Genomic DNA, 57,671 nt, shown 5'->3' with positions numbered 1-57,671 from the left:
GTCGCTCTCGTTCCCCCCTTGCGAGAGCGGCCCCTTCCCCCTGAAGGAGGTCGATGTGTGGAGCCCGACAGGCCAGCAGCGCGCGGTGCGGTGGCGGTGGTGATGGTCGTCCGGCCGCCCGTCCCGCACGTCGCCATGCGCCCGCTGTGGCGGTGCCGGAACTGTGGCACCGAGTGGCCCTGTCAGCCGGCCAAGCTCGCCCTGCTGACGGAGTACCGGACCAACCGGACCGCGCTGTTGATCTACCTCGGCACCCTGATGCACGAGGCGACGAGCCAGCTCACCCAGCTTCACCCGGATCATCCGCCGGCCCGGATGACCGAGCGCTTCCTCTCCTGGGCGAGGGCCCGCGGTTGACCCCCGGCCCGCCGTCCTGGGGCCGGGGTCCTCGGGCCGGCGTCGTGGTCCTCGGGCCGGCGTCGTCGTCTTCGGGCCGGTGTCGTCCTCGGGCTGGCGTCGTCGTCCTCGGGCCGGCCCGTTGTCTGGGCCTGCCCGGTGTCCGGGAGCGCTGTCCCCGCGCGTGATCGACTCGGCTTTCAGAAAAGCGGGGCTTCCCTGGTGCGGTGATGGCCCGACTTTCAGGAAGTCGAGTTGATCACGCACCTGGCGGCGGCGCAGGCAGAGACGGCCGGGCTCTCGCTCTGACAGCCAGGTTTCGCGGCTTCACAGGCGGGGCAGAGTAGCCGCTACAGAGCGTTCGCGCCGGCGTTTCCGCAGCTTGCCGGCTCGGAGTCGGCTCGCCGTGCGCCGGGGCACGGATGCCCCTCCCCGGTCTTTCGCCGAGGAGAGGGGGAGGGCGATGACGGACCCCGACACGGCTCGACACCGACGCCGGCCGGTTGTTCGGCTGGGCGCGGCGGCTGCCGCGCTGGCACTCGTCGCGCCGTTGGCCGCGTGCGGCGCTGACGACGCGGGTGGCCCACCGACGATCAACCTGTACTACCCGCCCGAGCAGAACCTGCAGAAGGTCGTCGACGACTGCAACGCGCAGGCCCAGGGGCGGTACGAGATCGCCTACCGGGTGCTGCCCCGGCAGGCCGACGACCAGCGGGTGCAGATGGTGCGCCGGCTCGCCGCCGAGGACAGCGGGATGGACCTGCTCGGGCTGGACGTCACCTGGACCCAGGAGTTCGCCAGCGCCGACTGGATCCGCGAGTGGACCGGCCAGGACAGGGCCGAGGTCGAGCAGGGCACCCTCGCCGGACCGCTGGCCACCGCCCGGTACGAGGACAAGCTGTACGCGGCGCCGAAGAACACCAACGTCCAGCTGCTCTGGTACCGCAAGGACCTGGTGCCGCAGCCGCCGACCACCTGGGACCAGATGATCAGCGCCGCCCAGCAGCTCAAGGAGCAGGGCAAGCCGTACCAGGTGCTCACCATGGGCGCCCAGTACGAGGGCCTGGTCGTCCTCTACAACACCCTCGCCGAGAGCGCCGGTGGAAAGATCCTCAACGACGACGGCACCCAGGCCGTGATGGACCAGGGCACCGTCCGGGCGTTGGAGCAGCTGAAGAAGTTCGCCACGTCGGGCGTGACCTCGCCGTCGTTCAGCAACGCCACCGAGGACCCGGTCCGGCTGGAGTTCCAGTCCGGCGCCGGCGCGTTCCAGGTGAACTGGCCGTTCGTCTATCCGGCCCTTCAGGAGGCGAACCCGGAGCTGGCCAAGCAGGTCGGCTGGGCCCGGATCCCGGGCATCGACGAGGGCACCCCCAGCAAGGTCACCATCGGTGGGGTCAACCTGGCGGTCAGTTCCTACTCCAAGCACCCCGAGCAGTCCTTCGAGGCGGCCCGCTGCATCCGCAGCGCCGAGCACCAGAAGTTCTCCGCCATCAACGACGGCGTGCCGCCCACCATCGAGGCGGTCTTCGACGACCCGGAGATGACCGAGGCGTACCCGATGAAGGACACCATCCTGGAGGAGCTGAAGGAGCCGGCGACGCGTCCGCTGACCCCCGCCTACCAGAGCATCTCCACAGTGATGTCGGCGATCCTGTCGCCGCCGTCCGGGATCCGCCCGCAGCAGACCGCCGACGAGCTGCGCGACGCCATCGCCGACGCCCTCCAGTCGAAGGGGGTCCTGCCATGACCCGGCCCGCCACCACCGAGACACCGGAGAAGACCGATGGCCAGCGCGCCACCGTGCCCACCCAGCGGGGCGGCCGTCGCAAGCCCCCACTGAGCGAGAACAAGAAAGCCGAACGCCGGCTCGGCCTGCTGCTCTGCGCGCCCGCCGCGCTGGTCATGGTCCTGGTGACCGCGTACCCGATCATCTACTCGGTCTGGCTGTCGTTGCAGCGCTTCGACCTGCGCTTTCCCGATCAGCGTGAGTTCATCGGGTTGGAGAACTACGTCACGGTGCTCACCAACGAGTTCTGGTGGACCGCGTTCGGGGTGACCATGCTGATCACGGTGGTCACCGTGGCCGTCGAGCTGGTGCTCGGCATGGGCCTGGCGATCATCATGCACCGCACCCTGATCGGGCGCGGCCTGGTCCGGACCTCGGCGCTGATTCCGTACGGGATCGTCACGGTGGTCGCCGCGTTCTCCTGGCGGTACGCCTGGACGCCCGGCACCGGCTACCTGGCCAACCTGTTCAGCGACGGCGCGCCGCTGACCGAGCGGGCCAGCTCGCTGGCGATCATCATGCTCGCGGAGATCTGGAAGACCACCCCGTTCATGGCGCTGCTGCTGATGGCCGGGTTGGCGCTGGTGCCGGAGGACCTGCTCAAGGCGGCCTCCACCGACGGCGCTACCGCCTGGCAGAAGTTCACCAAGGTGATGCTGCCGGTGATGAAGCCGGCGATCCTGGTCGCGTTGCTGTTCCGCACCCTGGACGCGTTCCGGGTCTTCGACAACATCTTCGTGTTGACCGCCGGAGGCAACGAGACGTCGTCGGTGTCGATGCTCGCCTACAACAACCTGATCCGGGGCCTCAACCTCGGCATCGGCTCGACGATGTCGGTGCTGATCTTCATCACCGTGGCGATCATCGCGTTCGTCTTCGTGAAGCTGTTCGGCACCGCTGCCCCGGGTAGCGACGACGGAGAGAGGCGCTGACATGGCTGTCGAAACCACCACCCGGGCGAAGCTGCGCTGGGGTCTGCTCGACGTCCTCGTGGTCGTCTTCGCGTTGGTCCCGGTGCTGTGGATCGCGTCGCTGTCGTTCAAGACGCCGGCCACCCTCACCGACGGGAACTTCATCCCCCGGGAATGGACGCTCGACAACTACCGGACCATCTTCGACACCGACCAGTTCGTCCGGGCACTGATCAACTCGATCGGCATCGCGTTGATCGCCACGCTGATCGCTGTGGTGCTCGGCGCGATGGCCGCGTACGCGATCAGCCGGCTGGACTTCCCCGGCAAGAAGCTGCTGGTCGGCGTCTCCCTGCTGATCGCGATGTTCCCGCAGGTGTCACTGGTGTCGCCGCTGTTCGAGATCGAGCGTCAGCTGGGCCTGTTCGACACCTGGCCCGGGCTGATCCTGCCGTACATCACCTTCGCGCTGCCGCTGGCGATCTACACGCTGTCGGCGTTCTTCAAGCAGATCCCCTGGGACCTGGAGAAGGCCGCGAAGATGGACGGCGCCACCCAGGGGCAGGCGTTCCGGCGGGTGATCGCGCCACTGGCCGCGCCCGGGTTGTTCACCACGGCGATCCTGGTCTTCATCTTCTGCTGGAACGACTTCCTGTTCGCCATCACGCTGACCTCCACCGAACGTGCCCGTACGGTGCCGGTCGCGCTGTCGTTCTTCACCGGCGAGTCGCAGTTCGAGGACCCCACCGGGGCGATCTGCGCCGCCGCCGTGGTGATCACCGTACCGATCATCCTGTTCGTCCTCTTCTTCCAGCGTCGCATCGTGTCCGGTCTGACCTCCGGCGCAGTCAAGGGATAGGTGGGTAGTCATGGCTGACATCGTGCTGGACAAGGTGAGCAAGAGCTTCCCGGACGGGACCGTCGCCGTGCAGGACGTCGACCTGGAGATCGCCGACGGCGAGTTCGTGATCCTGGTCGGGCCGTCCGGCTGCGGGAAGTCCACCACCCTCAACATGATCGCCGGGCTGGAGGACATCAGCTCCGGTGAGCTGCGCATCGGCGGGCAGCGGGTCAACGACAAGGCTCCCCGGGACCGGGACATCGCCATGGTGTTCCAGTCGTACGCGCTCTACCCGAACATGACGGTGCGGGAGAACATGGCGTTCCCGCTGCGGCTGGCGAAGCTGGACAAGGAGACCATCAACTCCAAGGTCGACGAGGCGGCGAAGGTGCTGGAGCTGACCTCCCTGCTGGACCGCAAGCCGGCCAACCTCTCCGGTGGTCAGCGCCAGCGGGTGGCGATGGGCCGGGCGATCGTCCGCCAGCCGAAGGCGTTCCTGATGGACGAGCCGTTGTCCAACCTCGACGCCAAGCTGCGGGTGCAGATGCGTACCGTGGTGTCCCGCCTGCAGAAGCAGCTCGGCACCACCACCGTCTACGTCACCCACGACCAGACCGAGGCGATGACCCTCGGCGACCGCGTGGTGATCATGCGGGGTGGCGCCGTGCAGCAGGTCGGGCCACCACAGGAGCTGTACGACCACCCCCGCAACCTCTTCGTGGCCGGCTTCATCGGCTCACCGTCGATGAACTTCCTGCACGCCGCCGTGCAGGACGGCGAGCTGCACACCGCCCTGGGGCAGGTGCCGCTCGGCGACCGGGTCCGCCGGGAGTTGGAGGCGGCCGACGCGCCCCGTGAGCTGATCCTCGGCATCCGGCCCGAGCACTTCGAGGACGCCGAACTGGTCGACGACGACACGCGTCGGCGGGGCATGGAGTTCGAGGCGCCGGTGGACATCGTCGAGTCGATGGGCTCGGACAAGTACGTCTACTTCACCGTCGAGGGTGAGAAGGCCAGCGCCGCCGAGTTGGAGGAGTTGGCCGCCGACGCGGGCGCCGCCGACTTCGCCGGCGCCGGCGGCAACCTGGTGACCCGGCTGTCCGCCGAGTCCCCGGTCGCCGAGGGGCAGACGCGGCGGGTCTGGTTCAACCTGGAGAAGATCCACCTGTTCGACCCGACCAACGGCCGCAACCTGACCCTGCACGAGGGCCGGGCCGCCGGCGCGCTCGCCGACTGACAGCGTCCATCGTGGGGGCCGACGGGTTCGCCCGTCGGCCCTCGTCGTGCGCTGCGCGGTGCGCCCGGCCGTGGCAAGGTGGTCGCAGGTCACGTCGTGAAGCGGGGGGCGGGATGAACCGACGATTGGCCGCGCTGGCCAACGCGCACGGTGTTTCCACCTGGTACGAGGACTGGCGGCACCGCCGCGTCGAGGTCGCACCGGAAACCGTGGTGGGCGTGTTGGGGCTGCTCGGCGTGGACGCCACCAGCCCGACGGCGATCGCCGACGCCCTCGCCGCCGCCCGCGCCGTCGACCGGGGCGCCCTGCCGGAGACGGTCGTGCTCACCCACGGCCGCAGCCGGGCGCTGCCCGGACCGGGGGTGCTGACCCTGGAGGACGGTGGTCGCCGGGCGGTCGACGGTGAGTTGCCGGCCGACCTGCCGCTGGGTTGGCACCGGCTGGCCTGTGCCGACCGGGAGGTCACAGTGGTGGTGGTGCCGCGCCGGCTCCCGGTGCCACCCCGGGCCTGGGGCTGGATGCTTCAGCTCTACGCGCTCAACTCGGAGCGCTCCTGGGGCATGGGCGATCTCGGTGACCTCGCCGAGTTCACCGAGTGGGCCGGGGCGACCGGGGCGGGGCTGGTGCTGCTCAACCCGCTGCACGCGGTCGGGCCGGCGCACCCGGTGGCCACCTCACCGTATTCGCCCGCCAGCCGACGCTTCGTCAACCCGCTCTACCTGCGGGTCAGCGACACCGCCGCGTACCGCGCGGCGGACCCGGCGACCCGTGTGGTGGTCGACGCGTTGCGCCCCGACCGGGGGCCCCTGATCGACTACGACGAGGTGTGGTCCGCCAAGCGGCACGCCCTGGAGTTGCTGCACCCGTACGCGCAGCCGGTGGACCTCGCCCCGGACCCGGCACTGACCAGCTTCGCCACCTGGTGCGCGCTCGCCGAGCGGCACGGCAACGACTGGCGGGCCTGGCCGGTGCAGCTGCACGACCCGGACGCCCCGGCGGTCGCCGAGCAGCGTCGGCAGCTCGCCGACCGGGTCGCCTTCCACGCCTGGCTGCAACAGCTGTGCGACGAGCAGCTCGACGCCGTCACCGCGGCGGCCCGCGCGGCGGGGATGCCGGTCGGTGTCGTGCACGACCTGGCCGTCGGCATCGACCCGGGCGGGGCGGACGGCTGGCAGCTCGCCGACGTGCTGGCCCAGGGCGTGCGGGTCGGTGCCCCACCGGACGACTTCAACCAGCTCGGCCAGGACTGGGGCCTCGCCGCGTGGCGCCCGGACCGGCTCGCCGCCACCGGCTACGCCGCCTACCGGGACATGCTGCGCCGGGCCCTGCGGCACGCCGGTGGCCTGCGGGTCGACCACGTCGCCGGCCTGTGGCGACTGTGGTGGGTGCCGCCGGGCGGCGGCGCGGCCGAGGGCACCTACGTGCGCTACGACGCCGAGGCGATGCTCGGCATCCTCGCGCTGGAGGCGCACCGGGCCGGCGCGGTGGTGGTCGGTGAGGATCTCGGCACCGTCCAACCGGCGGTCACCCGAGGGTTGCGGGGGCGCAACATGCTCGGCTCGACAGTGCTGTGGTTCGCCCGCGACGACAACGGTGACTTCGTCCCACCGGCCCGGTGGCCGCGCAACGCCCTCGCCACGATCTCCACCCACGACCTGCCCACCGCACCGGGCTTCCTCACCGGTGAGCACGTGCGGGTGCGCGACGAGTTGAAACTGCTCGGCACCGACGTGGCGGTGGAGCAGGCCCGCGCCGCCGCCGACCGCGACCGGCTGCTCACGATGCTGCGCACCGAGAACCTGCTGCCCGAGCCGACACCGCAGCTACCGGCCGTGACTGTCGCCTCCGGGGGTGCAGAGCAAAGGACGGATGCCGATCCGGCGTTGCGCGATGCGAACGCGACCCCTGATGACGGTGAGGTGGTGGTGGCCATGCACGCCGCGCTCGCGGCCAGCCCGACCCGGCTGCTCGGCGTCTCCCTCTACGACGTGCTGGGCGAGGTGCGCCAACCCAACATGCCCGGCACGGTGGACGAGTACCCGAACTGGCGGCTGCCGCTGCCGGCCAGCGTGGCGCAGATCCGCGACGACCCCCGGGTGCGGCGGATCGCCGACCTGCTCAGCGCCGCCCGCCCACGACCGGCCGACCCGCCGCCGGCGCGTGACGCCGTTGGTCAGGTCAGCCAGTCGAAGCGGGCCGGCAGCCCGAGGAAGTCGGCGTAGCGCCCGAGCGCCTGCTCCACCCGGGCCCGCGCGGCGACGTCGAGCGGCGTGAGCGGCCGGACGGTCACGGTGACCGCGCTGCGGGTGATCTTGCGCTTCCACACGCCGACCACCCGACCGGCGCGCACCACAGTGGCCTGGAAGATGCCGTTGTTGCCCGGCACCACCGCCGCCTGGTGGGCGGGGTCGAGCATCAACGTGCGGTCCCGGAAACCGAGCAGATACTCGTCGAAACCGGGCAACGCCCGCACGTCGTCCGTCATGGTGCGCGGCGCGTCGGGCACCGCCGCGTCGACGTACATCGGCGTGCCGTCGACCCGTACGGTGCTCAGCGCGTCGTCGGCGGCGGCCAGGCCGCGCCGGGCGTCGGTGAGGGTGAGCCCGCTCCACCCGGCGACCTCGCGGTCGGTGACCGGGCCGTGCGAGCGAACGTAGCGGTGGGCGAGCACGGCCAGCGCCTCGTCCCGCTCCAACCGGCGGGGCTCGGGTGCCCACTCGTCGAGCAGGGCGAAGGTCTGCTCGGTGCCGACGTTGGGCGCCACACAGGTCACCCCGCGCACGCTCGCATACCACAGCAGGTGGTAGCCGCGCTGCCCATCGGTGCCCAGGCCGGCGGCCCGCAGGGCGGCCAGGCACTGCGCGCGGGTGAGCCGACCGCCGCCGGCCAACGCGGCACCCAGGACGTCCACCGCCCGGTCCGCGTCGGCCTCGCTGAGCCCGAGCTGCGCCCGGCGGGTCGCCACGGCGGCCAGCGATCGGACACCGGTCAGCTCCAGCATCCAACGGGCGTCGGCGGAGGGCACGAGGTGCACGGTGCCCCGCATCGGCCAGGTCCGCAGCGCCTCACGCCGCTCCAACGCCGCCTGCACGTCGGTCACGCGGCAACCGGGCAGTCGGGCTCCCAGCGACCACAACCCGCTGGCCAGGTCCTGTGCCTGCATCGCGCCGAACCACTCGACCACCTCGGCGACGGTGCCGGGTCGGGTGCTCGGCTGCGGGCGCAGCAACAAGCTGGTCATCCGCAGCGCGAGCGCCTCGGCCGCGCTGAGGTCGACAGGCATCGGGCGCTCCTTTTCGTGGCCGGGCGGCCAGCCTAGGGCCGACCACCGACACTCCCGCTGGTGGGAGGCGTAACAGGGGTCTTCGGGGGAAAGCGGCTCGCCGGAAGTGCGCGCGCCGCGCGTACGGAAGGGAGTCTCATGACTGCCGCAAGCGAGCCGGCCCGGGGTGCCGGCGTGACGGCCGGGTCCCGCAGCCACCGGGGGGACGCCCGCGCCAAGACCAGCGCCGCGGCGACCTTCGCCCTGGTGTTCGGAGTGGCCGGCCTGTTCAGCGTGTTGACCGCGATCCTCGCCTGGCTGGGGCTGGTGCTGGGCATCATCGGGATCATCCTCGGCATCGTCGGGCTCAAGATGGCGCGCCGACCCGGGGTCACCGGTCGTGGCGTGTCGATCGGCGGCCTGGTGCTCAGCATCCTGGCCGTGCTGATCGGGCTCGGTCTGGCCGCCGGGATCACCACGTTCGTCAACAACGAGAACGCTGTCGACCGGCTGCAGACCCAGGTCGACAACCTGCGCGACAAGCTCGACTGACCCGCGCGTGCCGGTCCGGGCCGGCCCGCCCACCCGTCCCGGGCAGCACAGTAGGGTGGGCGGCGTGCTCCGCCAGGTCACCGCGATCCGCTACGTCACCCCGCTCCGCGAGGGTGGGTCGCTGCCGGGCGTGGTGGAGGCCGACGACCTGGGCACCTACGTGGCGAAGTTCCGCGGCGCCGGGCAGGGGCCCAAGGCGCTGATCGCCGAGGTGATCTGCGGCGAACTGGCCCGCCGGCTGGGGTTGCGGGTGCCGCCGCTGGTGGTCCTCGACATCGACCCGGTCATCGGGCGGGCCGAACCCGACCAGGAGGTGCAGGAGCTGCTGCGCGGCAGCGGTGGCGCCAACCTCGGGATGGACTTCCTGCCCGGGGCGCTGGGTTTCGACCCGGTGGCGCACCCCGTCGACCCGGCGCTGGCCTCCCGGGTGCTCTGGTTCGACGCGTACGTGGAGAACGTCGACCGCAGTTGGCGCAATCCGAACCTGCTCGTCTGGCACCGGGAGCTGTGGCTGATCGACCACGGCGCCTCGCTGTACTTCCACCACAACTGGCCGCGCGCCGGCGCCGCCGTGCACCGGGCCTACCGCGCCGACGACCACGTGCTGGCGCCGTACGCGTCGCGGCTGGCCGAGGCCGACGCCGAGTTGGCGCCCCAGGTCACCCCGGAGCTGCTCAGCGAGGTGCTGGCCCTGGTGCCGGGGGAGTGGCTGACCGCCGCCGACTTCGACACGGCCGACGCGGCGCGCGAGGCGTACCTGCACCACCTGACCCGCCGGGTCGCCCGCACGGCCGACTGGCTGCCACCGGGGAGCGGGGCATGAGGCAACCCTTCGAGTACGCGCTGATCCGGCTCGTACCCCGCATCGAGCGCGGCGAGCAGATCAACGTCGGGGTGCTGCTCTACTGCCAGCAGCGCGACTACCTGGCCGCGCGGACGCACCTGGACGCCGAGCGGGTTCGCGCGCTGGCACCCGACGTCGACCTGCCGGCGGTGGCGGCGGTGCTCGACTCCTGGGACCGGACCTGCTCCGGTGACGGGCCGGCGACCCGGATGCGCCTCGGTGAGCGGTTCCACTGGCTGGCCGCGCCGCGCAGCACGATGATCCAGACGGGGCCGGTGCACACCGGCCTCACCGTCGACCCGGCGGCCGAACTGGACCGGCTGATGGCGACCCTGGTCCACTGAGCGCGGGCGGGGCCTACCCGGTCCCCTGATCGCGCTACGCCAGCTCCGTTGCCGGCGGAGCGCGATCCCCCGTTCAGGCGCCCGGTGCGGGGCGACGGCTCGATCCCGCCGGCACCGATGCCATCAGGATCGCCGTCCGCGCGCGGCGTCGGGCCGGAACGACCGGGAAGTTGCGGAAAAATTGAGCCGGCGGCCGGCTGACGGACGAGGGTGACCGGTGGCGCGGGCGGGGGCTCTCGGCCCGTCCGCGCCACCGGTCCATCCAGCCCTACCCCCGGCGCACTGTGACTATGCGCCGTCGCGCGTCGCCGACAGCTCCTGCGGGCGCGCCGCCGGCAGCAGATCGGCCAACAGCTCGCTCAGCACGGCGAGCCCGTCCGGGCTGAGCACCGACTCGGCGTGGAACTGCACCCCGGCGAAGCCGCGCCCCCGCAGGGCGTGCACGGCACCGTCGCCCGGGTCCCGGGCCAGCTCCACCGGCCCGTACGCGGTGGCCAACCGGTCGGCCTCGGCGCGGGCCGTGAACGTCGAGTAGAACCCGACCCGGCGGGTCCGCCCGAACACCGGCACCTCCCGCTGCAACCCCTGGTAGGGCGCCTCCCGGCGGTGCAGCGTCAGCCCCAGCAGCCCGGCCAGCACCTGATGGCCGAGGCAGACCGCGAGGGTGGGACGACCGGTTGCCAGCAGCCCGGTCAGCAACGCGCGCAGCGCCACCATCTTCGGCGCGTCCGCGCTGCCCGGGTCACCCGGCCCGGGACCGGCCACCACCAGGTCGTAGTCGTCGACCGGGCCACTCGCCTGCCACGGCCGGGTGGTCACCGCGAGACCCAACGCGCTCAGCTGGTGGGCCAGCATCGCGGTGAAGGTGTCCTCGGCGTCCACGATCAACGCCCGGCGGCCGACCAGCGCGGGCAGTCCGGGCGCGTCCGGTGACCGCTGGTCCAGCCAGAACCGCGCCAGCGGTGCGTTACGCGCGGCCAGCGCGTCGCGTACCCCCGGGTCGTCGGCCAGCCGCGCGACCGGCCCGCGCTCGCCGACGGACGCCGCCGGACCGAGGCCGAGCGCGGCCAGCACACCGGCGGCCTTGGCGTGCGTCTCGGCCACCTCGCCGGCCGTCGTCGAGTGCCGGACCAGGGTAGCGCCGACCGGCACCCGCAGTCGGCCGGTGGGGGAGATCTCGGCGGTCCGGATCAGGATCGGGGCATCGAGCGTCTGCCGGCCCGCCTCGTCGTGACCGAGCAACGCCAGCACACCGCCGTAGTAGCCCCGACCCCGGCGCTCGTGCCGGGCGATCACCCGGCAGGCGTTCTCGATCGGACTGCCCGTCACGGTGGGGGCGAACATCGTCTCGCGCAGCACCTCCCGCACGTCCCGGGTGCCCCGCCCGGCGAGCAGGTACTCGGTGTGCGCCAGGTGCGTCATCTCCTTCAGGTACGGCCCGATCACCTGCCCACCGTGTTCGGCGACGGTGGCCATCATCTTCAGCTCCTCGTCGAGCACCATGTACAGCTCCTCGACCTCCTTCGGGTCGGCGAGGAAACGCAGCAGCGCCGTCCGGTCCGCGACGCCACCCGGGCAGCGGAAGGTGCCGCTGATCGGGTTCATCATCACCAGCCCGTCGTCGACGCTGACGTGCCGCTCCGGGCTGGCGCCGACCAGCGTCCGGGTGCCGGTGTGCACCACGAACGTCCAGTACGCGCCGCGCTCGCCGACCAGCAGCCGGCGCAGTGCCGCCAACGCGGCCCGCAGCGACGGGCCCTGCACGGTGGCGTGCAGGGCGCGGTGGATCACGAAGTTCGCGCCCTCGCCCCGACCGATCTCCTCGGACAGCACCCGCTGCACGGTCCGCGCGTACTCCTCGTCGCTGACGTCGAAGCCGGCGTCGGTGGTGTGGACCGGCTCGTCGGGCAGCACGGCGAGGACGTCGGCCAGCGCGATCCGCTGGTGCGCGCGGACCTGGAGGAACTCCAGCGGGGCACCGTCGTCGACACAGGCGAAACCACGCTCGGTGATCTGCCGGTACGGCACCAGGGCCAGCGTCCGGGCCCCGGGTGGGCCCGGCGGCAGCGGAATGTCGGTGAGCCCCTCGACGGTGTCGACCGGGCCGGTGAACAGGTCCAGTTCGTCAGCACCGTCGCGGCGCAGCAGCGCGAAGGGGCCGGGGTCGACGCCGTGCGTGACGGCGGCGAGCAGGTCGGTCAGCTGGGTCATCGGAATCTCCGTCGGGCCGGGTGCCGCCCTCGGGCGGCCCTGGAACCGGGAGATCCGGCGACCGCCTCGATGGCGGCCGCGTGGATAAAGCTACGCGCGGGGGATCGCCGCCGGGTCGGCGGGCCACCAACTGGTCAGGTGCGCGAGCATGTGATCCACCCTACGCGCCCGTCGCCCCGCTGACACGGGGTAACTTGACCGGCGATGAACATTCTCGCGCTCGACCTGGGCACCTCCTCGGTACGCGGGCTGGTGCTGGACGCGGACACGCAGCCGCTGCCCGGCGCACTGGCCCGCCGCAAGGTCGACCTCGCCATCGGCGACGACGGCACCGGCACGCTGTCCGGCCGGGACTACCTGGCGAGCCTGGTCGAGTGCCTGGACGAGCTGGCCGAGTCGGGGCACCTGCACGACGTCGACCTGGTGGCGGTCTCCGCCCAGTGGCACTCGGTGCTTCCGCTGGACCGCGACGGCGCTCCGCTGGGCCCGGTGGTCACCTGGCTGGACACCCGGCCCGCCCCGGTCGGCCGCACCCCCGGGCCGGCGGACCCGGACGGCTTCCACCAGCGCACCGGCTGCTGGTGGCACCGGTCGTACTGGTCGATGCGGTTGCCCTGGTTGCGCGAGCAGTCCGGCACTCCGATCGCCCGCTTCGTCGGTCTGCCCGAGTACGTGCTGGGTGAGCTGCTCGACACCGCGCCCATGTCGATCTCTCAGGCCTCCGGGACCGGTCTGCTGGATCTGCGCACCCTGCGCTGGGACGATGAGGCGCTGGCGCTGGCCGAGGCGACACCGGCGCAGCTGCCGCCCCTCGGTGAGCTGGACTGGCACGGCCGGCTCCGGGTCGACCTGGCTCGTCGGTGGCCGCAGCTGGCGCAGGCCCGCTGGTCACCGCCGGTCGGCGACGGTGGGGCGTCGAACGTCGGCTCGGGCTGCGTCGACCCGACCCGGGCCGCCGTCACGGTGGGCACCTCCGCGGCCGTACGGCTGATGCAGCGGATCCCGGCCGGCGAACCGATGCCCCGCCTGCCGGAACGGTTGTGGCGTTACCGGGTCGACCACGACCACGTGGTGACCGGTGCCGCGTACGCCAACGGCGGCAACCTCTTCGCCTGGGCGAACCGGGAGTTGCGGTTGCCCCAGGGCGCCGAGCTGGACGCGGCGCTGGCGCTGGTGCCGGCGGGCGGTGGTCGACCGGCGGATCCCCGCTTCGGCGGCGACCGGGCACCCGGGCTGGCCCCGGCGGGCAGCGGCGCGCTGCGCGGCCTCAGCTTCAGCACCACAGCTGTCGACATCCTGGCCGGGCTGATGCAGGGGCTGTGTGAGCTGGTCGCCGACGACCTCGGGGTGCTGGAGTCCACCATCGACAAACCGGTCGGCGTGGTGCTGGGCGGCGGCGCGGTCGCCGCCTCGGTGTGGTGGCGGCAGGCCTTCGCCACCGCGCTCGCACCGCGACCGGTGTCGCACCAACGCAACCCGGAAATCGGCGCCACCGGTGCCGCGTTGATCGCGCTGGGGCGCTTCGGTGACGCGATCGAGCTCGCCGACATCGGCCGGACGGACGAGCTGGTTTTACCGACCACGGCAGGACGTTCCCACCCGCAGTATCCTTCCTGAACCTCGGCCTCGCCCGGGCCGTTGACAGCGGTACCGAGCCTGGTTGGATGGACTGCGCTCCCCCGACCGCGGTGGACGCGGTAGGACGGAGGAGGCAGGGTGGCGGCAGGTCCCGACCCGGCGAACGGTGCGGTGTCGAACCATCGCCGCCGCCGCTTCGACGTCCGAGTCGTTCCGCATCGACGGCGGTCACCGTTCCGGCTGCGCGACTGGCGGATGAGCACGAAGCTCGCCACCGTGCTGGTGGTGCCGTCGATGGCGTTCCTCCTGCTCGCCGGGGTGCAGACCAGCACGCTGGTGGGGCGGACGACGGCGTTGAACGACTTCTCCAGTCAGGTCGGCATCGGCCGGCAGATCACCGCCGCGGTGCACCACCTCCAGCAGGAGCGCGACCGCTCGGCGGGGGAGCTGGGTGAGCTGCGCAAGGGTGGTGACCGGCAGACCGCCGCGAACGACCTGAAGCCGTTGCAGGCGGCCACCGACAAGGCCATCGTGGACCTCAGCCGGGCCGCCGAGCCACTGGCGGACGCGGACGCCTCCTGGCGGGTGGCCTTCTCCGAGGCGTTGGAGGCGTACGACCAGGTGGTCGACATCCGTGCGGCGATCCCACCGGCGGTGCTCAGCAGCGAGACCATCCTGAGCAACTACCACCGGGCGGTCGGGGCGTTGCTCGACCTGCTCGCCGAACCGACGCCGGGTCAGAACCAGCCGGCGTTGAACGACGCGGTGCTGCGCTACGTCCAGCTGGCCCGGGTCAAGGAACTGTCCTCCCGGGTGCGGGGCCAGCTCTACGCCGCCGCCCGCGCCGGTGCGTACGGCACCGAGGACCGGGTGATCCTCGCCGACCTGCGCGGTCAGCAACTCACCGCGCTCGGCGCGTTCCGGGTGGCCGCGACCAGTGCGCAGATCCGCCGCTACGACGAGACGTCGGTGTCGCCGATGTTCCTGGTCGCCACCGATCTGGAGGAGCGCAGCCTGTCCTCCGGCGGCGCGTCGCCGCAGGTGCTCCCGTCGGAGCAGTGGTGGTCGGCCAGCCAGCAACGCCAGGAGTCGCTGCGCCAGCTTGAGGCGGGTGTGCTCGACGACGCCGTGCGGCAGGCCGAGGAGGCCAGCGCCGACCAGCTGCGGGCGACCCTGCTGGTGGTCGGCGGGGTCGTCACGGTCCTGCTGGCCGCCCTGCTGATCTCGTTGCTCATCGGCCGGTCGGTCGCCCGGTCGATGCGGCTGCTGCGCAGCCAGGCGCTGCGGATCGCCCAGGTCGAGTTGCCCGACGCCCTGGACCGGCTGAAGACCGTCACCGGCGGGGTGCCCCGCATCGAGGTCGCGCCGGCGGTGGTCCGTTCGCTCGACGAGATCGGCGAGCTGGCCGAGGCGTTCGTGGCGGTGCACCGCAGCGCGGTCACTGTCGCCGTCGAGCAGGCGCTCATGCGGCGTAACGTCAACGCGATGTTCGTCAACCTGGCCCGGCGCAGTCAGGTGCTGGTGGAGCGCCAGTTGGAGCTGCTCGACGACCTGGAGCGCGAGGAGAGCGACCCGGACCAGCTGGAGAACCTGTTCAAGCTCGACCACCTGGCCGCCCGGATGCGCCGTAACGACGAGAGCCTGCTGGTGCTCGCCGGCACCGACTCCACCCGGCGGTGGAACCGGCCGGTCGGGCTCGGTGCGGTGCTGCTGGCCGCCGCCGCCGAGATCGAGCAGTACCAGCGGGTCCGGATCGAGTCGGTGGCGGACGTGCACGTGGTCGGGCACGCCGTCGGCGAGTTGGTGCACCTGCTGGCCGAGTTGCTGGAGAACGCCACGGCCTTCTCCCGCCCGGACACCGCCGTGGTGGTGACCGCCCGGGTCGGAGCGGGCGGTCCGCTGATCGAGATCGTCGACCGTGGTCTGGGCATGAGCCCGGCCGCGCTGGTGCAGGCGAACGAGGTGCTGGCCAGCCCGCCGGCCGCGGACGTGGCGGCGGTGGAGCGGATGGGGCTCTTCGTGGTCAGCCACCTGGCGGCCCGGTTGGGCCTCCGTGTGCGGTTGGAGGGCGGCGAGGATGGCCTGGTCGCCCGGCTCGTCCTGCCCGCGGAGTTGCTGGCTGCCCCGGGCAACGTGGAGCTGGACGCGCCCCCGTCGGCGCGGATGCTCGCGGCGAGCGCGGCGCGGGGGCTGGCCGCGCAGCCCGGGGCGGGCTGGCCGGGCGCTGCCGCCGCACCGGGTGCCGCGGTGCGGGACCTGCCGGTGGCCGGTCGCCCGCCGGGCGTCGGTGTGCCGCGTCAGGGCCGCCCGATGCCGGTGCGCGCCGAGGACGTGTTGGCCCCGGCCGCCGCCAACGGCAACGGCAACGGTGGGGGCTGGTATTCGCGGCAGGGCCCGACCTCGCCGGTGGTGCCCGCACCGGCGGCGCCACCGACCATCCCGGTGACCGCCGGCACCAACGAGCGGGGACTGCCGGTGCGGGTGCCCATGGCGCAGTTGAGCGCTGTCACCCGTTCGGCCCAACCGATGACGGCACCGACCCGCACCGACCCGGACCCGGAGGCGGTCGGCGGCATGCTCTCGCGGCTCTACAGCGGAGTACGGCGCGCCGAGGCTGAGGACACCACCGAGATACCCGTGCCACCGTCCGGGGGGCACGACGAAGGGGGACGACGACAGTGACGACGTTGAGCCAGGAGGCGCGTGACCTGAGCTGGCTGGTGAGCGCGTTCGCGGAGCGGGTGCCGGGTGTGGCGCACGCGGTGGTGGTCTCCTCCGACGGGCTGCTGGTGGCGATCTCCGATCACCTGCCGCGTGACAACGCGGACAAGCTCGCCGCGGTGACCTCCGGGCTGATGAGCATCACCGCGGGCGCGGCCCAGATGTTCGACGGCGATGTCGTCAAGCAGACGGTGGTCGAGATGGGCCGTGGCTACTTCCTGGTGATGCAGATCCGCGACGGTTCGATTCTGGCGACCTTGGCGGCCGGTGACGCGGACATCGGCGTGGTGGGCTACGAGATGGCCCGGCTGGCGAAGCAGGCGGGGGAGATGCTCACCCCGGCCCTGCGGGCGGAGTTGCAGCAGGCGCTGCCCCGCTGAGTGAGCCGGCCGAGCCCGGACGGTCACCGGCTCACCCGAGCCGAGCCGTCCGGGCCCGGCGGTCCGGGTGGCGGCGCGTTCAGAAGCCGCCGTCGGCGATGACGGAGCGGTACCAGGTGGCGCTGCTCTTGAGCACCCGCCGCTGGGTGGGGTAGTCGACGTAGACCAGGCCCCAGCGCTGGTCGTAGCCCTGGTCCCACTCGAAGTTGTCGAGCAGTGACCAGACGTGGAAGCTCTCCAGCGGCACCCCGTCGGCGATGGCCCGGTGCGCCGCGCTGAGGTGGTCGCGCAGGAAGTTGATCCGGCCGGTGTCCTGGACGGTGTCGTCCGCGTCCAGGGTGTCCGGGGTGGGCAGCCCGTTCTCGGTGATGGTGAGCGGGATCGGGCCGTAGTCGCGGGTGACCCGGGTCAGCAGGTCGTACATCCCCTCGGGGTAGATCTGCTGCCACTCGGCCTCGGAGGTCGCCCACCGGTGCGCGGTGCCGCCGTCGGCGGTGACGTAGATCGGGGTGTAGTACTGCACGGCCAGCAGGTCGACCGGCGCGGAGATGACCTTCAGGTCGCCGTCGCGGATGCCCTGGACCATCCGGCTCTGCGGGCCCAGGTCGGCCAGCAGGTCCTCGGGGTAGCTGCCCTTGAACAGCGAGTCGAGGTAGAGGCGGTTCTCGTAGGCGTCGTAGAGGTGGGCGGCAGCGGCTGCCTGCGGGGAGTCGTCGGCGGGGTAGCAGGGGTGCAGGTTGAGCGCGGGGCCGATCCGGCTGTCGCTGCCGGTGGCCCGCAGCGCGCCGACGGCGAACCCGTGCGCGAGCTGCAGGTGGTGGGCGACCAGGTAGGCGGCGTCCGGGTCCTGCCGGCCGGGGGCGTGGTGGCCGGTGAGGTAGCCGTTCTGCACCACGGTCTTGGGCTCGTTGATGGTGAGCCAGGACGGCACCCGGTCGCCGAGGGCGCGGAAGACCACGTCGGCGTAGTCGGCGAAGCGGTGGGCGGTGTCGCGCGACTCCCAGCCGCCGGCGTCCTGTAGCGCCTGGGGGAGATCCCAGTGGAAGAGGGTGGCCATCGGGGTGATGCCGCGCTCGTGCAGGCCGTCGAGGAGGCGGCGGTAGAAGTCGAGGCCGCGCTGATTGGGCGTGCCGGTGCCGTCGGGTTGGATCCGGGGCCAGGAGATGGAGAAGCGGTAGCTGCGCAACCCGAGGTCGCGCATGAGGTCGAGGTCCTCGGCGTACCGGTGGTAGTGGTCGATGGCCACGTCGCCGGTGTCGCCGTTGCGGGTGCGCCCCGGGACGCGGCTGAAGGTGTCCCAGACCGACTCGCCGCGCCCGTCCTCCTTGGTGGCGCCCTCGATCTGGTACGCGGAGGTGGCCGCGCCCCAGCCGAAGTTGTCCGGGAAGCGCAGCGGGCCGGCGGGCCCAATAGGTATCGACATGGATTCTCCTCATGGATACGGGGCCACCGCCGAAGGATTCGGGAGCGCTCCCATGATAGGGCAGACGCTGCCGGCTGGTCAGCCGGCCGTCATGGCGGCCGGCGCTGGCGAGTGGGAGACGGGTGTGGCCCCGAGCAGCGAACGAGGCCGTCCGGGCGGCGCGGCGCGCCTGTCCCGTCGGCCTCTTTTCCTATCGTGTACGGGGGTTTAGTGTGGGGACGGGGGAGGGCAACCCCCGTCCCCACCGTAACTGCACACACACGGGCGGAATTTGGGTCCTGCCGTGCGTGTCGCGCGGGAGCCGGGCCACGCGAGTGGCTCTGGTTCCACCTCCCTCCCTGTGGCGGGACGATGGCTGACGACGGCGTCCGGGCTGGCCCGTCGTCGGCCCTCGGTCTGGTTCCCTGAGCTCGTCAGAGACGATCCCAGCGATCTTCTTGTTGGAACCTTGTCGATGGAAGCGCTCCCATCGACCGATGTTGCGACTGTAACGCCCGTCACGTCTTTGTGAAAGCCCCAAAACGAGATCGAAACAAGGAGCTGATCCGAGGCTCCGTGCGCTTGTTGTGGGAGCGCTTCCATGGCACACTGTCGATTCGACGCGACAGGAGCCACATCGCGTGAGTGCGGGTCCACCGAGGGCAGCCGGCAGCACCAGCTCCGGTCACGGTCACCCGATCAGCCGGCGGGACCCCTCCCGTGCGGGCTCGCACCGCCGAACCCCGGCCGGGCCCGGGGGAGACCACCTTCCCGGCGCCTCGACATCCCCGCGGACCACCACCCACGCGGGCAGGCGCCTCGCCGGGGACCGTCCCGGCCCGGTCCGAGGAGACACCGCGCACATGAGACAACTGGCACGACGCCGTCGAGTGGCGATCATCGCCGCCGCCGCGCTCGCCATCGGCGGGGTGACCCTGCCCGCTGGCGCCGCACAGGCCGCGCCCGCCTGCGACGTGGTCTACGCGACCAACGACTGGAACACCGGCTTCACCGCCAACGTCACCATCAAGAACCTGGGCGACCCGATCACCAACTGGACGCTCAAGTGGACCTTCCCGAACAGCGGTCAACGGGTCACCCAGGGCTGGTCGGCCCGGTACAGCCAGACCGGCAGTGAGGTCACCGCGACCAACGAGTCGTACAACGGCAACCTCGGCACCGGGGCCTCCACCACCATCGGCTTCAACGGCGCCCACACCGGGAGCAACCCGAAGCCCACCGCGTTCACCATCAACGGCACCCCGTGCAACGGCACCCCGGCCAACCAGCCGCCGACGGTCTCGCTCGGCCTGCCCAGCGGCCCGTTCACCGCGCCGGCCGACGTGCCGCTGACCGCCACCGCCAGCGACCCGGACGGGACGATCAGCAAGGTCGAGTTCTACCGCAACGGCCTGCTGATCAACACCGACACCAGCGCCCCGTACGCCTACACCCAGGAGGACCTGCCGGCCGGCAGCTACACCGTGCAGGCCAAGGCGTACGACAACGCCAACGGCATCGGGGTCGACGAGAAGGCATTCACCGTCGGCGCGGCCAGCGGCCCGACGCTGGTCGCCACGCCGTCCGCGGTGAGCGTCGCCGAGGGTGGCACCGCCACCTTCAACCTGAAGCTCAGCGCCGCGCCGACGGCCAACGTGCCGGTCACCCTCACCCGCACCGGTGACACCGATGTCACTGTCTCGCCGAGCACCGTCACGCTGACCCCGAGCAACTGGAACACCGGGGTCACCGTCACGGTCGCCGCGGCCGAGGACGCCGACACCGTCGGCGGCGCCGCCACCATCACCGCCACCGCCACAGGTCTGGCCTCGCTGGCGGTCACCGCCACCGAGATCGACAACGACACCCCCGGCGGCGACAACACCTACATCGCGAAGTTCCTCGAGCAGTACGGCAAGATCAAGAACTCGGGTTACTTCAGCCCCGAGGGCGTGCCGTACCACTCGGTGGAGACGCTGATCGTGGAAGCCCCCGACCACGGTCACGAGACCACCTCCGAGGCGTTCAGCTTCTGGCTCTGGCTGGAGGCGAACTACGGTCGGGTCACCCAGAACTGGGCCCCGTTCAACAACGCGTGGACCGTGATGGAGAAGTACATCATCCCGACCCACGCCGACCAGCCCACCTCGGGCTCCGCGGGCACCCCGCAGTACGCCGCGGAGTACAACCTGCCCAGCCAGTACCCCTCGGCGCTGAACCCGAACGTCCCGGTCGGCCAGGACCCGCTCCGCTCGGAGTTGCAGTCCACCTACGGCACCGGCGACATCTACGGCATGCACTGGCTGATGGACGTCGACAACACCTACGGCTTCGGCCGCTGCGGTGACGGCACCACCAAGCCGGCGTACATCAACACCTTCCAGCGGGGCACCCAGGAGTCGGTGTGGGAGACCGTCCCGCAGCCGTCCTGCGACACCTTCAAGCACGGCGGTCAGTACGGCTACCTCGACCTGTTCGTCAAGGACACCGGGGCCCCCGCCAAGCAGTGGAAGTACACCAACGCGCCGGACGCTGACGCCCGCGCCGTGCAGGCCGCGTACTGGGCGCTGACCTGGGCCAAGGCGCAGAACAAGCAGGCCGACGTCGCGGCCACCATCACCAAGGCCGCCAAGATGGGCGACTACCTGCGGTACGCGATGTTCGACAAGTACTTCAAGAAGATCGGCAACTGTGTCGGGGCCAGCACCTGCCCCGCCGGCACCGGCAGGGACTCGGCGCACTACCTGCTGTCCTGGTACTACGCCTGGGGCGGCGCGTACGACACCAGCCAGAACTGGTCCTGGCGGATCGGCTCCAGCCACAGCCACTTCGGCTACCAGAACCCGTTCGCGGCCTGGGCGCTGACCAACACCCCGGAGCTGGCGCCGAAGTCGCCGACCGCCGCCAGTGACTGGACCAAGAGCCTCGACCGGCAGCTGGAGTTCTACACCTGGCTCCAGTCCGCCGAGGGCGGCATCGCCGGTGGCGCCACCAACAGCTGGGACGGCAGCTACGCCCAGCCGCCGGCCGGCACCAGCACCTTCTACGGCATGTTCTACGACGTCGACCCGGTCTACAACGACCCGCCGTCGAACCAGTGGTTCGGCATGCAGGCCTGGTCGATGCAGCGCATCGCCGAGCTGTACCTGCAGACCGGCAACGCGAAGGCCAAGGCGCTGCTGGACAAGTGGGTGCCGTGGGCGATCGCCAACACCACCCTCGGCACCAACTGGTCCATCCCGTCGGACATGGCGTGGACCGGTCAGCCGACCACCTGGAACCCGTCCAACCCGCAGCCCAACACCAACCTGCACGTCCAGGTCACGGTGAAGGGCCAGGACGTCGGCGTCACCGCCGCCTACGCCCGGACCCTGATCGCGTACGCGGCCAAGTCGGGCAACGTGGCGGCGAAGGACACCGCCAAGGGGCTGCTCGACGCGCTGTCGTCCGCCAGCGACGCCAAGGGCGTCTCCACCACCGAGAAGCGTGGCGACTACCGGCGCTTCGACGACGTCTACAACGCGTCCACCGGACAGGGCCTCTACGTCCCGTCGGGCTGGACCGGGAAGATGCCGAACGGCGACGCCATCGCCGCCGGCAAGAGCTTCCTCGACATCCGGTCCTTCTACAAGAACGACCCGGACTGGCCCAAGGTGCAGGCGTACCTGGACGGTGGTCCGGAGCCCGAGTTCAACTACCACCGGTTCTGGGCGCAGGCTGACGTCGCCATGGCGTACGCCGACTACGGCAGCCTGTTCCCGAACGGCTGATACGACCCGGGGTGGGTGGCGTGCACCGCCCACCCCGGGGTCCGGCCCGGTCCGGGGAACGACGGACCAGGGCTGGCGGACGGCCTGACACCCACGGTCAGGCCGGGGTGGGCCGGCCATCTGGCCGACGCAGCGGATCGGCTGGCCCACCCCACCGCCCGGACTGAAGCTAGCCGCGAAAAAGCCCAGAAATTCGGGCCGTCGCGGGATCACACCGGAGTCCGTGACGGAGTAACGTACGTCACCGGAGAGGCCGCTCCCCCCGTGGCGGCCTCTCCACTTTTTGCAGCGAGTCCGCGCCGCCCCGCCGCTCCGGCGAGGCGGCGCGGCCCGTGCAGCGGTGCGGCGCCGCGACCGGTTCAGCGAGGCGGCGCGACCGGGTGACGCAGCCCCGGGTGCCCGGCCGGCAGCGAGCGCCGCAACACCACCCAACTCAGTGCCAGCGCCGCCGCCACCAGCGGCCAGGTCAGCGCCACCCGGGCCACCACCAACGCGAGCACCTGCCCGCCCAGGTAGAGCGGCACGAACACGGCGACCCGCAGCAGGTACGTCGCCGTCCACACCCAACTCGCCCGGCCGTACCCGCGCAGCAGCACCGGGTCGCGCCGCCACCGGGCGCGCTGGCCCAGCACCGCGCCGACCAGCACACCGAGCAGTGGCCACCGCACCACGATGCTGACCGTCCACGCCAGAGCGCTCGCCGCGTTCGACAACACCTGGATCAGAAAGAAGTTCTCGGCCCGGCCGGTCCGCACCGCGATCAACGCCGCGACACAGACGGCCAGCAGCCCGATCAGGACCGAACGCGGCCGGTCACCCCGACGCAGACGTACGCCGGCCACCACCGCGCCCACCGTCAGCGCCGCGCCGACCCCGCCCCACAGCGACTCGCCGCCCAGCACCCACCCCGCGGCGAACGCCAGCGGCGGCAGCGTGGCGTCGATGGCGCCGCGTCGCCCGCCCAGCAGATCCGTCAGCGACTCGGCCCGCGCCGGCCCCGCCGCGCCAGCGTCGGTGCCGGCCCGCGTCGGCTCTCCCGCACCGGTGTCGGTGCCGGCCCGCGTCGGCCCTCCCGGCCCCGGATCGCCGCCCCTGCGCTGCTCCGGACCGGGCTCGGCCGGGCAGCTGTCGCGCTCCGGTGTTCCGCTCACCACCGCCTCCTCACCTCCGGCACAACCTAACCGGCGATTGGCGGCGGGCCACCGCTCGGACCGCCGACACCTGCCGCTACGGTGTGCGGATGCGCGCGACGGCACGGGGTTGGACCGCGGTCTGGTTGGTCGTACTGGCCCTTGTCCAGGCGGCTGCCTTCCTTGCCGTGTGGCGGGTGGCCGTGCACTCCGAGGTCGGTCAGTGGGTGGACACTGTCGCCCTCACCGGCAACCGGATCGGACAGGACACCATCGATGGTCCGGTCGACCGGATCCTCAACGCGATGTCGGTGGTCTCGCTGCTGGCCGCCACCGCGATGATCGGCTTCATCGCGTTGATCCGGGGGCGGATCGCCCTGGCGATCACCGCGACCCTGCTGATCGCCGGAGCGAACGTCACCACCCAACTGCTCAAGTACGGGCTGAACCGCCCCGACTTCGGCCTCGACCCGGAACGCGCGGCGGTGGGCAACAGCCTGCCCAGCGGGCACACCACTGTGGCCGCGTCGGTGGCGGTCGCGCTGATGCTCGTGCTGCCGCGCAAGGTGCGGGCGGTCGGCGCGTTCATCGGTGCCGGCTACGCCGCCGTCGCCGGAGTCGCCACCCTCTCCGCCGGCTGGCACCGGCCCAGCGACGCCGTCGCCGCGTACCTCGTGGTGGGTGTCTGGGCGGCGCTGGCCGGGTTGCTCCTGCTGATCACCCAGCGGGAGCAGGCCGAGGTCGCCCCCGGCGACGCGCACCGGGTCGCCGCGCTGGTGCTCGGGGTGGTCGGCCTGCTCGCCCTGGTCGCCTGCGGACTGTCCCTGTCCTGGCTGATCGAGCTACGCGGCACCGGGCCGCAGGAGTTGTCCCGCCGGCCGTTGTTCGTCGGGTACGCGGGCAGCGCCGCCGGGATCGCCGGCACGATGGCCGTGGTGATGGCGCTGGTGCTCACCGTCGTGCACCGGCTGGTGCCCCGGGTCAAGGGCTGAGCCGCCCGGTGGAGCCGACCCGGGCGGCGTTCTCCGCCGAGTGCGCGCGGTTCACCGAGGTCCTGGCCGAGCTGACCGACGATGATCTCGGCCGGCCCACCGACTGCCCGCCGTGGACCGTCCGGGAGTTGATCGCGCACACCCGCACCGGGGTCGGCCGACTCACCGACATGCTCGCCGCGCCGGCCCCGCCACACGCCGAGGTGGACGCCGCCGGCTACTTCGGCGCGGCGAAGTTCACCGCCGAGGTGGACGCCGACCGGATCGCCGGTGGGCAGCGGGACGCGCTACCGGTGGACCGGGCGGCGCTGGCGGCCGAGTTCGACCGATCCTGGCGGGCCACCGAGGCAGCCGTCGCCGCTGCCCCGCCCGACCGGGTGGTGCGAACCCGCCACGGCGACGCGATGCGCCTCGGCGAGTTCCTGCGGACCCGGGTCGTCGAGGTGGGCGTGCACGGGTTGGACCTGGCCGCCGCGTTGGGCCGGTCGCCGTGGCTCACCCCACCGGCGGCGGCGGTCATCGCCGAGCTGCTCACCGGCGGACGACCGACGCCGGCCGGGCTGGGTTGGGACCGGTTGACGCTGATCCGCAAGGCCACCGGCCGGTCGGCAGTGACCGCCCCGGAACGGGCCGCGGTCGCCGCCGCCGGCTTCCGCTGGCTGGCCTTCGGCCGCTGACGGCCGGCCCCGCGGTCCGGTGGGGTCCTCACCGGTGTCGCGAGTCAGCTCGCCGAGCGGGGCGCGGGGACGTGCGGGGCGACACCGCGCAGGTGCGTCAGCACCACCGGGTCGATCCGCCCCGGCACCAGCCGTTCCTCCAGGTTCTCCAACCCGGCCCAGGAGATCAACGCCGCTTCCGTGCCGTCCTCCCGCACCGGATGGCCCAGCGCGGCGAGCAACGCCGCCACCTCGGCGGCGACCGCGCCGGTGAGGTCGAGCAGGGTGGCCGGGTCCGGGCGGCCGAACAGCATGGTGTGCACCGACAGCAGACGACCCAGCTCGGCCACCGGGTCCGGGTGGTCGTCCACCCGAAGGTCCACCACCACATCGCTGGTGCCGCCGTACCCGCCGCCGCGCTCGACCACCAGCAGGCCGGCGCTCTGCCGGCCACGCCGGTCGCCGCCGGCCTCGTCCCCGGCCCGCAACGCGGTCACCAGCCGCTCGGCGAACGGCAGCGCCGTTCCCGCCTCCCAGGCCGCACCGAGGGCGTCGACGACCTCCGGCCCGGTGAGCACGTTGCCCTGCGCGGCCCAGCCGTCGCCGGTCCGTCCGCCGGCCCACGGGTGGCAGGCCGGCCCCGTCCAGCTGGCCCCCGTTCCGGTGGCCCCCACGACGCCGAGTTGACGATGGTCCCGCTCGGGGTCGGCGGCGACCAGCCCGGCCACCACGTCGGCGGCAGCCACCCCGGTGCGTAGCAGGGTGAGACCCTGCGGGCGGTAGGCGAGGTTCACGTGCGCCTGGGTGGCCAGCGCACCCACCTCGGCGGCGGCGGCCGGCACCAACGCCCCGGCGGCGAGGAACTTGCTGGCGACGGCCACGCCGTGCAGGCGGCCGTCGGCGGAGCGGGCGACGAGCGAGAAGGTCACCGGCCGAGAGTAACCCTCCGCTCCGGCGCGGCATTCGCGCGCAACGCTCAGAACGGTGGCGTGGCGGCCTCCGGTGGGGTGCCGTGAGCCCGCCGGGCGTCGGCCACCGCGACCGCGGCCAGCACCAGCGCCCCGAGCGCTGTCGCGATCACACCGGGCAGGCGCAGCAACGGCACCGACGACACCACCAGCACCGTGAGGGCGATCCACCGGGACGGGGAGACCCGCGCGAACACCTCGTACTCCAGGCGGGCCCGGCCGGCCAGGAACAGGGCCGGGCCACCGAGCACCATGGCCAACCACGGCCCCGGGATCCGCTCCAGCGGATTCTCGATGATCAGCTCGTAGCCGATCGCGGTGCACGCGAGACCGATCACCATCACCAGGTGGGTGTCGGCCGCGGACCGGCCGATGTTGGCGGGGTGCCGGGCCTTCATCACCGCCTCGCCCAGGATCCGCCCGGCCCGCTGCACATAGATCCGCCACAGCATGATCGAGGTGGCCAGCGCCAGCGCGAACGCCCAGGCGTGCCCCGCCTCGTACGGCCCCTTGCTGTACGAGAAACCGGCCACCAGGATCGTCTCGCCCAGCGCGACGAGGAAGAACTGCTGGTACCGCTCGGCCAGGTGTTCCCCGGCGATCTCCCACTTGGAGATCGTCGAACGACCCAGGCCGGGCACCGGCCAGCCGCAGCGGGCGGCCAGGTACTCCATGCCCAGCGCCGCCGACCAGAGCACCACCTGCGCGTTGGTGTTCAGCATCGCGCCGCCGATCCACAGCACCCCGCTGACGGCGAAGATCACCGCCATCCGCACCTTCAACCGGCGGTACGGGTGCGCGCCCAGCGCGATCGACAGGATCACCGGCCGGGTCACCTGCGCGATCACGTACGCCACCGCGAACATCAGCGCGGTCTCGCTGAACGCCCGGGGGATCGCCACCCCCATCACCATGCTGCACACCAACGCGGTGATCACCACGGTCTGCAACGGCACCCGGTACGGGTCGTACCGGCTGGTCGTCCACGCGGTGCCCTGCCAGACCGCCCACAGCGCCAGCAGCAACAGCAGCGTCTTGCCGCTGCCGGTGATCGTCCCCCAGCCGTGCTCCCGGCCCGGGTCCTGGGTCAGATCCTCGAACGCGCGCGCCGAGATCCGGGTGAGCGCGAAGACGTACACCAGGTCGAAGAAGAGTTCCAGGAACGTCGCCCGGCCGGGCGCGGCCGCGGCCGGGACCGGCTCCAGGCGTCCCGCCGCCCTGGAACCCATGGTCAGCGGCCTGTGCCGTCGGTCCGGTCCACCTCGAAGTGGTAGCACTTCCCATCGGCCCGCACGGCCGGAAACCGGCGATTCTGCCCAACCCGGGGATCTTGCCCGGGCCGTCGTCAACGGGCACGATCGATCGGTGACGAATCGATGGGGCATGACCGTGCCGCTGGGCGGGATCGCGCTGGCGCAGCACGACGCGGCCTACGCGGCCCTGGACCGGGCCGGGTTCACCGACGTCTGGTCGTCCGAGGTCGCCGGGGTCGACGCGTTCACCCCGCTGGCCCTCGCCGCCGCCTGGCAGCCCGGGCTGCGGCTGGGCACCGCGATCACCCCGGTCTACACCAGGGGGCCCGGGCTGCTCGCGATGAGCGCGGCGGCGCTGGCCGAGGCGGCGCCGGGCCGGTTCTCGCTCGGCATCGGGGCGTCCTCACCGGTGCTCGTCCGGGACTGGAACGCCGTGCCGTTCGACCAACCGTTCCGGCGTACCCGCGACGTGCTGCGTTTCCTGCGCGCCGCACTGCGCGGCGAGACCGTCGACGAGGTCTACGACACGTTCACCGTCCGCAGGTTCACGCTGGAACGACCGCCGGCGGTGCCGCCACAGATCATGCTCGCCGCGCTGCGCCCGGGAATGCTCCGGCTGGCCGCCGCGGAGGCCGACGGGGTCATCCTCAACTGGCTCAGCGCCGACGACGTACCGCGTGCCCTCGCCGAGCTGGGCGAGCGCCGCGCCGACTTCGACATCGCCGCCCGGATCTTCGTCTGTCCCACCGAGGACACCGCGTATGCCAGGGCACTGGGCCGCCGGCTCATCACCAGCTACCTCACCGTCGGCGCGTACGCCGACTTCCATCGCTGGCTAGGCCGCGACGAGGCGCTCGCACCCATGTGGGCGGCCTGGGCCGCCGGTGACCGGCGCGGCGCCAACGCGGCGGTGCCCGACGAGGTGGTCGACGCGCTGGTGCTGCACGGCTCACCGGAGCGGTGCCGCGCCGAGGTGCGCCGCTACGCCGACAACGGGGTGGACGTGCCGATCATCGCGCTGCTGCCCACCCCCGAGGTCACCGCTGGGGGCGCGACCGCGCTACTGAGCCTCATCGCCCGGCTGGGCACCAACCTCGTGGAGGCGTCCGCGTGAACCTCACCGACCGGATCGTCGTGGTCACCGGCGGGGCCGGCGGCATCGGCGCGGCGCTGTCCCGCCGGTTCGCCGCCGAGGGAGCCGCGGCCGTGGTGGTCGCCGACCTGGACGCCGACGCGGCCCGCGCGGTCGCCGAGGGCATCGGCCCGGTCGCGCACGCCCACGCCGTCGACGTCACCGACGAGGAGCAGGTCCGCGCGCTGGTCGCCGACACCGAGCAGCGGTACGGCCGGATCGACCTGTTCTGCGCCAACGCGGGAGTGACCACCGGTGGGGGAGTGGAGGTCGACGACGCCGGTTGGGACCGGGCCTGGCGGGTCAACGTGCTCGCCCACGTCTACTCGGCCCGCGCGGTGCTGCCCGGCATGCTCGCCCGGGGCGGCGGGCACCTGCTGCACACCTGCTCCGCGGCGGGTGTGCTGACCGCGGTGGGCGACGCCGCGTACACCGCGACGAAACACGCCTCGGTGGGCTTCGCGGAGTGGCTGGCCATCACCTACCGGGACCGGGGCATCCGGGTCAGCGCCCTCTGCCCCCAGGGGGTGGACACCCCGATGCTCGCCGACGGGCTCGCCGACGGTCACCTCGGCGCCCGGGTGGTCGCCGCGTCCGGCGCGGTGCTCACCCCGGACCAGGTCGCCGAGGCGGCCATCGCCGGGCTGGCCGAGGAACGTTTCCTGATCCTGCCGCACCCCGAGGTCGCCGACTACGCGCGCCGCCGCGCCGAGGACCCGGACGGTTGGCAGGCCGGCATGCGCAAACTCGTCCGCCGGTTGCAGCGGCCATGACCGCTACCGGACGGCGGTCACCAGGGCCATCCGCCGAGGCGCTGCTGCGCTGAGGACGTCGCGGAAACCGGCTTCGGTGAGCTGGTCGGCGACCCACTCCGGCGCGATGCGCAGCTTGCGGTAGGAACTGACCGACAGGTTCCAGTCCTCGTGACCGTCGCGTCGGTGGAGCAGGTCGTGGACGGTGACCACGTCGGGTTCGTACTCCAGGAAGCAGGTCAGGATCGAGTCGGCGTCGGCGTGCACCGGGATGAACCGGCCCGTCCCGGTGAGGCTCGTGGTGAGGTCACGGAAGCTCAGGGCGAGGCGACCGCCCGGTGCCAGGGCGGCGGACAGATCGGCGAAGAGCTGGGTGACAGCCCGGCGGTCGGGCAGATGGGTGAGCGTGTCGCCCATGCAGACCGCCAGTTCGACGGTGCCGGCGGACAGGTTCGCGGCGACCTGGCCGAGGTCGTCGTGGACAACGCGGATCGCCGGATGGTCACTGGCATGCCGCTCCAGCTCGGCGAGGAGTTTCGCGCTGCTGTCGACCGCCAGGACGCTCGGATAACCCAACCTGGCCAGCGCGGCCGACTGGAAACCGGAACCGCAGCCGAGGTCGACGGCGAGGCCGGTGCTGTTCGGCCCCGCGACGCCGGCCTGACGCAGAGCACCGAGCTGCTCCTCGACGAGGTCCGGGTAGGGCGCCCCGAACATCCACGTGTAATGGTCGGCGAGAAAGCCGTCGTAGTGCGGGTTCATCAACGCTCCACTCTGCTCGACAGATGGCCCTGAGTAGTTCACAGGGCGAGGTCGGGGCCATCCCCCGGCGACGGGAGCGCCCTCCCCTGCGCAGGGGAGGAGCCTGCCCACCCCCCACAGGTCACGCCCTGCTCACCGACGGGCGCGGCGGAGCGGGGCGGGGTGCACCGACCACAGCAGACGGCGCCACCAGGGGCGCGCCGAGCGCAGGGTGGCCACGTAGGCGGTGGCGACCTCGGCGGCCCGGGCCGCCTGGTCCGCTGTTGCGGCACCCGGCGCGAAACCCACCCGGTTGAGCAGGGCCGCCAGCTCGTCGACGGCCGGCCCGCCGGTGCCGTCGCCGAGCCTGCCGGCCCCGGTGTCGGTGAGCGCCTGACGGGCGTGCCCGGCGACCTCGGTTGCGGCCAGGTCGTCGCCGACCGGCCTGCCGGCCAGCCGGAGCGCGTCGGTGACCTCCCGCCAGGCGCCGGCGATGCGCTGACCGGGGTCGCCCCGCACGAGCCGACCGCGGGTCAGCGAGCGGCGCATCGCCAACAGGGTGAGCAGGAACGCCCCCACCACCAGCAACAGACCACCGCTGCCGGCGGCGACCAGCACCGGCGTGGAGACCCCGTCGCGGCCGGGCGGGACATCGGCGGCAGTCACCGGCTCCGGTGAGGCGGTCGGCTCCGCGGTCGGCGCGGGCGCCTCCGACGGCGGCGGGTCCTCCGGCGTCGGGCGGAAATCCTCCTCCACCGGCCTCGGCTCGTCGTTCGGGCGGGGCAGCGGGTCGAACGACACCCAGCCCAACCCGTCGAAGAGCACCTCCGGCCAGGCGTACGCGTCACCGGCCAGCACCGGCCCCTGCCCGCTGGTCCGGAAACCCACCACCACCCGGGTGGGCAGCCCGCAGAGCCGGCCGAGGACCGCGAACGCCGCCGCGAACTGCTCCGAGGTGCCCTCCTGCCCGCCGCCGTTGCGCGGCCCGAACAGGAAGAAACCCAGATTCGGGTACGCGTGCCCGCTCGGCGCGTCCGCCACCACCCGGTAGTGCTCGGCCAGGAACTGCTCGATCGCCGACGCCCGCGCGAACGGTGCGCCGTTCTCCTCAGCCAGCTGCCCGGCCAGCCGGCGCATCGGGTCCGGCACCCCGTCCGCGACCCGCAGCACCCGGGCCACCTCACCACCGGCGGGCACGTTCGCGGTAGCCAACAGGTTCAGGTCCGGGCGCTCCTCGGCGGAGGTCACCGTGTACCGCAGCCCCGGCGTCAGCCCCTCCGGCCGGATCAGCGTCCCGCTCGCCGGGTCGTACGCCACCCGCGCCCCGCTGACCTCCCGGGGCGTCGCCACGGCGGGCAGCAACCGGCCGGTCAGCTCGGCCACGCTGATCCGCTGCCGGACCGTGCGCACCGTGCTGTCGCGGGCGGCGGTCGCGGCCGGCAGGATCCGACCGGCGTTGCGGTACGTCGCGCCGACCCGCCAGGTCACCCCGTCGTAGTCACTGAGCACCGCCAACCGGATCCGCACACCGGGCGAGGTGTCCGCCGCCGGGTCGGCATCTCGTGGGGCGTCGCCGGGTGGCGCGTCAGGGCGTTCCGTGCTCACGTCGAGGAGCTTCTGCTCCGGGTGCAGCGCCCAGCCGGAAATCCGGATCAACGGGTTCTCGTCGAGCGTCTGCACCTGCGGCGGCTCCACGTACCGGCGCGGGTCCACCGGCCGGCCGTCGACCTGCCCGGCGACGACCGGGCCGAGCAGCGCCACCGACCCGACCACCAGAGCCACCCCGAGCGCCGCGCTGGCGGCCAGCCGCAGCCGCACCGCCGCCCGTACCCGGGGGGTCAGGTCGGCGGTCGGATCGCCGCCCGACGCCGCCGCCCGGGTCGGGGTCGCCAGGCCCACCGCCGCGACCGCGACGAACGCCACCGTCGACCCCACCGCCGGTTCGGCGTTCGGGCCCACCACGTACAGGGCGGCGGCGTAGAGCCCCGCCGCCGGCAGATAACCCAGCAGCACCCTGCCCGTGCGCAGCGCCACCTCCGCGCCGGCCAGCCCGGCCAGCCAGGCGGCCACGACGGGAACCAGCACCGTGTCCGGTGTGGGCTCCACCGGGATCATCGCGGTGAGCAGCCGGGGAATGCCGTTGCGGGCGGCGTCCGCGGTGACCTCCAGCAGGCCGCCCGGCACGTCGGCGCGGGTGGCGGCCAGCCGCAGCGACCACAGTGTCCAACCGGCCATCGCGGCCACCGACACCGGCGCCACCAGCCAGGACGGCAGCCGCCGCGCGGCCACACTGACCAGCACCGAACCCGCCGCCGCGCCGACGACCAGCCAGGTCAGCAGGCCACCGGCGTACACCCGACCGAGCACCACCCCGGCGAGCGCGGTCAGCCCGATCAGCGCCAGTGGCAGAACGCCCGCCCGCAGCACCCGCGCGGCACCCGTCACCACCGGCGTACCCCGTCCCACTCGGCGGCGAACTGCGCACCGTCCGCCGCGTCGACGACCTCCAGGCCGGCGGTGCCCGGCGGCGTCGGCTCGGCCGCGCCGAACACCCCGACCACCACCGACGGGTACGCCCCCCGCAGCGCCCCCACGTGCCCCAGCTCGTCGCGGCCACCCGGCCCGGTCAGGAAGATCAGCGTGTCGCCCAGCCGGTCCTGCCGCAGCCGGGTGGTGGCCGCGCGCACCGCCGCACCATCGCCGGACAGCTCGGCGGCGGCCAGCCGGTCCAGCGGCCCGAGCGCGCCGTCGCCCTCGCCGTCGGGCGTCGTGACCTGCGCCGGCTCCGCCGCGACCAGCAGCAACAGCACCGGCAGGTCGGCGCGGTGCGCGGCGGTCACGATCGACGCCGCCGCCTCACACGCCGACTCGAACGACTCCGCCACCCCACCGACCCGCCCCGGATGCGCGGCCACGCGGTTGTCCAGCAGGACGACCAGGCGCGGCAGACTCGTGTCCACGTTCTCCCGCACCATCAGCTCACCCACCCGGGCGCTGGTGCGCCAGTGCACGCGGCGCAACTCGTCACCGACCACGTACTCCCGCAACGAGTCGAACGTGATCGACCCGTGCGGAACCCCGTCCACCCGGCCGTCGAGGCTGCGCCCCGCGCCGGTGGGCACCGCCGTCAGCGGATGAACCCGGGGGTGCACCCAGACCGGCACCGACGCACCGTACGGGCGGGCCAGCGCCACCAACCCCAGTGGGTCGCGCCGGGTCACCCGCAACGGGCCGACCGGCACCACTCCACGACGGTCGGTCGGCACGTCGTAGCGGACCTCGGTGTCCCGGCCGGGCCGCAGGCGCAACACCGGCACCGGTACGGTCCGCTCCCCGCACCGGTCCTCGGCCAGCAGGTTCGCCGACCGCAGCCGGCCGGCGTTGCGCACCGTCACGGTCATCCTCGCCGGCTCGCCGCGCGCCACCCGGTCCGGGTCCGCGCGGCGGGTCACCGTCAGCCGGGGCCGCCAGGCCGCGACCAGCGCGGCGTAGCCCACGGCCGCGCCGGCCGCCGCGCCGAGCAGTGTCAACTCGGGGTACGCGAACCGGAAACCCGCCGCCAGCAGCACCACGGCGGCGACGAGCAGCCCGACCCCACGGGCGGTGATCCCCATCGCGCTGCTGCCGGTCAGCCCTGCACCGGAGCGGGTTGCCCCGACGGCAGCGGCACCGGCACCGAGGCGACGGCCTGGCGCAGCACCTCCGCGGCGGTCATCCCGCGCACCTGGGCGTCCGGGGTGAGCAACAGCCGGTGCGCGAACACCGCCTCGGCGAGCGCCTTGAGGTCCTCCGGCATGATCCAGCCCCGCCCGTCGATCAACGCGTACGCGCACGCCGCCCGGGTCAACGCGATCACGCCCCGGGGGCTGACCCCGACGCGCACCTGCGGGTGGGTGCGGGTGGCGGCGGCCAGCCGGACCGCGTACGCGTAGAGCGGCTCGGCGATGTGCACCCGGCGGGCCATCCGCACCATCTCGCCGACGGTGGCGGTGTCGGTGACCGGGGCGAGCGCCTCCGGGGACCGCACGGTAGCGCCGCGCAGCACCTCGACCTCGACCGCCTCGTCCGGGTACCCCACGGAGAGCTTCACCAGGAAACGGTCCAGTTGCGCCTCGGGCAGCCGGTAGGTGCCGTCCATCTCCACCGGGTTCTGCGTGGCCACCACCAGGAACGGCGACGGCACCGGGTGCCGCACCCCGTCCACGGTGACAGTCCGTTCCTCCATCACCTCCAGCAGCGCCGACTGCGTCTTCGGCGACGCCCGGTTGATCTCGTCGGCGATGACGATGTTGGCGAAGACCGGCCCCGGATGGAACTCGAAGTCCCGGGTCGCCTGGTTGAAGATCGTCACGCCGGACACGTCCGAGGGGAGCAGGTCGGGGGTGAACTGGATGCGCCGCCACTCACCCTTCACGGTGGCGGCGATGGCCCGTGCCAGGGTCGTCTTACCGACCCCTGGCACGTCCTCCAGCAGCACGTGACCCTGCGCGAACAGAGCGGTCAGCGCCAGCCGCACCACCTGCGGCTTGCCGAGCACCACCGCGTTGACGTTCTCGGCCAACCGGGCGGCCAGGGCGGCGAAACCCTGCACCTCCGGTTGGGTGAGCGGCTCGTGGGTGTTCACGGTCGGTGGTGCTCCTCGCCTGGTGGTTCAGCAGGTGGGCAGGACGTTGATGGTGTCGCCGCCCTCCAGGTTGAGCCAGGCCCACGGGATGTAATTCTTTCCCTTGAACTCGACCTGCACCCACCAGGTGCTGCGCTTGTCGTTGTTGTAGATGTAGGCGTAGACCTCTTCGCCCTTCTTCTTGCAGAACGCCTTCAAGCGGCGCCCGTTGGGCACCCACCCGACTTGCCGGTCGTTGTCCTGCTGCGTGCCCGCGAAGATCTCATTGCCGTTGCGCTCACCGGGGATCTCCCGGGAGCAGTAGCTCGCCTCCGGCCCCGAAGCCCCGTTGCGACACGTCGCGATTCCGTACAGCGGCTGGGTCTCCTGGGCCTTCTGCGCGGTGTCCTTACCGGCGGCGTTGGTGGCCGTCACCGTGAACGTGTACTTCGTGCCCGGCGTCAGGCCCGCCATCGTGATGCTGGAGCAGGCCCCGGCCTTCGCCGGCTCGCCCGCCGTGCTCAGCGTGCAGGTGGCCTGACCGCCGCCCGCGTCCACTGTGAACGTCACCGTCGCCCCGGTGGCGGTCGACGACGAGCCGGTCACCGTGACCCGTGGCTCGGCGACCGTCCGGGCGGTGGCGGTGGCCTCCGGCCCCGGCCCGGCCTGGTTGACCGCCTTCACCTTCACCGTGACGTTCTGGCCGTTGCCCAGCCCAGTCACCGTGGTGCGGGTGTCGGTCACCTCACTGACCCGCCCACCGACGTCCACCAGGTACTTCGTCACCGGCCGACCGTTGGCTTCGGCCGGCGCCCACTGCACCGTCACCGCACCCGGCTGGTTGGCGACAGTGCCGGCGCGCAGGTTGAGCGGCCGACCGGGCGCGGCGAAGGGCACCACCGTGTTGCTGACCGGGGACGCCGCCGACCCGGCGCCCTTGCTGTTGACCGCCACCACTGTGAACGCGTACTGGGTGCCGTACTCCAGCTCACCGGCGGGCACCACCAGCTCAGTCCTGGTCGACTCACCGGCCGGCGCGTTCGCCCCCGCCGAACTGGCCGTCACCGCGTACCTCGCGATGGTGTTGCCCTGCCCGTTCGCCGCCGGCCACCTCACCAGCACCGTGCCGTCGGGCCGTTCCTGGGCGGTGACGCTGGCCGGCGGGTCGGGGACGGCGGCGGTCGGCGTCACCGGGTTGCTGTTGCGCGCCGGGCCGTCGCCCTTCGCGTTGACGGCGTGCACCGCGAACCGGTACGTCTCGCCGTTGGTCAGACCCTTGACCTCCACCGCCCGCTGGTTGGCGCCCACCTCCAGGCGTTGGCCGGCGCCCTCCACCACGTACTTGATGATCTCGGCGCCGTTGGCGGCGGCCGGCCGCCAACTCACCCGCGCCTGGGCGTTGCCGGCGGCGGCGGTGACGCTGCGCGGCGCACTCGGCTTGCCCACCCGCGGCTTCTTCGGTGGGGGCGGCGGCGGTGGGACCGGCGGCGGGTCGCCGCCGAGCACATCGTTGGCGTACTTGTTGACCTCGCGCACCTGGTGCTTGTCGTCCACCACCCGGGCGGTCGCCGAGTCGGGGGAGTTGATGAACAGGTGATTCTCCCGGACCTCCAGCTCCAGCGGCCCGTTGGCCCGCCCCCGGATGGTCTCGACCAGCTGACCCGCCGAGTCGAAGGAGTAGATCATGCCGGTGGCCTCGTCGGCGCAGTAGAACCGGTCCGCCCAGGCCACCGCCGGGCTGAGCCGACCCCCCTCACCCGGCACGGTGAATGCGCTCTCCTGCCCACCGTCACCCACCAGCAGCACCCGCCGGTCGCCGGTCACCGTGACCGGCACCCGTGAACCGCTGGTACGCGCGGGAAGCGCCGCCGGGCCGGACAGCGTCAGCGGTGTCGGGTGCACCTCACCGTGCTGCACCCGCACCAGCTTGCCGGCCGTCCGGTCGAGCACCGCCACTCCGTCGTCCAGGGTGGAGACCACCAGCTCGTGGCTGGCGTCGGCGACGTCGTACGACTCGACCCGCTGCGGGCTGAGCCCGGCGCCGGCCGGCGCGGCCGACGCCGGCGCGGACGGCAGCTTGGCAGCGGTGATCGCCGAGACGGTGCCCTCGCTGGGCACCGCGATCCAGAGTCGACCCGCACCGTCGAAGGTGCCACCGGTGATGCCCGGCGGATAGCGCACCGGCTCACCGACCGGGGTCAACGATCGCGGGTCGAGCTGCCGGACGATGCCCTGCACGGCGTCGACGACGAACGCCGCGTCCTCGTGCAGGGCCACACTCACCCCCAGGCCAGGGGTGGTCCGGGTGGTCGCGCTGAGCTGGAGGGTGGCCAGGTCCAGTGAGCTGACCTGCCCCGTCTGCAGGTCACGCAGGATCAGCAGCCGGTCGGTCTGGGTGATCTGCATCGGATGCTGCCGGGCACCGGGGATCTCGGTGCGGGTGTCCACCCGGGCGGTGACCCCGTTGACCCGGGCCAGCTCGCTGCGCGCCGCACTCCACAACCAGGAGCTCGCGTCGTAGTTGGCCACCGCGTTGTCCGCCGCGCCCAACCCGAGGACTGTCAACCCCATGGCGGCCAGCAGCGCGGCCACCGTGCCGACGGTCACCAGCCCGCCGCGCAGCCGGGACCGGGGGCGGGGGGCCTCGGTCCGTACGGCGTCGTCGATGCTGGCCACAGCCGGCTGCCTCCCGTGAGTCGTGGCAGGTGGCGTGCGCCTCGCGGCGACCCCTCCCCTGAGCCGGGTGCCATCATATGGCGCTGGTGGTGGCGGGGGAACCCGCACCGTCACCCCTGTGGATACCGAGCGTGTGCGTTATGGACGTCCAGCTCAGCCGGGTTGACAGCGCGGTTCCGCGCTCGGCTCAGCGCGGCGACGGTCGGCCGGAGGGCGACCCGGTCGGCGTGGGTCGGCGCTCCCGCGCCGTGCAGACCTGCCCGGAAGTCGCAAAGCTGTCAGTGGAGTAGACCGCCAACACGGTGAAACAGTGATCCACCCGGGAGTTCAGCCCGTTGACCGTGTAGCTGGTCCGTCCCGGGTCCACGGTGGCGATCACCCCCAACGCCTGCCCGGCCCGACCGGCGGCGACCATGAACGGCACCGCACCACCGGTCGGGTCCGTCCAGGTCAACGTGATCGTGGTCGAATCGTCCCGTAGCTTCAGGTCGCCCGGCGCCGGCCCGGCCGCCGTCGGCGCCTGCGTCGCCGCCGTCGTCGGGGTCGCGGCCGGCGGAGGGTCGTCACGGGTCAGCACCACCGCGCCCAGACCCGCCACCGCCACGACGGCGACACCGGCCGCCACCACCGCACCGATCAGCGCCGCCCGGTTGCGGCCCGTCGACCCACCCTCATCGGTGTACGCCGGCGGGTGGTAGTGCTGACCCGGGTACGGCGCCTGGTACTGGTCCTGGATCGGGTACGGCGCCTGGGCCGGCTGATGGTGGTACTGCTGCACCGGTGGCGGCGCGGCCGGCGGTGTCGGGTCGGCGCCGACGTCGCCGGGTGACCAGGCCGGCTGTGCGACGGGGCTTGCCTGAGTGGTGCTCGGGTCTGCTGGGGAGACTCCGGTGACGTTCGTCGGCCCGGCGGTGGGCGCCGTCTGCACGGCCTCGGGCCGGCCCGGCCCGCCAGGCGAGGGGAACACCACGGTCTGGTCGGACAGTGCGCTCACGGTCTGCAAGCTCGACGCCGCCGGGGCATCGAGGATGCCCAGCCCGGGGTCACCGTCCGCACCGGTGCCACCCGCGTCCATCATGGTCTGTCCGGCCGTCGTGCCCTGTGCGGCGGTCGCGGGCTGTCCGACGGTCATGGCCTGTCCGGCGGTCGCGCGCTGATTGCGCGTCGCGGGCTGGTCGGTGGGGTCGGCAGCGGGAGTCGGCAAAGGCTGCGGTGGGGCGCTGCTGCTCCAGGGCGGTGCGGTCAACCCCCAGGGCGGCACGGGTGGCGCGCTCACCGGAGGTGCGGAGACGGGTGGCCCGTAAGGCGGCCCGGAGACAGGCTGCCCGAGCCCGGGTTGCCCGTAACCGGGTGGTGCGGAGACCGGGTAGGTGTGTCCGGGTGGTGCGGAGACGGGTTGCCCGTAGCCGGGCGGTCCGGAGACCGGGTAGGTGTGTCCGGGCGGTCCGGAGACCGGGTAGGCGTGTCCGGGTGGTGCGGAGACGGGCTGGGCGTAGCCGGGTGGTGCGGAGACCGGGTATGGGTGGGCCGGCGGTCCGGAGACCGGGTGCGGCTGGCTGGGTGGCGCGGAGACCGGATGCGGGGTCACTGGCGCTGCGCTGACGGGATGGGTAGGTGGCCCGATCGGCGGGTGGGCCGGCCCCGGATGATCGACGGCCGGGGCGGCCCTACCCGGCAGCATCGCCTCGGTGTCGGACACCTTGTGTGAATCGCCCGGTGCGGTTGGCCCGGCGGCGACTCGGGCGGCCTCCTCGGCGAGTAGCGGCTCGATCTGCCGTACCTGGATCGTGGGGTTGTCCCAGCGAGGTGCCGGCACCGCCGGTGCGGCGGTCGGCGGCGGGGGTGGCGTGTCGGCCACCGGCGGGCCCGCCTGGTCACCCACCCGCTGACGTGGTGCCACGGTTGGCCCGGCTGGCGGTCGGTGTGGTGGTCGCTGCCCGGCCGGCGTTGTCGACTGGCCCTCAGCCCTCGGCCGGGGCGTCGGGTCGACCGTTGACCGGGACGGTGCGGACGGGTGCTCGTCGGCGCGTTGAACCGGTGGTGGCGCATTCGTGGGGGACTGCCCGCTGGAGCGTGAGCCGAGCGACATCGCGGTCGCCGACGGCTGCTCGTCAGCGGGTGGGCCCGGCGTCGCCACATGTCCGGGTGCGGCCGTCGGCGGGCCAGGCTGCGGCGGCCGGGCCGAGGACACTGCCGGCTGAACGGGCATCGCCCGAGGCGCTGGGACGGCGTTGCGGGGCGACGTGGGTGCGGCGGGTGCGCGTACCGCTGGAGGGGTTGGTGGGGGTGCGGCCGGCGGTTGCGGCGGTGCCCAGGGTGAGACGGCCGGCGGCGGGCCGCCCGCGGAGGGCCGCATCGCGGCGAGGGTCGCCAGCGACAGGGTCGGGCCGGTGAGCGCCGACCGGGCACCCGGCTCGTCCGCCGGGGCGACCGGAACCGGGCCGGACGTCGGCGCGGGGTGCTGCTGGCCCGGCGTCGACGCGGGCGGGCCGAGATAGTCGCGGGCCGCGCGTACCGCCGGGTGGTTCTCCCCGAGCGCGGCGGGCCCTGCGGTGGCCACGCGCGTGTAGTTGCGGCGGGCCTCGTGGCGGTTTCCCAGCTCCTCCGCCACCTCGGCCAGCTCGAAGGCGAGCGCGAGCATCAGCGGATCCGAGTGCTCCCAACGCCGCTCGCCCGCCGCGAAAGCCTCCTCCAACACCCGGCGGGCGGCCGGCGGGTCGTCCCCCTCCCGGTGCAACCGCGCCAGCAGGTGCGCGGTGTGCAGCACCTCCGGATGATCGTCACCGTACGGCGGAGGAGCGGATTCGACGGCCTCCGCGAGCAGTTGCCGGGCGGCGCTGAGGTCGCCCGCGGCGCGCAGGGCGAGGGCTCGGTGCTGGGCGGCTGCCAAGGGGGAGGGATGGGGCACGTGGCAATGCTGCCGTCAGAGGGCTGCCGGACGCTACCCGGACACGCCTCGACCGTGTGTCGCCGCGCTGTTTGTGGCGGCTTGAGCAGCGGCGGAAGCGCCGGGGGAGAGGTGCCGGAAGGCGATGTGCATGATCCACGAGCGGCGTGTACAGTAACTCCCCGTGCGGCCCGCCGTGCCGACCACCGGATGGAAAGATCATCTGGTCGGCGAGGTAGGCTGAACGTGTAGGTCCGGGTGGCGGAATGGCAGACGCGCTAGCTTGAGGTGCTAGTGCCCGTATAGGGCGTGGGGGTTCAAGTCCCCCCTCGGACACGAGTACGTATCATGTGTGCGACGTGAACGTAGCGGTGGTCAAGGATGCTTGACCACCGCAGAGTCCCCGCTGACACTTCGCCTTCCGCTACTCTCAGTAGCTGTCGTTGAGCGAGCTCCCCGATGACGCGCGGCGGCTCTTCAGTGATCCCCGCCGTTGTCCTGCCGGGTTCGCCGCCGGGCGTGCGCGTCGCTCCTGGCACCCCCGCGGCGGCCATGAGGCGTCCTCCGCTGCCGCTTCCGACCCTTGCTGTCACTCGAAGCCGTACAGCCCTCTATGGACTGGCAACGCTCGATTCGCGCGGTCGAATCGCCGATCGGTCCGCCATGAAGGAACTCCAGTGGCCCCCCGGATTGCGGCTAAGTATCCGGGAACGTCGAGGGCTGATCGTCGTATCAGCTGACAAGCAAGGCGTCTTCAAGGTAACGAAGGAAGGCCACGTCCGACTGCCGGCAGTGGTCCGTCAATGGTGCGGCCTGGCCGCTGGCGACCGCGTACTCATCGTGGCTGAATCAGCCAGCAACCGCCTGGTGGTTCATCCGCCGGCGAAGCTCGACGAGATGATTGGGCAGGCTCACGATGCGGTCTTCGGGGGCGAGCATGAGTGACGCAGCGGCGAGTCAAGCTGAGTTGGATGCGGCTCGGCTCCTTCTTGCTCGGATGGGCATCTCGCCCGCCGACCTTCTGGAGGCCGCCGTGGCTCGGCCTCCGTCGCCGACCTTCGCCGAATACGTTCCCGTGGTGGCGGCTGCGGTGTCGGCGGGTACGCGGCGTGCCTATGGCTCCTACTGGAACCGAGTGGTGGAGCACTGGGGGCAACGCAGGCTGGACGAGCCCACGCCGTCGGAGATTGAGAAGTTGGCGGAGTACGTCAAGGCGCACGTTGTGGCCCGGCGGAATGCCCGCGGAGGCCGAAGCGCGGCGGAGCATCTGATTGCCGCCTTGCGATGTCTCTACAAGAGGGCGGTAGCTGATGGATTCATCGCAGAGTCTGACAACCCTGCTTTGAAGGTGGCGAAGCCGCGGCGTCTGCCCAGCACGCGTCGGGCGGTGGCGGACACGCGGCTGGCCGAGATAAACGAGGTCGCAGCCAGCACGGGTAACGACCCGGCCCTCGACACCTTGCTCTTGCGGCTGCATACCGAAACGGCGTGTCGGCGCGGTGGAGCTCTGGCGCTCCGTCCGGTTGACCTTGACCCGGACCAATGTTTGATTCTGCTTCGAGAGAAGGCGGACTCGGTACGCTGGCAACCAGTTTCTCCCACGCTGATGAGATACCTACAGCGGCATGCTGAGGAGCGGGGCGCGACAGAGACGGGGCAGCTGCTGCGCTATCGGGACGGTGAGCCCATCACGTACCGACGTTACGACCATCTGTGGGTCCGGATCGGCGAACACCTGCCGTGGGTCCACGTGCAACAGATCAGCACCCACTGGTTACGTCACACTACTTTGACGTGGGTGGAAAGGAACTTTGGCTACGCTATCGCAAGAGCCTACGCCGGCCATTCAGAGAGTGGCGGCGACGCTGGCACTACAGCCACCTACGTGAAAGCAACATTGCAGGAAATCGCCGCTGCTCTGTCGGCGCTTACCAATGAGCCGCACCCTCTAGCCTAGTCGTCTGGTGGGGTCCGGTCTTGCGGGGCCGGACCCCACCGCGCGATCTGTCGGCGGAATGGAGGCGCAAGTAGTGGCCTCACCGTGAATTGGGCGGCCTGTCATTAGTATCTGCCTTGGTGGAGTTCTGAACGACTGGTTCATCTGGTTAATGAAGCGGCGCGGACTTGCCGCAATCGGGATAAGAGCAGTAACCATTGGCTCCTGGGGCGTAGGAGTGACTTGGGCGGGTGCTCGCTGCGCGCCGCGCGGTGGGACGGTGTTTGTTGTTTGGATCCAGTCCGGCAGCCGTACTAGATCCGTCCGGCTGTCGTACTAGCGGTGGTTCTGTGGCCGTACCAACCCCTGAGTCCGTGGGAACTCGAAGACGATAGGCGGTCCGTGCCTTTCTGCGGCGAGCGTCTTCCACCTTCGGCCTGAAACGGATGACCCAGCCCAACTTTTCAAGTCGGTTTAGCCAGACACCGATGGTGGAACGGGCCAAACCTGTCGCCTTTTCCAAATCTGTCAAGCTCGGCGAGAATTGCGGAGGGATCACCGCGGTTGCGGTATCGGTCCAGGTCAAAAGTGTCAGGATAACGTGGCGCCCGGAAGGGTCAAGACAACAGTCAGCGTCTCGAACTGCACGCTCTACGGCCCATCGATCTACCACGAAATACGCCCCCTCCGGCCATGGCATTCACCGGTAGCTCTTGACGCCGTCTGGCATCGGAGCCTCGTGACGCTAGCGATGAACCTCAGCTCTGGCTAGGCATGCACCTGCTCGTCATGCGCTTTCGGAGTGTCGGCGGCGACGGTGACCTGCGGCTTTGGTGTACGTGGAGATGCGGCCACCATTGGTTGGTTCGACCCGTGATTTGGGCAGGCTTGCAACTCCGGACGGGCCGCCGAAGTCGCCGCAGGCGCGCGGTGGATCGTCGCGATGCAGGCGAGGGCGTGGGATTGCCGGGCAAGATTATGGCTGCGGGCGAGTCGGCCGGTGCGGGCTGGTTCGCCGCGTTGTGGGCAGCGAGATCAGTGCGCGTCTCGCCGGGCTTGTTCGGCGGCGAGTTGGGCGGACTCCCGGGCGGCTTGCTCCATCCTCAGGGTGCTTTGGATGATGGCGTCGATGCCTTCCCTTGCTCCGTCGGATAGTTGCTCGATGGAGCGCGTCATCACTTGTACCTTCGCGTTGACCGGGGCCGGGTCGAGGAAGTAGCCCGCGCCGACGCCGAAGAACTCGGCCAGAGCCGTCAGTGTGGAGGCTGTGGGGTTGTCGTGCGCTCCGATTCGGAGCTTGCGGATGTTCTCCGCCGAGATGCGGAGCCCCTTGGCTTTGAGCGCGTCGGCCACCTCGGCGTCGGTATAGACGTGGTTCGGGCGGTGCTTGACGTACAGCTCCTGGAGCCGCTCGCTGATCAGCGTGGGGCTCGGGCCACTGGGTGGCTTCTCGTTCTGTCGCATCGTGGTGTCCCCCGACTCCAACTAAAGTTGGCCCGAACCCAAGTTTGTGTGGAACCCTGCCGTGATCTGTGCTTGACTCTCAGTGCCCGATCCACACAAAGTTGGTCTCACGCCAACTTTGGTTGGTTGAGGGTAGCGCATCGGGCGGCCTCCATGGAGGGGGTTGCGAGGCTCGTGATGCGTTTGTGAGGGCGTGACGCCTCATGGCGGCGCGGTCTCTGATTCGGCCTGATCGAGTGGTCGACGTCCAGGTCGTGACAGTAACGGGGGACCGGCACGCGGCGGCGTCTTGCTGTCGCTGGCCAGTGCTGTGCGGCAAGCCCTCGGGGGGAGGTGGACGTGTCGGATTTATCGACTGACCGATCAGGCCACGTCGCCGGCCCCGGGACCTCTTCGGAGGTGCCGGAGGCCGGCGAGTGGGGGGCGCTGGCGGAGCGGGCATCGCCCGCTCCGCCAAGCGGACCCGGCCGATCTACCGTGCCAGTTGCGGCTGCGGAGAGCAGCCCGTGGTGGGCGCAGGGACCGGAGCCGGCTCCGCGGGAGATTCCCCGCGAGTTCGGCGGCGGCAGCCAGGTGGAGTCGCTGTGGCTGCGGGCGGCGTCATTGCAGGCGGGGTGCCCCCTGGTGAGCCTGTCGTCTGCGGACGGCGGTGTTGGTCGTTCGACGCTCACGGCGGCGCTCGGTGGTGTGCTGGCGCTTGCCAGCCCTGCTCCGGTCGTGGCGATGGACGCGACCGGGCGTGCGTGGGGTGGGCTGGGCCATCGTGTGGCCCGGGGCAATTCCGCATCGACGTGGGATGCGGCGGTCGCGGAGGAGCGGTTGGCTGACCCTCTGTTCGCCGAGGGGTTGATGCAGCGAGGGCCGACAGGCCTGCGTGTTCTGGTCGGTGAGAGCAAGATGACGGCGCAGCGGCGCCCAACCACCTGGCCGGAGACGTTCGGTGTGATCGGCCATCTGCGGTCGGTCTACGCCATGGCGTTGCTGGATCTCCCTGCGGCGGACAACACGCCGACGTGGCGGGCGTTGGGCTGGTCGACGGTACCGGTATTGGTGACCCGCGCGACCGTTGATGCGTTGCAGCACACCATGCGGTTGCTGGCGCATCTTCGCGCTGCGGGACTCGATCAGGTGGCGGCGTCGGCGGTGGTGGTGGTCATGACGACCACACACTCCACCGCCCGAGAGGTTCGTGCGGTCGAGCACCTGGCGCGAAAGGCGGCGACGCATCTCGTCCGGGTGCCCTTCGATCCGGTGCTCGCACGCCCTGACCCGCTCGATCCGCGGTCGTTGAGTAAGGCCACGCGGACCGCGTTGACCGAGATCGCCTCGATCGTTGTCGAACACTGCCCCGCTGAACCTGGCCCATCACACGAGGGGGCTTCTGTCGCCGGAGGACGGTGACTTCACACGGGGGAGGAATTGATTGTGTTCGTGCATTGGATAGCTGCCGTGATGACGGTGCGGGTGCCTGCGGTGGTGGCCGCGTTGGCACCGGACCCGACGCCGACGCCGTCGCCGTCCGGGGGCTTCGATTTCGGTCGGATCAGCCCTGACCCGGCGGCGGTGCCGCGTTCGGACCTGTTCTACAAGCTGGCAAACGCCGCGCTGTTCCTCGGCGTGATCTCCGCCGTGGCCGGTCTCGCCGCTGGCGCGATTGCGTTCGGCATCGGACCGATCTTCGGCGCGCACATCATCAGCGATCGAGGCAAATCGATGATGTGGAAGGCCGGGCTTGTGGCGATTGTCGTGGGTTCGGCGACATCGATCATCGGCTTCCTGTTGAGCGAGATTTAGGGGGTGCCCCGCGTGCGGGGAGCAACTTACAAGGCAACCGACGGCGGACGCCTATCGGCCGTAGTTTCGCTGCTTGTCTGCGTGGCCGTTGCGGGGGCGGCGGTCTTCGTTGCGGGCCGCGTCAGCGCGCCCGAGGGGGATGCGCCCAAGCAGAATGTGCCTGAGCGTTTCGGCGACCGCCTCGTTCGGGGAGTGCCGGTTGGCTTCGCTGGCACACCTCGCGGCGCCGGTGACGCGGCGGCGGCGTACGTGGTGGCGGTGTCCGCCGCGGCGGGCCGTCCGGACGTCGAGCGGCAGGCGTTGATCGACACGGTCGCAGTCGACGGTTCGGGCCCGGCGGTGGCCGAGATGATGGGGGCCGGCTCACCGTCGGCAGACGGTGAGGGGATCTCCCAGACCGTGGCTGCCCGGGTGTGGGTGCCCGACGCGGACGTAGACGCACAGGTGCAGCAGGGCACTGAGGTCACGGCGCGGTTGCTGCTCTGCGCGCTCAGCGGGTCACCGACCGATGGCGTGGTCGCCGGCCCGGAGACGGGTTTGGCGGGTGGCTGGTACGTGCAGTCGGTGACGGTGCGTTGGACGCTCGACCGTTGGCGTGTGGTGGCCGCGCAGCGGCCGTTGCCGGTACCTCCGCCTGATCAGCGCGGCACCCGACGCGACGGCGGTCCGCGCGACACTCAACCGCTGCTCGACGTGCTCAGCGGTCGCTCGTGGGTGCCGGGGACGGTCTGATCTCATGCCCTGGGTCAACGCTTGCCGGCGGGGGATCGGCCTGGCGATCAGCGTGCTGGCCTTGCTCGGCGCGGTAGTGCCAGCGCGACCTGCTGCGGCAGCATTCGCCCCGACGCCTGCTCCGTCCGCCCCGGCCAAGCCGTGCCCAGCGCCGTCGTCTGACGGGCAGTTGTCCGGGCCTGGCCAGGAGCAGGCGAGACCGCAGGTGAACTGGTGCCTGCCGTGGGCGGAATGGGAGTCCGGCGACGGGTGGATCACCGACTGCGGTAAGGCTGTCGGCGCTGTGGAGCAGGAACGCTGCGACGCGGTGTCGCTCACGGTGCAGTCACCGCCGCCGGCGGATACGGCGTCGGTGCTCGACGATCGGTCTCCGAAAGACGGCGCTTCGCCCGTGAGGTGCGAGCGGTTCGCCGACAACGCGGCCGAGGACGCGGGCAACGCCGACCGGTGGACTGCGAAGAAGAATCGATGCGAAGCGTTGCGTGCGTCGCTGCTGCCGTTCTCGTCGGTTAAGCCCGAGGGCTGCAAGTTCAGTGTGAGCTGCCGGGTCGACGAGAAGGCCAAGGATATCGCTCGGTCCGGGTTCGAGGGCTTGGCCGACATTGCCGTGGCGGGTTTCGCCTGGGCGTTGAGCAAGCTGGCCGAGGTGGTGTTCGAGCAGTCCTCCGCCGTGCCGGACGAGCCGTTCTATGCCGTCTACAACGACATCTCCGGCGTCCTGATCTTGATGGTGCTGCTCATCTTCCTCATCTCCACGGCGATCAACGGATTGCGCATGAATGGCCCCGGGCCCCTGGCCACCCTCGGCGGGTTGGTGCGCGCGATGTTCGGGATCGCCTTCGCCGGCGGCATCGCCTACATCCTGATGGCGGCGTGGGACGAGGCGACCGTGGCGCTGATCGCCCGCAATCAGGAACGCGACTGGCAGCCGAGCATGTGGGTGGACGCGCTCAACGCGCTGACCGCGGACACCGGCACGGTCCTGCTGGCCTTCGTCGTCGCGGTGATCAGCGTGATCGGGCTGGTATTGGTGTTCGTGATGCTGTTGTTCCGCTCCCTGCTGGCCGCCGGGGCAGCGTTGTTCGGGGCGATGGCTATGACCGGTCAGGTGATGGCCGAGACGCGCTCGTGGGGTCGTAAGTGGTTCTGGACCTGCAACGCTCTGGCCAGCTCGAAGTTCTTCATCGCCGCCCTGTGGATCTATGGCACGCGCAGCACTTACGAGAGCGACAACGTCCTCAATGTGTTGCGCGGCATGTTCATGATCATCCTGATGGTGCTCGCGCCGTGGATTCTGCTGCGGTTGACGAGCATGTGGGACGGCCACCTGGCTGACGTCGACGCCAGGGGTTTCCTGACCTCCGCCGCTGGCGCGGTCGGTATGGATGCCGCCGCCCGCCGTCTGGCCGATCCTCTCAGCGGTGGCGGCGACAGCGGTGGCGGCCCGGACGCTGCATCTCTGATGCAGGGTAACGCCGACGCGATCCCGACAAACCCCACCAGCGGTGCTGGCCCGCTCGGCACGCGACCCAGCGCCGTTCCGGAGGCGGTGGAAGCGCTGCAAGGAAGCGGCGACGGCGACCAGGTCGGAAAGCCGAGCGGTGAACCGGGAGCTGAAAACGACGGCGGAGAGAACAGTCAAGAAGCTGAGGGGATCGAGCGCGATTCCCGCACCGCTCAACACGATGTGGCGGAGGGACAGCTCACCGCGCCCGGCGACACCAGCGGGCAGCCCGCGCTGCCGGTCATACCGAACGCCATCGGAGAGAAGGCTACCGGCGCGGCAGCCGGCAGCTCGCAGGGCGAGGACGCCCCGCAGACCCCGAGCGGTGGGGGCGCTACCACCCCGACCGGTGCACCTTCTGCCGCCAACTCGCCGTCCCCGCCGGCTCCGACGCCGGAGCCGTCCGGGCACAGCCCAGCAGCCGGCTCAGGCGGGCCGTCCAGCTCAGGCCAGCCTTCGCAGGGTGGTGCCGCCTCCGGCGCGGGGGCAGGTCGCGCGGGGGGCGCCGCTGCGGGTGGGGCCGCCGAATTACCCATCGTCCCGGTCTAGGTGAGGAGTCCAGGTGACCCAGTTCCAGTTTCCGCCGCGGTCCACGCGTGGCTCGATCATGGGCTTCTCGGCGGGGCAGATCGGCACGGCTGTCGCCGGCGTGATCTGCCTGGTTGTCGCCGCGAACCTGCTCGCGACCGGCCGGCAGGGCGCTGCCGGGGGCATGGTGCTCGCGGCGCTGCTCCTGCTTACGGTGGGCCTGTTGCGGCTGCGCGGGCGGCGTGTCACCGAGTGGGCGCCCATCGTCGCCGGGGCCCTCGCCCAGCGCGCCGCCCGGCAGGACCGGTATCGCGGTGGTGCCTTCGCCGCTACCCCCGGCAGTACGCATCTTCATCTGCCCGGTCCGGCCGCCGGCTACCGCTGGCTGCCGGCGGTAGCCGCCGACGGATTGACCGAGGTGGGGCTCCTGCACCACCGCCGCGAGAACACCGTCACCGCGTCCCTGCTCTGCGCGGGCAGCAACCTGGTCCTGGCCGACACGACGGTGCAACAGCAACGCCTGGCGGCGTGGGCCGACGTGCTGAATCTGCTCGGCACCGAGTACGCCGACAGTGGTTTGGCCAGGTGGGCGCTGACGGCGCGCGCAGTTCCGGACTCCGGCAACCGGGCGCAGCGCTACCTGGTGCAGAAGGCGGTCGACACCGACACTCGCGCGTACCGATCGCTGGCGGAACTGACCGCCGCGGCGGCTCCGTCGACGCAGCGCCACGAGGTGTACCTGAGCGTCGTGTTCGACACCAAGAAGCTATCGGCGGAGATCACCGACGCGGGCGGCACCGACACGGCCATTGCCACTGTGGTGCTCGACAAGCTCGGCGGGGTGCAGGCCGCGGTCGCGGAGGCCGGCGTCGACACCGTCGGCTGGTTGACGCCCCGGGAGTACGCGGCGGTGCTGCGCACGCAGTTCGACCCCGAGGACCAGCCGCACGTGGACATGCGGGGCTCGAACACGCCCGGGGTGGCGCCGCACATGGCCGGGCCGATCGCGGCGGAGAACATCGGCTGGTCGTCATACCGCCACGATTCCGGGTTCTCCCAGAGCCTGTGGGTCTACGAGATGCCGCGTCAGCCGGTCGCGATGACGTGGATGACCGCCCTGTTCACGCGCACCGTTGGTCGACGCGCGGTGACGGTCATCGCCGAGCCGGTACCCGCGCAGCTCGCTCAGTTGGCGACCCGCCGGGACAAGGTCGCGCGCGCCGGCGACGAGATCACCAAACGCAAGATGCGGCTGGTGCGCACCGCCCGGGAGGACGAGGAGGCCCGCTCGGTGGAGCAGGTCGACCGGGAGCAGGCGGCCGGGCACGTGCGCTACCGCTACGCGATCGTCGTCACCGTCACCGCCGAGAGCGAAGAGCAACTCCGCCATGACGTGCGCGCGATTAAACGGGTGCTGGGCCGTACCGGCTGCCAGGCGGTGGTGCTCTACGGCGAGCAGGACCAGGGTTTCGTAGCCGGGGCGCTTCCCCTGGCCCGTGGGCTCAAGCCGATGCGGGGGTGGTTCGCGTGAGCCGCGCACGGGTGCAACGAGAAGGATCTCTCGCGCACCGCATCGCGCAATCCGCAGACCGGCGGGATCTCGCGGCGGCCGAGGCGAACCTGGAACGTGAACGGCGCGCTCTTCGCCGGACCTCGGAGCGGCTGCTGGGCGCACCGCCGGTTGACGGGCGCGGTGCGCTGGGCCGGGCCGCGGGGCGGGCGTTCTGGCGGCTGCGGCTACCGCCGTTGGTCACCACCAGCGCGCAGCTGTGCAGCGTGTACCCGTTCGTCGCCGACCCCGGCCTCGGGGTGGACGGACCACTGATCGGTCAGGAGGTGTACTCCCGGACGGGGTTCGTGTTCTCGATGCGGGAGTTGTACCGAGCCGGGCTGCTCAGCGCACCGAACATGGTGGTCACCGGCGAGATCGGCTCGGCGAAGTCGTCGCTGCTCAAGAGCATCGCATTCCGGGGAATCCCGTTCGGCACCCGATTCTTCGTCGTCGACGTCAAGGGCGAGTACGACGCCCTCGCCGAAGCTGCCGGGATCCAACCGGTACGCGTCGGCCCCGGCGCCGGTGTCGTGATGAACCCCCTCGCGGGCATCCGCCGCCAGCCGGGGCAGGCCGAGCCGGAGTGGCTGCAGAACCAGCGGGCCCGCCGGCTGCTGCTGCTCGAAGGGCTCCTCGAAATCCAACTCGGCGGTGCCCTGACCGAGGCGGAGCGCTCGCTGATCGAATACGCCCTCGACGCCGTGACCCACAGCGACGACAGCACCAGCGCCGAACGGCTGGCCACCCCGACCCTGTCGCTGGTCCTCGCGGCCATGGGTGACCCGCAGTCGTGGGCGCACCGCCTCGCCGGGGTGAACTACGACGTCGACCAGTTCGCCGCCGACAGCCGCCGGGTCCGCCTCGCGCTGGAGCGGCTGATCACCGGCGTCCTCGGCGGGATTTTCGACGCACCGACCGCAGCGACCCTGACAGTGGACTTCGAGCAGCCGGGGGCAATCCTCGACCTGCGGGCCGTGCGGACCTCGGACCAGATGACGGCGATGGCGATGACCTGCGCCCAGTCGTGGCTGGAAGCAGAGCTCACCCGCCCCGACGCCCCGCCGAGGGTGTGCCTCTACGACGAGTTCGCGTTGGTCACCCGTCACCTTGGCCTGATCCGGCGGATGCGCGAGCAACTGAAGTTGGCCCGGGCGCTGGGCACGGAGAACATCCTGGCGTTTCACCGATTCTCGGACTTGGCGGCCAGTGGCAGCGCCGACTCCGAGCAGGTCCGCATCGCCCGGGGCCTCATCGAGGACACCGGCGTGCGGGTCTCTTACCGGCAGGCGCCGGGCTCGCTGGACGCCGCCCGCGAATTCCTCGGCACCACCGACACAGAGACGAACCTCCTGCTGCACCTGCGCCGCGGCGTCGGGCTATGGAAGGTCGGGCTGCGCTCCTACGTCGTCAAGCACCAACTCTCCAGCGTCGAGCAGGCCATGGTCGACACCGACAGCCGGATGCGCGACAACTCCGAGAACGAACCGCGGGAGTTGACCGACTCCGAGTACGAGGCGCGTGAGTCCGCCGCGGTGGGGCAGGTGCGCTGATGGCCGGCTCGCTGATGTCCCCCGGAAGCCGGCTGCCGCGCCGCGGCATGCCCCGCGCCGACATCCTGGCCCGGCTTGTACTACTGGGCATTGCCGTGTTCTGCACGCTGCTGGGCACCTTCACCCTGTGGCTGGCCGGGCAGGTCGGTGGCGTGCTCACCCACGCCACGTGGCCGGACACCTCGCCGACGGACGCGCCCGGCATTGCCGGGCGGATGATCCTCAACGGCGGTGACCCGGCGGCGGCATGGCCCACTGCCGCCCAGGCGGACCTGCCTCCGACCGCGCTGCTGTACGTGCTGTGGTTCGGTCTGTTCATTGGAGCCTTCGCCGGTCTCGGCATGCCGGCGGTCCGGGTCATACAGCGGCGGGTGCAGCGGCGAGGGTTCGCCAGCCGAAAGGACCTCGACCGGGTAGTAACCGCATCGGCGGTGCTTCGACGCGTCGACGTCCTTCGGCCTGGCCTGACCATCCGGGCGACCGACCGCCCCGAGGCTCTGCACTCGAAAACTCAGCGCCGCAAGGACCCTCTGGAGGTGGCGCGGTTCTTGGGGCATCACGCGCTGACCGGGGAACCGCTGTACCTCGCCAACGAGTACACCGAACTCCTCGCCGGCGCCGCCCGGTTCGCCAACAAAACGTCGCGCTACATCGTCCCCCGGGTAGCGGACGCCCGAGGTGCAGTCATCTCCACCTCCACCCGCCTCGACGTCGCGGCGGTCACCTACGACCTGCGCGCCGAGGTCGGTCCGACATGGATTTTCGAACCGCAGGGGCAGGTGCCTGGACTGCCCCGGCTGCGGTGGTCACCGATCGAGGGGGCGCACGATCCCGACATCGCGGCGCTGCGCGCGAAGGGCTTCGCCGCCGGTGCCGGCCTCAAGGGCGACGTGGAGAACGGTCAATACTTTCAGGATCAGGCGGCATCGATCATCCGCGGTCTGCTGCACGCCGCCGCTCTTGATGAAAAGGCCACCCTGACCGACGTGGCCAGTTGGGCGGCCAACCCCAGCGACCCACGGGCCGAGCGGATCCTGCGCCATCACCAGCAGACGGCGTGGGCCGACCGGCTGGCATTCCACCGCGAGTCCACGGGCCGTGGCCGCGAGAGTATTCAGTCTGTCGTCTTCGGAGCGCTGGATCCGTTCAGCAACGCCCGGATCTTGCGCGCCTGCTCCCCACCGCGCGGCGAACAGTTCCAGCCCGAGCAGTGGCTGGATGAGTCCGGCACCCTCTATCTGGTCGGCACCCGCAGCGGGCAGTCGCTGGTCGCGCCACTGTTCAGCGCGATCGCCGAGGACATCATCTACCGCACCCTGCAACGCTCCTTCGTCGCACCGGGCGGGCGGGTCGAGCCCTGCCTGTACCTGATCGGCGACGAGATCACGAATATCGCGCCGTTGCCGTCGCTGCCCGCACTGGCATCCGAGGGCGGTGGCGCCGGTATCGCCTTGTCGATTTCATGCCAGAACACCCACCAATTAGAGGAGCGGTGGGGCCGCGACGGTGGGCAGGCCCTGCGCGACGGTGCGAACGCCCGCTTCGTGATGGGCGGCACGCAGGACGTGGCGGCTCTCAAAGACGCGCAGTCACTGCTCGGGCAGGTGCAGGAGCTGTCGTCGGCCGCGTCCTGGGGCGGCGGACGCGCCAGCGTGCAGGAGAACGCCCGCCGGGAGAGCCTGCTCGACCTCGCCGAGCTGCGAACCCTGCCGACCGGCCACGCCCTGGTGCTGCTCGGCAACATGCCCCCAGTCGAAGTCGTGCAACCGGCGTGGTGGGAGCGCCCCGACGCCCATCGTTTCAAGACCGCTCAGGCCGCGTTCACCGCCCGACTCGAAGGGCGGCAACGCTGATGACCGACCGCGCGTTCCTGTTCGATGTCCCAGCCGAGGCGTCGGGAGAGCAGCGGGCGATCGCTGAGCTTGCCGAGCTCATCGACTCGCTGCGTGTCAGCGTAGAACGCCTCGCCGAGGCGCACGTAGCGCTCGGCGAACGCGTCGAGGCGATCGACGGTGACACGGCGTGGGCGCCGACGGGCCACTGCTGGCGGGACTTGGACGCTGATGCCGCGCGGCAACTGTGGGCGTGGCTGATCGCCTGGACGCGGTGGCTCGTCGACCGCTACGGCCTGGCCCAGGACCTCGGCGCGTGCTGGCCAGCACACCCGGCCCTGGTAGAGGAGCTGACCGCGCTGAGCGTGTCCTGGCACCACGCGTACTCCGGCAAAGCCGACCCGGACGCGCCGCTGCGTTGGCATGAGGCGCTGCACCGGGCCCGGCACCGGTGGCAGGCGTGGGACAACACCCGCTGTCGACACGGGCACCACACACCCCGCAGCGCCGACGCCGTCTGGTCCGCACCGTGGCCCGACGACGCCGAACAGGCCGTCACCCGCGATATCGCCGGGCGGCAGCGTGCGGCGCCGGCGCGCACAGAAGGAGGGACGACATGACTCAGCCGGCCGAGGTCACCAACGTCTGGGACTGGCAACGCTTCGAAGCCGCATTGTTCGGACTGCGCGAGGGCGTCGACTCGCTCCAGGACTACATCGCCGAGATACACAACGCGCCCCACAACCGGCGCGACGACCAACAGGAGGAAAGACAGCAATGGACAGAGTTGGACGAGACGACGCGGCGCGAGACGGAGCTGGACTGGTCCAGCGACGGACACCTCGACGGGGACTACACCCGCGACGTCGGCGAATGAGCGTCACCGTGCGCACCGCCAGCGCTCCGCTTGCCCGCATCGGTGTCGGTCTAGAGCAGCTGCGCCACGACATCGACGCTCTGGTCGAGGTCGTGGCTGGCCAGCCGCAAGCGCGCCCGCAGCTCGTAGAGATCCACCACCAGGTGCGCCTGCTGGGACAGCAACTGAACGCCGCGCTTCGGTCGCCAGACGAGCCGTTCCCGCCCGAGGAGCAGCAGTGACACCACGTATCGTCAGGGCGGCCATCGCGGGAGCTGCCACCCTGCTGCTCGGCGCCTGTGCCGGGAGCGGTCCCGCTCCGAGCAGTAGTACGCCTGCCACCGGCCCCAAACTCGAAGGTGCGGTGCCGGCCGAAACGCTGGCCGCCGATCCCGACGGCGTCCTGCCAGCCACGCCAGGCACGGCCGATTCAGCGGCGGTGACCGCCGCGCTGCGGTTCGTGCGGGCCTGGGCCCGCCCTGACCTGCCCCCCGAAAGCTGGCTGGCAGGAGTGCGTCCCTACGCCGTCCCCGCCTACGCCGATCTGCTCGCGACGGTGGAGCCGGCCAACGTGCCTGCCACCCGGGTTACCGGAGCGGGCCGGGCCGCAGCGGCCACGGCCCAGCGGGTCGACGTCGATGTCAGCACCGACGCCGGGGTGTTGCGGGTGGTCTGTGTGCGCAGCGACGCCCGGTGGCTGGTGGCCACGCTCGGCATCCGCGAGGAGGCTGCGGCGCGGTGAACCGCGGATGGATCGGGCTCGGCGTGGCGATCGTGGCCGCTGTGCTGCTGTGTGGGCTGCCCGTGGCGGTAGTGCTCAACAACCCCGCGCCGGCGTCAGCGTGTGCCGCCACCGGCCCCTCGCGCTCGGCCATCGGGGCCGTTGAGGCGGTGGGACGGTGGGACGCCGAGCAGGTTGGCAACGCCGCGCAGATTGTTGCTGTGGGGCGGGCGAATGGTGTGCCGGCCCGCGGGTGGGTCATCGCCGTGGCTACGGCCATGGTCGAGTCGAGTCTGCACAACCTGAACGGCGGTGACCGCGACTCCCTCGGGTTGTTCCAACAGCGTCCCAGCCAGGGGTGGGGCACACCTGCGCAGATCATCGACCCGGTCTACGCCGCCATGAAGTTCTACACGAAGCTGCAGCGCATCGCCCGGTGGGAAAGCCTGCCGCTGACCGTCGCCGCGCAACGCGTTCAGGTCTCCGCGTTCCCCGACCGCTACGGCACGTATGAAGACGACGCCGAGCAGGTCGTCGCTGCGGTCGTTGGCGTCGCGACGATCGCCGACCTACCCGGGGCCAGCCTCGCCGAGTGCTCGCCAGATCCGGTGACGGTCGCGGCGTCAGGGTGGACGGCGCCGCTGCGCGCCGCAGTGGGTAGCGGCTACGGACCGCGCGACGGCAGGCTCCACGCCGGAGTCGACATGGGCGCGGCCCGTAACACGGTCATCCACGCGGCCAGCGCCGGGCGGGTGGTGTGGGCGGGTTGCGACTCGAGCACCGGCAACTGTGACGTCGATGGCAGCCCCACCACCAAGGGCTGCGGCTGGTACGTCGACCTGGTGCACGCCGACGGGTATGGCACGCGCTACTGCCACATGGTCCGCCGGCCCGACGTCAGTGAGGGCGACACCGTGCAGGCCGGTCAGCGGCTTGGGCTGGTCGGCACCAGCGGCCACTCGTCGGGCCCGCACCTGCACTTCCAAACCCACCAACGGGTGTGTTCGGGATCGCGGTGCGACCTGGACAACTCCAACTCCACCAACCCGGTCGAGTTCATGCGCCAACGCGGCGCCCCGCTCGGCGAGGACAGGGGGTGAGGCCTTGGTCGGAGGCGGCAGGTAGGTGATCCAACAGCACGGGGGGAAGACATGTACGACGAGGATGAAGACACCGAGCGTCCGCGCCGGCCGGCGCCGCAACCGCCGCCGCCGCAGGACCGCGGCGGGCAGTTCGGCCAACGCCGCAACCGCAAGCCCAACCGGCGCCCAGCACACCGCAGGTGGATGCAATGAGCGCCACCACGGACCGCCGGCCACGTCGAGTCGCGGGCATCTACCGACCACCGGTCAACGCCGCCCGGATGCCGCCACCGCGGCCAGGGCCGCTCGCGCAGCTGGTACGCACCGCCAACACCCTGCGCGCCCAAGTGGAACGCGACGTACTGCGCGACGAGGGACTGACCTGGACCACCTACGACGTGCTCGTGTTGGTGTGTGCGCGCCGCGCGGTCGAAACCCGCACGGCCGCCGCCGAGGTTGGCATCGCCAAAGCCACCCTGACCAACGCCCTCGTGTCGCTCGTCGACCGCGGGTTGGTACGCCGGGACCTCCAAGAGGATGACCGGCGGCGGGTGGTCCTTCGCCCAACCCAAGCCGGCATGGAACTGGCCCGCCGAGTCCAGGGCCCCGTCGAAGCCGAACAAGCACGCCTGTTCAGCGAGCCCGGTATGCCGTCGGGAGACAGCCTGGCCAGGGTTCTGCGGTCCCTCGCCACCCGATCCCGGCAGGACGACGCCACCCAACCGGACGCGACCCGGTGACCGGGCGCATCGGCGTAGCCCGCGGCACCGCCCTGTACGTCGGGGCGGTGCTCGGGCCCGGCGTTCTCGTCCTACCCGCGCTGGCCATGCACGCCGCCGGACCGGCGTCGCTGCTGGCCTGGGCCGCCATGCTGACGGCGTCGGTGCCGATCGCGGCGGCGTTCGCCGCGCTCGGCATGCGGTATCCCGACGGGGGCGGGGTGGCAACGTTCGCCCGGCGGGCGTTCGGACCGGCAGCGGGCACCGTCGTCGGGTGGTGGTTCTACGCGGCAGTGCCGCTCGGTATGGTCGCCGGCGCTCTGGCCGGCGGCCGGTACGCCGCCACCGCCCTGGGCTGGGGACCTGCTGCGGCCGGGTGGATCGCCGCTGGCGTCCTGGGATTGGCGTACGTGATGAACCTGTTCGGGTTGCACGTGTCCGGCCGCGTGCACCTTGCGCTCACTGGCGGGCTCTTCGCGCTCCTCACGACGGTGGTCGCCGTGGCGCTGCCACACATCTGCGCCAGCCGGTTCGAACCATTCGCCCCGCAGGGCTTCGCCGGGATCGGCAGCGCCGCCGCGGTGCTGTTCGTCGCCGTCTGCGGTTGGGAAGCCGCCGCCAACCTCGCGGGAGAGTTCACGCGCCCCCGCCAGCAGTTGCCGGTCGTCGCCGCCGCGAGCCTGAGCATCATCGCCCTGCTCTACGCCGGTCTCGCGGTCTGCACCGTCGGCGTCCTTGGCGCTGCTGGGGGAGATACCGAGGTGCCCCTGATCCTGTTGCTCGATTCCGCCGCCCGACCGGGCGCGATGGTCGTCACTGCCCTGTGCGCGCTGCTGTTGACCTTCGGCGCGCTCTTCACGTTCATCGCCTCCGCATCGCGCGCCGGCGCGGCGCTGGGCCGCGCCGGCGCACTACCCACGTGGCTTGCCGCCAACGGTGTCGCCGGGGTGCCCAGGCGCAGCCTCGCTGTGCAAGCGAGCGCCGCGGCGGCGGTCGGAGCCGCAGCGCTCGGGGCGCCAACGCTGGTTGACGTCGACCTGCTGATGCGCGCGTTCTCCGTGTGCCTGGCATCGGTCACCCTGCTGGGACTCGCCGCCGCCGTAAGGCTGCTCTCGTCTGCGCTGATTCGCGTGGGCGCAGCCGCAGCGGCGGTCGTCGTCGGCGCGGTCGCAGCGTTCGGTGGGCGTCTGGTGATTCTCCCGGTAGTCGTGGCCACTGCGGCATGGGCCTGGCACCGGCACCACCCCCGGCCACCTGCACCACCGGTCCCCGCACCACCGACAACGCCCGCCGTTGCGGCGACGTCCAAGCGGATCCAGGTGCTAGCCGGGAACTCCCGGCGCCTACACGATCGCCTCGCGTCAGGCGCACACAACGCTGCGCCCGTCCGGAGCCGTCCGCGCGTGCGGCGGTCATGACCGGCGGCGGGGGGC

The 57,671-nt window shown here is 71.8% G+C and carries 46 protein-coding genes and 1 tRNA gene; 33 read left to right on the top strand and 14 right to left on the bottom strand.

Going from position 1 to position 57,671, the window contains the following annotated elements; all coding sequences use genetic code 11:
* Positions 1-57: 57 nt before the first annotated feature.
* The 6 genes from QCZ28_RS29010 (at position 58) to malQ (ending at position 7,336) form a co-directional block, all read left to right on the top strand.
* Positions 58-357 carry a flavin reductase gene (locus QCZ28_RS29010; protein ID WP_279519590.1) on the top strand — a complete coding sequence of 100 codons (300 nt, stop codon included), beginning with the start codon at positions 58-60 and terminating at the stop codon, positions 355-357.
* A 442-nt stretch (positions 358-799) separates the two neighbouring features.
* On the top strand, positions 800-2,086 hold the full coding sequence (locus QCZ28_RS29005) for an ABC transporter substrate-binding protein (RefSeq protein WP_279519589.1): 1,287 nt from the start codon (positions 800-802) through the stop codon (positions 2,084-2,086).
* Entirely contained in the window at positions 2,083-3,057 is a 975-nt protein-coding gene (locus QCZ28_RS29000; RefSeq protein WP_279519588.1) for a sugar ABC transporter permease, read from the top strand. The genes QCZ28_RS29005 and QCZ28_RS29000 overlap by 4 nt, the downstream gene beginning before the upstream one ends.
* Position 3,058: 1 nt before the next feature.
* On the top strand, positions 3,059-3,895 hold the full coding sequence (locus tag QCZ28_RS28995) for a carbohydrate ABC transporter permease (RefSeq protein WP_030328686.1): 837 nt from the start codon (positions 3,059-3,061) through the stop codon (positions 3,893-3,895).
* Positions 3,896-3,905: 10 nt separating this feature from the next.
* A complete protein-coding gene (gene ugpC / locus QCZ28_RS28990; RefSeq protein WP_279519587.1) occupies positions 3,906-5,114 on the top strand; it encodes a sn-glycerol-3-phosphate ABC transporter ATP-binding protein UgpC in 1,209 nt (402 codons plus the stop codon).
* A gap of 113 nt (positions 5,115-5,227) precedes the next feature.
* Positions 5,228-7,336, top strand: coding sequence for a 4-alpha-glucanotransferase (malQ, locus tag QCZ28_RS28985; RefSeq protein WP_279519586.1), 2,109 nt, complete (start codon positions 5,228-5,230; stop codon positions 7,334-7,336).
* Here the strand turns inward: malQ and QCZ28_RS28980 are convergent.
* Positions 7,288-8,397: a winged helix DNA-binding domain-containing protein gene (locus QCZ28_RS28980; RefSeq protein WP_279519585.1), complete on the bottom strand. Its 1,110-nt coding sequence runs from the start codon at positions 8,395-8,397 to the stop codon at positions 7,288-7,290. The two genes, malQ and QCZ28_RS28980, sit on opposite strands and share 49 nt — an antisense overlap.
* A 138-nt stretch (positions 8,398-8,535) precedes the next feature.
* On the opposite strand from QCZ28_RS28980, the gene QCZ28_RS28975 reads away from it, so the two are divergent.
* The 3 genes from QCZ28_RS28975 (at position 8,536) to QCZ28_RS28965 (ending at position 10,116) form a co-directional block, all read left to right on the top strand.
* Entirely contained in the window at positions 8,536-8,928 is a 393-nt protein-coding gene (locus QCZ28_RS28975) for a hypothetical protein (RefSeq protein ID WP_279519584.1), read from the top strand.
* A 64-nt stretch (positions 8,929-8,992) separates the two neighbouring features.
* Positions 8,993-9,751, top strand: a complete 759-nt coding sequence (locus QCZ28_RS28970; protein ID WP_279519583.1) for a HipA family kinase — start codon at positions 8,993-8,995, stop codon at positions 9,749-9,751.
* Positions 9,748-10,116: a DUF3037 domain-containing protein gene (locus QCZ28_RS28965; protein WP_279519582.1), complete on the top strand. Its 369-nt coding sequence runs from the start codon at positions 9,748-9,750 to the stop codon at positions 10,114-10,116. The genes QCZ28_RS28970 and QCZ28_RS28965 overlap by 4 nt, the downstream gene beginning before the upstream one ends.
* 288 nt (positions 10,117-10,404) lie before the next feature.
* On the opposite strand, the gene QCZ28_RS28960 is transcribed toward QCZ28_RS28965, so the two are convergent.
* A complete protein-coding gene (locus tag QCZ28_RS28960; RefSeq protein ID WP_279519581.1) occupies positions 10,405-12,327 on the bottom strand; it encodes an anthranilate synthase family protein in 1,923 nt (640 codons plus the stop codon).
* 204 nt (positions 12,328-12,531) lie between these two features.
* Here QCZ28_RS28960 and QCZ28_RS28955 point away from each other — a divergent pair, with 204 nt between their 5' ends.
* The 3 genes from QCZ28_RS28955 (at position 12,532) to QCZ28_RS28945 (ending at position 17,006) form a co-directional block, all read left to right on the top strand.
* Positions 12,532-13,944: an FGGY family carbohydrate kinase gene (locus QCZ28_RS28955; protein ID WP_279519580.1), complete on the top strand. Its 1,413-nt coding sequence runs from the start codon at positions 12,532-12,534 to the stop codon at positions 13,942-13,944.
* 99 nt (positions 13,945-14,043) lie between these two features.
* On the top strand, positions 14,044-16,587 hold the full coding sequence (locus QCZ28_RS28950) for a nitrate- and nitrite sensing domain-containing protein (RefSeq protein WP_279519579.1): 2,544 nt from the start codon (positions 14,044-14,046) through the stop codon (positions 16,585-16,587).
* A gap of 5 nt (positions 16,588-16,592) precedes the next feature.
* Complete coding sequence (locus QCZ28_RS28945) at positions 16,593-17,006, top strand: roadblock/LC7 domain-containing protein (protein ID WP_203148617.1); 414 nt, start codon at positions 16,593-16,595, stop codon at positions 17,004-17,006.
* 79 nt (positions 17,007-17,085) lie between these two features.
* On the opposite strand, the gene QCZ28_RS28940 is transcribed toward QCZ28_RS28945, so the two are convergent.
* Entirely contained in the window at positions 17,086-18,429 is a 1,344-nt protein-coding gene (locus tag QCZ28_RS28940; protein ID WP_279519578.1) for a GH1 family beta-glucosidase, read from the bottom strand.
* Positions 18,430-19,271: 842 nt separating this feature from the next.
* Here QCZ28_RS28940 and QCZ28_RS28935 point away from each other — a divergent pair.
* Positions 19,272-22,178, top strand: a complete 2,907-nt coding sequence (locus QCZ28_RS28935; protein WP_279519577.1) for a glycoside hydrolase family 48 protein — start codon at positions 19,272-19,274, stop codon at positions 22,176-22,178.
* A 359-nt stretch (positions 22,179-22,537) separates the two neighbouring features.
* On the opposite strand, the gene QCZ28_RS28930 is transcribed toward QCZ28_RS28935, so the two are convergent.
* Positions 22,538-23,155 carry a DUF3159 domain-containing protein gene (locus QCZ28_RS28930; RefSeq protein WP_279519607.1) on the bottom strand — a complete coding sequence of 206 codons (618 nt, stop codon included), beginning with the start codon at positions 23,153-23,155 and terminating at the stop codon, positions 22,538-22,540.
* Between the two features lie 257 nt (positions 23,156-23,412).
* Here QCZ28_RS28930 and QCZ28_RS28925 point away from each other — a divergent pair, with 257 nt between their 5' ends.
* Positions 23,413-24,300 (top strand): phosphatase PAP2 family protein, encoded by an 888-nt coding sequence (locus tag QCZ28_RS28925; RefSeq protein ID WP_279519576.1) that lies wholly within the window; start codon positions 23,413-23,415, stop codon positions 24,298-24,300.
* An 8-nt stretch (positions 24,301-24,308) separates the two neighbouring features.
* Positions 24,309-24,977 (top strand): maleylpyruvate isomerase N-terminal domain-containing protein, encoded by a 669-nt coding sequence (locus tag QCZ28_RS28920; protein ID WP_279519575.1) that lies wholly within the window; start codon positions 24,309-24,311, stop codon positions 24,975-24,977.
* A 44-nt stretch (positions 24,978-25,021) separates the two neighbouring features.
* On the opposite strand, the gene QCZ28_RS28915 is transcribed toward QCZ28_RS28920, so the two are convergent.
* Together QCZ28_RS28915 and QCZ28_RS28910 are read right to left on the bottom strand one after the other, a co-directional pair.
* A complete protein-coding gene (locus QCZ28_RS28915; RefSeq protein WP_279519574.1) occupies positions 25,022-25,885 on the bottom strand; it encodes a DUF1028 domain-containing protein in 864 nt (287 codons plus the stop codon).
* Positions 25,886-25,932: 47 nt separating this feature from the next.
* Positions 25,933-27,153 (bottom strand): low temperature requirement protein A, encoded by a 1,221-nt coding sequence (locus tag QCZ28_RS28910; RefSeq protein WP_279519573.1) that lies wholly within the window; start codon positions 27,151-27,153, stop codon positions 25,933-25,935.
* Positions 27,154-27,307: 154 nt separating this feature from the next.
* Between QCZ28_RS28910 and QCZ28_RS28905 the strand changes: the two genes are divergently transcribed.
* Positions 27,308-28,291: an LLM class F420-dependent oxidoreductase gene (locus QCZ28_RS28905; protein ID WP_279519606.1), complete on the top strand. Its 984-nt coding sequence runs from the start codon at positions 27,308-27,310 to the stop codon at positions 28,289-28,291.
* Complete coding sequence (locus QCZ28_RS28900) at positions 28,288-29,082, top strand: SDR family NAD(P)-dependent oxidoreductase (protein WP_279519572.1); 795 nt, start codon at positions 28,288-28,290, stop codon at positions 29,080-29,082. The genes QCZ28_RS28905 and QCZ28_RS28900 overlap by 4 nt, the downstream gene beginning before the upstream one ends.
* Before the next feature lie 3 nt (positions 29,083-29,085).
* Here the strand turns inward: QCZ28_RS28900 and QCZ28_RS28895 are convergent, their stop codons facing one another.
* The 6 genes from QCZ28_RS28895 to QCZ28_RS28870 form a co-directional block, all read right to left on the bottom strand.
* Positions 29,086-29,823, bottom strand: coding sequence for a class I SAM-dependent methyltransferase (locus QCZ28_RS28895; protein WP_279519571.1), 738 nt, complete (start codon positions 29,821-29,823; stop codon positions 29,086-29,088).
* 132 nt (positions 29,824-29,955) lie between these two features.
* On the bottom strand, positions 29,956-32,250 hold the full coding sequence (locus QCZ28_RS28890) for a transglutaminase domain-containing protein (RefSeq protein ID WP_279519570.1): 2,295 nt from the start codon (positions 32,248-32,250) through the stop codon (positions 29,956-29,958).
* Positions 32,244-33,416 (bottom strand): DUF58 domain-containing protein, encoded by a 1,173-nt coding sequence (locus QCZ28_RS28885; protein WP_279519569.1) that lies wholly within the window; start codon positions 33,414-33,416, stop codon positions 32,244-32,246. The genes QCZ28_RS28890 and QCZ28_RS28885 overlap by 7 nt, the downstream gene beginning before the upstream one ends.
* Positions 33,417-33,430: 14 nt before the next feature.
* Positions 33,431-34,426 carry a MoxR family ATPase gene (locus QCZ28_RS28880; RefSeq protein WP_030328647.1) on the bottom strand — a complete coding sequence of 332 codons (996 nt, stop codon included), beginning with the start codon at positions 34,424-34,426 and terminating at the stop codon, positions 33,431-33,433.
* A gap of 27 nt (positions 34,427-34,453) precedes the next feature.
* Positions 34,454-37,081: a fibronectin type III domain-containing protein gene (locus QCZ28_RS28875; protein WP_279519568.1), complete on the bottom strand. Its 2,628-nt coding sequence runs from the start codon at positions 37,079-37,081 to the stop codon at positions 34,454-34,456.
* Positions 37,082-37,268: 187 nt separating this feature from the next.
* A complete protein-coding gene (locus tag QCZ28_RS28870; protein ID WP_279519567.1) occupies positions 37,269-39,989 on the bottom strand; it encodes a tetratricopeptide repeat protein in 2,721 nt (906 codons plus the stop codon).
* A gap of 231 nt (positions 39,990-40,220) precedes the next feature.
* On the opposite strand from QCZ28_RS28870, the gene QCZ28_RS28865 reads away from it, so the two are divergent.
* From QCZ28_RS28865 to QCZ28_RS28855, 3 genes are all read left to right on the top strand, one after another.
* Positions 40,221-40,304, top strand: a tRNA-Leu gene (locus QCZ28_RS28865).
* Positions 40,305-40,631: 327 nt separating this feature from the next.
* Positions 40,632-40,913 (top strand): AbrB/MazE/SpoVT family DNA-binding domain-containing protein, encoded by a 282-nt coding sequence (locus QCZ28_RS28860; RefSeq protein WP_279519566.1) that lies wholly within the window; start codon positions 40,632-40,634, stop codon positions 40,911-40,913.
* Positions 40,906-41,925, top strand: coding sequence for a site-specific integrase (locus QCZ28_RS28855; RefSeq protein ID WP_279519565.1), 1,020 nt, complete (start codon positions 40,906-40,908; stop codon positions 41,923-41,925). Before QCZ28_RS28860 ends, QCZ28_RS28855 begins: the two co-directional genes overlap by 8 nt.
* Before the next feature lie 1,014 nt (positions 41,926-42,939).
* Here QCZ28_RS28855 and QCZ28_RS28850 read toward each other — a convergent pair.
* Positions 42,940-43,368: a hypothetical protein gene (locus QCZ28_RS28850; protein ID WP_279519564.1), complete on the bottom strand. Its 429-nt coding sequence runs from the start codon at positions 43,366-43,368 to the stop codon at positions 42,940-42,942.
* Positions 43,369-43,992: 624 nt separating this feature from the next.
* Between QCZ28_RS28850 and QCZ28_RS28845 the strand changes: the two genes are divergently transcribed.
* From QCZ28_RS28845 to QCZ28_RS28805, 9 genes are all read left to right on the top strand, one after another.
* A complete protein-coding gene (locus QCZ28_RS28845; RefSeq protein ID WP_279519563.1) occupies positions 43,993-44,769 on the top strand; it encodes a hypothetical protein in 777 nt (258 codons plus the stop codon).
* A 51-nt stretch (positions 44,770-44,820) separates the two neighbouring features.
* Positions 44,821-45,162: a hypothetical protein gene (locus tag QCZ28_RS28840; protein WP_279519562.1), complete on the top strand. Its 342-nt coding sequence runs from the start codon at positions 44,821-44,823 to the stop codon at positions 45,160-45,162.
* Positions 45,163-45,318: 156 nt separating this feature from the next.
* Complete coding sequence (locus QCZ28_RS28835) at positions 45,319-45,894, top strand: hypothetical protein (protein ID WP_279519561.1); 576 nt, start codon at positions 45,319-45,321, stop codon at positions 45,892-45,894.
* Positions 45,895-46,099: 205 nt separating this feature from the next.
* The gene (locus QCZ28_RS28830) at positions 46,100-47,947 is read left to right on the top strand and encodes a hypothetical protein (RefSeq protein WP_279519560.1); all 1,848 of its coding nucleotides are present in this window, start codon (positions 46,100-46,102) and stop codon (positions 47,945-47,947) included.
* Positions 47,948-47,960: 13 nt separating this feature from the next.
* On the top strand, positions 47,961-49,457 hold the full coding sequence (locus tag QCZ28_RS28825; RefSeq protein ID WP_279519559.1) for an SCO6880 family protein: 1,497 nt from the start codon (positions 47,961-47,963) through the stop codon (positions 49,455-49,457).
* Positions 49,454-51,028: a hypothetical protein gene (locus tag QCZ28_RS28820; RefSeq protein ID WP_279519558.1), complete on the top strand. Its 1,575-nt coding sequence runs from the start codon at positions 49,454-49,456 to the stop codon at positions 51,026-51,028. Before QCZ28_RS28825 ends, QCZ28_RS28820 begins: the two co-directional genes overlap by 4 nt.
* Entirely contained in the window at positions 51,028-52,881 is a 1,854-nt protein-coding gene (locus tag QCZ28_RS28815) for a TraM recognition domain-containing protein (RefSeq protein ID WP_279519557.1), read from the top strand. The genes QCZ28_RS28820 and QCZ28_RS28815 overlap by 1 nt, the downstream gene beginning before the upstream one ends.
* Positions 52,881-53,480, top strand: coding sequence for a hypothetical protein (locus tag QCZ28_RS28810; RefSeq protein WP_279519556.1), 600 nt, complete (start codon positions 52,881-52,883; stop codon positions 53,478-53,480). Before QCZ28_RS28815 ends, QCZ28_RS28810 begins: the two co-directional genes overlap by 1 nt.
* Positions 53,477-53,737, top strand: a complete 261-nt coding sequence (locus QCZ28_RS28805; RefSeq protein WP_279519555.1) for a hypothetical protein — start codon at positions 53,477-53,479, stop codon at positions 53,735-53,737. Before QCZ28_RS28810 ends, QCZ28_RS28805 begins: the two co-directional genes overlap by 4 nt.
* Before the next feature lie 50 nt (positions 53,738-53,787).
* Here QCZ28_RS28805 and QCZ28_RS28800 read toward each other — a convergent pair whose 3' ends face one another.
* On the bottom strand, positions 53,788-53,961 hold the full coding sequence (locus QCZ28_RS28800; RefSeq protein ID WP_279519554.1) for a hypothetical protein: 174 nt from the start codon (positions 53,959-53,961) through the stop codon (positions 53,788-53,790).
* Between QCZ28_RS28800 and QCZ28_RS28795 the strand changes: the two genes are divergently transcribed.
* The 4 genes from QCZ28_RS28795 to QCZ28_RS28780 all read left to right on the top strand — a co-directional run bounded on the left by QCZ28_RS28795 (position 53,955) and on the right by QCZ28_RS28780 (position 57,656).
* Positions 53,955-54,458, top strand: coding sequence for a hypothetical protein (locus tag QCZ28_RS28795; RefSeq protein ID WP_279519553.1), 504 nt, complete (start codon positions 53,955-53,957; stop codon positions 54,456-54,458). The two genes, QCZ28_RS28800 and QCZ28_RS28795, sit on opposite strands and share 7 nt — an antisense overlap.
* Entirely contained in the window at positions 54,455-55,537 is a 1,083-nt protein-coding gene (locus tag QCZ28_RS28790; protein WP_279519552.1) for a M23 family metallopeptidase, read from the top strand. The genes QCZ28_RS28795 and QCZ28_RS28790 overlap by 4 nt, the downstream gene beginning before the upstream one ends.
* A gap of 191 nt (positions 55,538-55,728) precedes the next feature.
* Positions 55,729-56,259, top strand: coding sequence for a MarR family transcriptional regulator (locus QCZ28_RS28785; RefSeq protein WP_279519551.1), 531 nt, complete (start codon positions 55,729-55,731; stop codon positions 56,257-56,259).
* The gene (locus tag QCZ28_RS28780; RefSeq protein ID WP_279519550.1) at positions 56,256-57,656 is read left to right on the top strand and encodes an amino acid permease; all 1,401 of its coding nucleotides are present in this window, start codon (positions 56,256-56,258) and stop codon (positions 57,654-57,656) included. The genes QCZ28_RS28785 and QCZ28_RS28780 overlap by 4 nt, the downstream gene beginning before the upstream one ends.
* The last annotated feature ends 15 nt before the right edge of the window (positions 57,657-57,671 follow it).

The organism is Micromonospora sp. DH14, assembly GCF_029809455.1.
Taxonomy (GTDB): domain Bacteria; phylum Actinomycetota; class Actinomycetes; order Mycobacteriales; family Micromonosporaceae; genus Micromonospora; species Micromonospora parva.
Note: the sequence above shows the minus strand (reverse complement) of the source record. Positions and strands in the feature narration are given on the sequence as shown.

What these genes read in the sequence shown, in the direction of transcription:
- QCZ28_RS29005 (WP_279519589.1), top strand. Translation starts at nt 800, where the DNA reads ATGACGGACCCCGACACGGCTCGACACCGACGCCGGCCGGTTGTTCGG.
- QCZ28_RS29000 (WP_279519588.1), top strand. Translation starts at nt 2,083, where the DNA reads ATGACCCGGCCCGCCACCACCGAGACACCGGAGAAGACCGATGGCCAG.
- QCZ28_RS28995 (WP_030328686.1), top strand. Translation starts at nt 3,059, where the DNA reads ATGGCTGTCGAAACCACCACCCGGGCGAAGCTGCGCTGGGGTCTGCTC.
- ugpC (WP_279519587.1), top strand. Translation starts at nt 3,906, where the DNA reads ATGGCTGACATCGTGCTGGACAAGGTGAGCAAGAGCTTCCCGGACGGG.
- malQ (WP_279519586.1), top strand. Translation starts at nt 5,228, where the DNA reads ATGAACCGACGATTGGCCGCGCTGGCCAACGCGCACGGTGTTTCCACC.
- QCZ28_RS28980 (WP_279519585.1), bottom strand. Translation starts at nt 8,397, where the DNA reads ATGCCTGTCGACCTCAGCGCGGCCGAGGCGCTCGCGCTGCGGATGACC.
- QCZ28_RS28975 (WP_279519584.1), top strand. Translation starts at nt 8,536, where the DNA reads ATGACTGCCGCAAGCGAGCCGGCCCGGGGTGCCGGCGTGACGGCCGGG.
- QCZ28_RS28965 (WP_279519582.1), top strand. Translation starts at nt 9,748, where the DNA reads ATGAGGCAACCCTTCGAGTACGCGCTGATCCGGCTCGTACCCCGCATC.
- QCZ28_RS28960 (WP_279519581.1), bottom strand. Translation starts at nt 12,327, where the DNA reads ATGACCCAGCTGACCGACCTGCTCGCCGCCGTCACGCACGGCGTCGAC.
- QCZ28_RS28955 (WP_279519580.1), top strand. Translation starts at nt 12,532, where the DNA reads ATGAACATTCTCGCGCTCGACCTGGGCACCTCCTCGGTACGCGGGCTG.
- QCZ28_RS28940 (WP_279519578.1), bottom strand. Translation starts at nt 18,429, where the DNA reads ATGTCGATACCTATTGGGCCCGCCGGCCCGCTGCGCTTCCCGGACAAC.
- QCZ28_RS28935 (WP_279519577.1), top strand. Translation starts at nt 19,272, where the DNA reads ATGAGACAACTGGCACGACGCCGTCGAGTGGCGATCATCGCCGCCGCC.
- QCZ28_RS28910 (WP_279519573.1), bottom strand. Translation starts at nt 27,153, where the DNA reads ATGGGTTCCAGGGCGGCGGGACGCCTGGAGCCGGTCCCGGCCGCGGCC.
- QCZ28_RS28905 (WP_279519606.1), top strand. Translation starts at nt 27,308, where the DNA reads ATGACCGTGCCGCTGGGCGGGATCGCGCTGGCGCAGCACGACGCGGCC.
- QCZ28_RS28895 (WP_279519571.1), bottom strand. Translation starts at nt 29,823, where the DNA reads ATGAACCCGCACTACGACGGCTTTCTCGCCGACCATTACACGTGGATG.
- QCZ28_RS28885 (WP_279519569.1), bottom strand. Translation starts at nt 33,416, where the DNA reads ATGGGGATCACCGCCCGTGGGGTCGGGCTGCTCGTCGCCGCCGTGGTG.
- QCZ28_RS28860 (WP_279519566.1), top strand. Translation starts at nt 40,632, where the DNA reads ATGAAGGAACTCCAGTGGCCCCCCGGATTGCGGCTAAGTATCCGGGAA.
- QCZ28_RS28855 (WP_279519565.1), top strand. Translation starts at nt 40,906, where the DNA reads ATGAGTGACGCAGCGGCGAGTCAAGCTGAGTTGGATGCGGCTCGGCTC.
- QCZ28_RS28850 (WP_279519564.1), bottom strand. Translation starts at nt 43,368, where the DNA reads ATGCGACAGAACGAGAAGCCACCCAGTGGCCCGAGCCCCACGCTGATC.
- QCZ28_RS28840 (WP_279519562.1), top strand. Translation starts at nt 44,821, where the DNA reads ATGACGGTGCGGGTGCCTGCGGTGGTGGCCGCGTTGGCACCGGACCCG.
- QCZ28_RS28815 (WP_279519557.1), top strand. Translation starts at nt 51,028, where the DNA reads ATGGCCGGCTCGCTGATGTCCCCCGGAAGCCGGCTGCCGCGCCGCGGC.
- QCZ28_RS28810 (WP_279519556.1), top strand. Translation starts at nt 52,881, where the DNA reads ATGACCGACCGCGCGTTCCTGTTCGATGTCCCAGCCGAGGCGTCGGGA.
- QCZ28_RS28805 (WP_279519555.1), top strand. Translation starts at nt 53,477, where the DNA reads ATGACTCAGCCGGCCGAGGTCACCAACGTCTGGGACTGGCAACGCTTC.
- QCZ28_RS28785 (WP_279519551.1), top strand. Translation starts at nt 55,729, where the DNA reads ATGAGCGCCACCACGGACCGCCGGCCACGTCGAGTCGCGGGCATCTAC.